The organism is Schaalia sp. ORNL0103 (assembly GCF_019429565.1).
Taxonomy (GTDB): Bacteria; Actinomycetota; Actinomycetes; order Actinomycetales; family Actinomycetaceae; genus Pauljensenia.
Genome location: NZ_JAHXSA010000001.1, coordinates 859,993 through 917,663, shown reverse-complemented (window position 1 = coordinate 917,663; position 57,671 = coordinate 859,993). Strand labels below are relative to the sequence as shown.

At 64.7% G+C, this 57,671-nt stretch carries 44 protein-coding genes and 1 tRNA gene (2 of these 45 only partly in view); 40 read left to right on the top strand and 5 right to left on the bottom strand.

The features are described from left to right. From JJJ16_RS04070 to JJJ16_RS04040, 7 genes are all read left to right on the top strand, one after another. Nucleotides 1-1,353, top strand: partial view of a RelA/SpoT family protein gene (locus JJJ16_RS04070; protein ID WP_187348937.1) — the 3' portion only. It extends 948 nt beyond the left edge of the window; 1,353 of the gene's 2,301 nt are visible here — the last part of the coding sequence; the start codon falls outside the window, past its left edge; the stop codon is at nucleotides 1,351-1,353. A gap of 165 nt (nucleotides 1,354-1,518) precedes the next feature. Next, complete coding sequence (locus JJJ16_RS04065; RefSeq protein WP_219751477.1) at nucleotides 1,519-2,853, top strand: DUF349 domain-containing protein; 1,335 nt, start codon at nucleotides 1,519-1,521, stop codon at nucleotides 2,851-2,853. A gap of 1 nt (nucleotide 2,854) precedes the next feature. Next, nucleotides 2,855-3,574 (top strand): MBL fold metallo-hydrolase, encoded by a 720-nt coding sequence (locus JJJ16_RS04060; protein ID WP_219751476.1) that lies wholly within the window; start codon nucleotides 2,855-2,857, stop codon nucleotides 3,572-3,574. A 27-nt stretch (nucleotides 3,575-3,601) separates the two neighbouring features. Further along, nucleotides 3,602-4,954, top strand: a complete 1,353-nt coding sequence (gene hisS, locus JJJ16_RS04055) for a histidine--tRNA ligase (RefSeq protein ID WP_219751475.1) — start codon at nucleotides 3,602-3,604, stop codon at nucleotides 4,952-4,954. Continuing rightward, nucleotides 4,955-6,607: a GTPase gene (locus tag JJJ16_RS04050; protein ID WP_219751474.1), complete on the top strand. Its 1,653-nt coding sequence runs from the start codon at nucleotides 4,955-4,957 to the stop codon at nucleotides 6,605-6,607. 17 nt (nucleotides 6,608-6,624) lie between these two features. Further along, a complete protein-coding gene (locus JJJ16_RS04045) occupies nucleotides 6,625-8,193 on the top strand; it encodes a GTPase (RefSeq protein WP_219751975.1) in 1,569 nt (522 codons plus the stop codon). A 230-nt stretch (nucleotides 8,194-8,423) separates the two neighbouring features. Then, nucleotides 8,424-10,592 (top strand): DEAD/DEAH box helicase, encoded by a 2,169-nt coding sequence (locus JJJ16_RS04040; protein WP_219751473.1) that lies wholly within the window; start codon nucleotides 8,424-8,426, stop codon nucleotides 10,590-10,592. Here the strand turns inward: JJJ16_RS04040 and JJJ16_RS04035 are convergent. Beyond that, nucleotides 10,580-11,992: an MFS transporter gene (locus JJJ16_RS04035; protein WP_219751472.1), complete on the bottom strand. Its 1,413-nt coding sequence runs from the start codon at nucleotides 11,990-11,992 to the stop codon at nucleotides 10,580-10,582. The genes JJJ16_RS04040 and JJJ16_RS04035 overlap by 13 nt on opposite strands. Nucleotides 11,993-12,094: 102 nt before the next feature. Here JJJ16_RS04035 and aspS point away from each other — a divergent pair, with 102 nt between their 5' ends. The 23 genes from aspS to JJJ16_RS03920 all read left to right on the top strand — a co-directional run bounded on the left by aspS (nucleotide 12,095) and on the right by JJJ16_RS03920 (nucleotide 38,786). Then, nucleotides 12,095-13,900: an aspartate--tRNA ligase gene (aspS, locus tag JJJ16_RS04030; protein ID WP_219751471.1), complete on the top strand. Its 1,806-nt coding sequence runs from the start codon at nucleotides 12,095-12,097 to the stop codon at nucleotides 13,898-13,900. A 74-nt stretch (nucleotides 13,901-13,974) separates the two neighbouring features. Further along, nucleotides 13,975-14,592 (top strand): L-threonylcarbamoyladenylate synthase, encoded by a 618-nt coding sequence (locus tag JJJ16_RS04025; protein WP_219751470.1) that lies wholly within the window; start codon nucleotides 13,975-13,977, stop codon nucleotides 14,590-14,592. A 4-nt stretch (nucleotides 14,593-14,596) separates the two neighbouring features. Then, nucleotides 14,597-15,781, top strand: a complete 1,185-nt coding sequence (locus JJJ16_RS04020; RefSeq protein ID WP_219751469.1) for an alpha/beta hydrolase-fold protein — start codon at nucleotides 14,597-14,599, stop codon at nucleotides 15,779-15,781. A gap of 87 nt (nucleotides 15,782-15,868) precedes the next feature. Continuing rightward, on the top strand, nucleotides 15,869-16,906 hold the full coding sequence (locus tag JJJ16_RS04015; protein ID WP_219751468.1) for an ABC transporter substrate-binding protein: 1,038 nt from the start codon (nucleotides 15,869-15,871) through the stop codon (nucleotides 16,904-16,906). A 36-nt stretch (nucleotides 16,907-16,942) separates the two neighbouring features. After that, nucleotides 16,943-17,938 carry a FecCD family ABC transporter permease gene (locus JJJ16_RS04010; protein WP_219751467.1) on the top strand — a complete coding sequence of 332 codons (996 nt, stop codon included), beginning with the start codon at nucleotides 16,943-16,945 and terminating at the stop codon, nucleotides 17,936-17,938. After that, nucleotides 17,935-18,984, top strand: coding sequence for a FecCD family ABC transporter permease (locus JJJ16_RS04005; protein WP_219751466.1), 1,050 nt, complete (start codon nucleotides 17,935-17,937; stop codon nucleotides 18,982-18,984). Before JJJ16_RS04010 ends, JJJ16_RS04005 begins: the two co-directional genes overlap by 4 nt. After that, entirely contained in the window at nucleotides 18,981-19,775 is a 795-nt protein-coding gene (locus JJJ16_RS04000) for an ABC transporter ATP-binding protein (protein WP_219751465.1), read from the top strand. The genes JJJ16_RS04005 and JJJ16_RS04000 overlap by 4 nt, the downstream gene beginning before the upstream one ends. Nucleotides 19,776-20,105: 330 nt before the next feature. Beyond that, a complete protein-coding gene (locus JJJ16_RS03995; protein WP_225904984.1) occupies nucleotides 20,106-21,215 on the top strand; it encodes a hypothetical protein in 1,110 nt (369 codons plus the stop codon). Between the two features lie 205 nt (nucleotides 21,216-21,420). Next, the gene (locus tag JJJ16_RS03990) at nucleotides 21,421-22,734 is read left to right on the top strand and encodes a type IV secretion protein Rhs (RefSeq protein ID WP_219751464.1); all 1,314 of its coding nucleotides are present in this window, start codon (nucleotides 21,421-21,423) and stop codon (nucleotides 22,732-22,734) included. Nucleotides 22,735-22,744: 10 nt separating this feature from the next. Beyond that, nucleotides 22,745-24,088, top strand: coding sequence for a replication-associated recombination protein A (locus JJJ16_RS03985; protein WP_219751463.1), 1,344 nt, complete (start codon nucleotides 22,745-22,747; stop codon nucleotides 24,086-24,088). A 119-nt stretch (nucleotides 24,089-24,207) separates the two neighbouring features. Continuing rightward, nucleotides 24,208-24,831, top strand: coding sequence for a 30S ribosomal protein S4 (gene rpsD / locus JJJ16_RS03980; RefSeq protein WP_007590432.1), 624 nt, complete (start codon nucleotides 24,208-24,210; stop codon nucleotides 24,829-24,831). Between the two features lie 120 nt (nucleotides 24,832-24,951). Beyond that, nucleotides 24,952-27,660 carry an alanine--tRNA ligase gene (alaS, locus tag JJJ16_RS03975; protein ID WP_219751462.1) on the top strand — a complete coding sequence of 903 codons (2,709 nt, stop codon included), beginning with the start codon at nucleotides 24,952-24,954 and terminating at the stop codon, nucleotides 27,658-27,660. After that, nucleotides 27,657-28,145: a Holliday junction resolvase RuvX gene (gene ruvX, locus JJJ16_RS03970; protein ID WP_219751461.1), complete on the top strand. Its 489-nt coding sequence runs from the start codon at nucleotides 27,657-27,659 to the stop codon at nucleotides 28,143-28,145. The genes alaS and ruvX overlap by 4 nt, the downstream gene beginning before the upstream one ends. Then, nucleotides 28,142-29,578 (top strand): endolytic transglycosylase MltG, encoded by a 1,437-nt coding sequence (gene mltG, locus JJJ16_RS03965; protein WP_225904983.1) that lies wholly within the window; start codon nucleotides 28,142-28,144, stop codon nucleotides 29,576-29,578. Before ruvX ends, mltG begins: the two co-directional genes overlap by 4 nt. Further along, nucleotides 29,575-30,444 (top strand): shikimate dehydrogenase, encoded by an 870-nt coding sequence (locus JJJ16_RS03960; RefSeq protein ID WP_219751460.1) that lies wholly within the window; start codon nucleotides 29,575-29,577, stop codon nucleotides 30,442-30,444. Before mltG ends, JJJ16_RS03960 begins: the two co-directional genes overlap by 4 nt. Continuing rightward, nucleotides 30,441-31,133, top strand: a complete 693-nt coding sequence (locus JJJ16_RS03955) for a prepilin peptidase (RefSeq protein WP_219751459.1) — start codon at nucleotides 30,441-30,443, stop codon at nucleotides 31,131-31,133. Before JJJ16_RS03960 ends, JJJ16_RS03955 begins: the two co-directional genes overlap by 4 nt. A gap of 103 nt (nucleotides 31,134-31,236) precedes the next feature. Beyond that, nucleotides 31,237-32,766, top strand: a complete 1,530-nt coding sequence (locus tag JJJ16_RS03950; protein ID WP_219751972.1) for a chorismate-binding protein — start codon at nucleotides 31,237-31,239, stop codon at nucleotides 32,764-32,766. An 88-nt stretch (nucleotides 32,767-32,854) separates the two neighbouring features. Next, nucleotides 32,855-33,703, top strand: coding sequence for an indole-3-glycerol phosphate synthase TrpC (gene trpC / locus JJJ16_RS03945; protein WP_034466771.1), 849 nt, complete (start codon nucleotides 32,855-32,857; stop codon nucleotides 33,701-33,703). Further along, a complete protein-coding gene (gene trpB, locus JJJ16_RS03940; RefSeq protein WP_219751458.1) occupies nucleotides 33,703-34,998 on the top strand; it encodes a tryptophan synthase subunit beta in 1,296 nt (431 codons plus the stop codon). Before trpC ends, trpB begins: the two co-directional genes overlap by 1 nt. A 1-nt stretch (nucleotide 34,999) precedes the next feature. Next, the gene (gene trpA, locus JJJ16_RS03935) at nucleotides 35,000-35,809 is read left to right on the top strand and encodes a tryptophan synthase subunit alpha (protein ID WP_219751457.1); all 810 of its coding nucleotides are present in this window, start codon (nucleotides 35,000-35,002) and stop codon (nucleotides 35,807-35,809) included. After that, complete coding sequence (lgt, locus tag JJJ16_RS03930) at nucleotides 35,806-36,765, top strand: prolipoprotein diacylglyceryl transferase (protein WP_219751456.1); 960 nt, start codon at nucleotides 35,806-35,808, stop codon at nucleotides 36,763-36,765. The genes trpA and lgt overlap by 4 nt, the downstream gene beginning before the upstream one ends. A gap of 125 nt (nucleotides 36,766-36,890) precedes the next feature. Continuing rightward, a complete protein-coding gene (gene pyk, locus JJJ16_RS03925) occupies nucleotides 36,891-38,336 on the top strand; it encodes a pyruvate kinase (RefSeq protein ID WP_219751455.1) in 1,446 nt (481 codons plus the stop codon). A gap of 234 nt (nucleotides 38,337-38,570) precedes the next feature. Continuing rightward, complete coding sequence (locus JJJ16_RS03920) at nucleotides 38,571-38,786, top strand: hypothetical protein (RefSeq protein ID WP_007588076.1); 216 nt, start codon at nucleotides 38,571-38,573, stop codon at nucleotides 38,784-38,786. A gap of 136 nt (nucleotides 38,787-38,922) precedes the next feature. Here the strand turns inward: JJJ16_RS03920 and JJJ16_RS03915 are convergent. Continuing rightward, a tRNA-Leu gene (locus JJJ16_RS03915) sits at nucleotides 38,923-38,996 on the bottom strand. A gap of 63 nt (nucleotides 38,997-39,059) precedes the next feature. Here JJJ16_RS03915 and JJJ16_RS03910 point away from each other — a divergent pair. Further along, nucleotides 39,060-39,650 (top strand): ANTAR domain-containing response regulator, encoded by a 591-nt coding sequence (locus JJJ16_RS03910; RefSeq protein ID WP_219751454.1) that lies wholly within the window; start codon nucleotides 39,060-39,062, stop codon nucleotides 39,648-39,650. Between the two features lie 59 nt (nucleotides 39,651-39,709). Here the strand turns inward: JJJ16_RS03910 and JJJ16_RS03905 are convergent, their stop codons facing one another. Further along, a complete protein-coding gene (locus tag JJJ16_RS03905) occupies nucleotides 39,710-40,186 on the bottom strand; it encodes a PaaI family thioesterase (protein WP_048672983.1) in 477 nt (158 codons plus the stop codon). Between JJJ16_RS03905 and polA the strand changes: the two genes are divergently transcribed. After that, nucleotides 40,185-42,911, top strand: a complete 2,727-nt coding sequence (gene polA / locus JJJ16_RS03900) for a DNA polymerase I (protein WP_219751453.1) — start codon at nucleotides 40,185-40,187, stop codon at nucleotides 42,909-42,911. The genes JJJ16_RS03905 and polA overlap by 2 nt on opposite strands. A 171-nt stretch (nucleotides 42,912-43,082) precedes the next feature. Then, entirely contained in the window at nucleotides 43,083-44,519 is a 1,437-nt protein-coding gene (gene rpsA / locus JJJ16_RS03895) for a 30S ribosomal protein S1 (protein WP_003792472.1), read from the top strand. A gap of 524 nt (nucleotides 44,520-45,043) precedes the next feature. On the opposite strand, the gene brnQ is transcribed toward rpsA, so the two are convergent. Then, entirely contained in the window at nucleotides 45,044-46,396 is a 1,353-nt protein-coding gene (gene brnQ / locus JJJ16_RS03890; protein WP_219751452.1) for a branched-chain amino acid transport system II carrier protein, read from the bottom strand. Nucleotides 46,397-46,487: 91 nt separating this feature from the next. Here brnQ and coaE point away from each other — a divergent pair, with 91 nt between their 5' ends. The 5 genes from coaE (at nucleotide 46,488) to JJJ16_RS03865 (ending at nucleotide 54,047) form a co-directional block, all read left to right on the top strand. Then, the gene (coaE, locus tag JJJ16_RS03885; RefSeq protein ID WP_413243682.1) at nucleotides 46,488-47,180 is read left to right on the top strand and encodes a dephospho-CoA kinase; all 693 of its coding nucleotides are present in this window, start codon (nucleotides 46,488-46,490) and stop codon (nucleotides 47,178-47,180) included. Nucleotides 47,181-47,262: 82 nt separating this feature from the next. Then, nucleotides 47,263-49,347 carry an excinuclease ABC subunit UvrB gene (gene uvrB / locus JJJ16_RS03880; protein ID WP_318836519.1) on the top strand — a complete coding sequence of 695 codons (2,085 nt, stop codon included), beginning with the start codon at nucleotides 47,263-47,265 and terminating at the stop codon, nucleotides 49,345-49,347. 282 nt (nucleotides 49,348-49,629) lie between these two features. Further along, a complete protein-coding gene (locus JJJ16_RS03875) occupies nucleotides 49,630-50,610 on the top strand; it encodes a TerC family protein (RefSeq protein WP_219751451.1) in 981 nt (326 codons plus the stop codon). A gap of 58 nt (nucleotides 50,611-50,668) precedes the next feature. Beyond that, nucleotides 50,669-51,667, top strand: a complete 999-nt coding sequence (locus JJJ16_RS03870; protein ID WP_034466793.1) for a TerC/Alx family metal homeostasis membrane protein — start codon at nucleotides 50,669-50,671, stop codon at nucleotides 51,665-51,667. Beyond that, complete coding sequence (locus JJJ16_RS03865; protein WP_219751450.1) at nucleotides 51,657-54,047, top strand: HAD-IC family P-type ATPase; 2,391 nt, start codon at nucleotides 51,657-51,659, stop codon at nucleotides 54,045-54,047. The genes JJJ16_RS03870 and JJJ16_RS03865 overlap by 11 nt, the downstream gene beginning before the upstream one ends. Before the next feature lie 70 nt (nucleotides 54,048-54,117). On the opposite strand, the gene JJJ16_RS03860 is transcribed toward JJJ16_RS03865, so the two are convergent. Beyond that, a complete protein-coding gene (locus tag JJJ16_RS03860) occupies nucleotides 54,118-54,399 on the bottom strand; it encodes a YciI family protein (RefSeq protein WP_034466796.1) in 282 nt (93 codons plus the stop codon). 57 nt (nucleotides 54,400-54,456) lie between these two features. Here JJJ16_RS03860 and uvrA point away from each other — a divergent pair, with 57 nt between their 5' ends. Then, nucleotides 54,457-57,321 (top strand): excinuclease ABC subunit UvrA, encoded by a 2,865-nt coding sequence (gene uvrA / locus JJJ16_RS03855; RefSeq protein ID WP_219751449.1) that lies wholly within the window; start codon nucleotides 54,457-54,459, stop codon nucleotides 57,319-57,321. A gap of 14 nt (nucleotides 57,322-57,335) precedes the next feature. After that, a protein-coding gene (locus JJJ16_RS03850; protein WP_219751448.1) for a polysaccharide transporter crosses the window boundary here: on the top strand, nucleotides 57,336-57,671 show its 5' portion. Its footprint extends 159 nt past the window's final position; 336 of the gene's 495 nt are visible here — the first part of the coding sequence; its start codon is at nucleotides 57,336-57,338; its stop codon lies beyond the right edge, outside the window.

Sequence of the window (57,671 nt, the reverse complement as noted above, 5' to 3'; positions counted from 1 at the left end):
CCGATTCCCGGCCGTTTCAAAGACTACATCGCGATGCCGAAGTTTAATCTCTACCAGTCGCTGCATACGACGGTCATCGGACCCGGTGGCAAGCCGGTGGAGATCCAGATCCGTACCTTCGACATGCATGAGCGCGCCGAGCACGGTGTCGCCGCGCACTGGAAGTACAAGCAGAACCCGAACGCTTCGAGTGGCGATGCGGACCGCATGAGCTCTGACGAGCAGGCGAACTGGTTGCGCGCTTTGGTCGAGATGGAGCGCGAGACGGGGGATCCTGAGGAATTCCTCGATTCGCTGCGCTACGAGATCGCCGGCGATGAGGTCTACGTGTTTACGCCGAAGGGTCAGGTCATCGTATTGCCGGCGCGTTCGACGCCCGTCGACTTCGCGTATGCGGTGCACACGGAGGTCGGCCACCGCACGGTGGGCGCGAAGGTCAACGGCCGCCTCGTCTCCCTGGATACGCGCCTCGAGTCGGGCGAGACTGTCGAGGTCGTGACTTCTAAGTCGGATAAGTCCGGACCTTCGCGCGACTGGCTGGCCTTTGTCGCATCTCCGCGTGCGCGCTCCAAGATCAAGGCGTGGTTCTCCAAGGAGCGCCGCGAGGAAGCTGTGGAGGCCGGCAAGGAGGCGCTTGCCCGCGCGATGCGCAAGCAGAACCTGCCGCTCCAGCGCCTCATGAGCCACGAGTCGATCCTGTCGGTCGCGACGTCTTTCGGCTATCCGGACGTGTCCGGCCTGTACGCAGCTGTCGGCGAGGGCCATATTTCCGCACAAAACGTCGTCTCCAAGCTGGTCGACAACCTGGGTGGGGGAGACGGCACGGAGGAGACGCTGTCCGAGGCCGTGACCCCCGGTTCTCAGAAGCCGCGCTCCGAGGCCTCGGGCGACGCGGCGATCACCGTCGCCGGTCTGAGTCCGAACGAGATCTGGGTCAAGCTCGCCAAGTGCTGTACGCCGGTGCCCGGAGACGACATCGTCGGCTTCATTACCCGAGGCCAGGGCGTCTCGGTGCATCGCAGCACGTGCGCGAACGCTGTGCGCCTGGGGCAGCTGCAGCCTGAGCGCTTCGTCGACGTGTCCTGGAACGAGAAGGGGCTGGGCGCTCCGTTCCGCGTGCAGATTGAGGTGCGTGCTCTCGATCGTGGCGGACTGCTCTCGGATCTGACGCGCGTGCTGTCGGACTATCGCGTCAACATTCTTGCCGCCGCGCTGAAGACCGACGGAGATCAGGTTGCCTCGGGTAACTTCTCATTCGAACTGGCCGACCTCGGACACCTGAACGCGGTCCTGTCCGCCCTTCGTCGGGTCGACGGAGTCTTCGAGGCGGTGCGCATCGGCGCCGATTCATAGACGAGGCGCGGGCGGCCTGCGTCGATTCGCGCGAAAAGGGTGTTACATCCGTCCCCTTTTGGGTGATGAGCTTTCCCCTGCTCGTTAGATGTGACACACTAGCTGTGTGTGTCACATCGGCACGCACCCGCGCCGGGCGTAAGCCCTCGTCTCAGAAGGAATATCGTGACCACGACGCCGATTCCGAATAACGAAACCGCTCCCGAAGCTGCCCCGTCGACGATTGAGGAGGCCACGGTCTCGACGACGATCGCTGCTTCTGAGGTGCCCGAGCACCCCTTCGCCCGTATTGGCGAGGACGGCACTGTCTATGTCAAGGATGGAGACGAGGAGCGCGTCATCGGCGGCTTCCCCGAGGGCATTCCTGCTTCTCCCTACGCTCTGTACGAGCGTCGCTACGCAGACCTCGAAGCCACCATCAAGCTTTTTGAGGATCGCCTGGGCACGCTGAGCCCGCGCGACATCGACCAGACTCTCGCAACGCTGCGCGAGCAGGTCGCCTCCCCGAACGTCATCGGAGACATCCCGGCGCTGCGCGAGCGCGTTGCGGCGGTTGAGAAGGCCGCCGAGGAGCGCAAGGAAATCGCCCGCGAGGAACGCAAGGCCGCCAAGGCTGCTGCTCTCGCCGAGCGTACCTCCGTCGTTGAGCGCGCCGAGGCTATCGTCGCCCAGGATCCCGCCAAAACCCATTGGAAGCAGTCGGGTCAGACCCTGCGCGACCTCCTCGATGAATGGAAGAACCTGCAGCGCCGCGGTCCGCGCCTGGAGAAGGCCATCGAGGATGAGCTGTGGAAGCGTTTCTCCTCCGCGCGCACCCAGTTCGACCGTCACCGCCGCCAGTTCTTCTCGCAACTCGACCAGGCCCAGTCCGAGGCGAAGCGAGTGAAGGAAGCCCTGATTGCTGAGGCCGAGGCTCTGTCCTCGTCTGTGGACTGGTCGCGTACCTCCGGTGCCTACCGTGAGCTCATGAACCGCTGGAAGGCAGCCCCGCGTGCTTCGCGTAAGGAAGACGACGCGCTGTGGGCGCGTTTCCGCGCCGCCCAGCAGGTCTTCTTCGACGCTCGCCGCGCCAAGGATGAGGCCACCGACGCGGAGTACCGTGACAACCTCGTCGCGAAGGAAGCGATCCTCGTTGACGCTGAGGCCATCCTGCCGGTGACCGACATTGATCGTGCGAAGGCTCAGCTGCGTCAGATCCAGGACCGCTGGGAAGAGGTGGGCCGCGTGCCTTCCGCCGACCTGCACCGCATCGAGGGGCGTCTGCGTGCCGTCGAGGCCGCCGTCCGCGAGGCCGAAGAGAAGGAATGGCGTCGCACCAACCCCGAGACGCGCGCACGCGCTGCCGGCATGGTCGGTCAGCTTGAGGAGCAGATCGCTCAGCTCGAGCGTTCCCTGTCCGAGGCGGAGGCCAAGGGCGACGAGAAGGCCGCCAGGAACGTGCGCGAGGCACTCGAGACCAAGCGCGCCTGGCTCGCGCAGATCTCCTCCTCCATGGAGTGACATGCGCCTTCACGTCATTCCGTCGCCTTTCTACGCGGCGAATGGGCTTGTGCTCGTCCCTTCCGGGGCGGGCACTGCCCTTGTCGTCGACCCTTCAGCGGGAATCCAACACCTGATCCGCGAGGTCCTCGAGCTTGAGGGCGTCAGCGTCGGCGCGGTGCTTCTGACACACGGACACCCCGACCATGTCTGGGACGCAGCCGCGGTATCCACCTGGGGAGCGGACGGAGGCACCGTTCCCGTGTATGTGCCGGGACCCGACATGTACCGCATGGATGACCCGGCCTCGTTCCTGCCGATGCCGCTGCCCGACTTCGTGGGGGAGTGGGTCAAGCCCGCCGACCTGCGTGAGGTGCCCTCAGATTCGTTCGAGGTGTGCCCCGGCGTGTGGCTGCGCATGGTTCCCGCACCTGGCCATACCGAGGGATCAGCCGTCTTCCTCGGGGAGAGCCCGCTCGATATCCGGGTCAATAACCAGTCCTTCTACTCTTCCGACGAAGCAGTTCCGTGGGCGATGAGCGCAGACGTGCTGTTTAAAGACAGCGTCGGGCGCACCGACCTACCCGGGGGCGACGAAACTCAAATGCGACATTCTTTGCGCACGATTTCCAACGCTCTCGATCCTCGCACCGTCCTCGTTCCCGGACACGGCCCGGCGACGACGCTCGCAGATGAGATACGCTCAAACCAGTATCTGATTCGCGCTCGTCGCATCGGCTAACCACCTTCCTCATAGAAAGAACGCTCAATGGCTCGCACGTCCCTGTCAGGTTTCCCCGAATGGCTCCCGGAGGGCCGCATCATTGAGATGCACGTCCTCGACGAGCTGCGTCGCGTGTTTGAATTGCACGGCTTCGCGGGCATCGAAACCCGTGCGGTCGAGACCCTCGAGCAGTTGGAAGCAAAGGGCGAGACCTCCAAGGAGATCTACGTGCTCGACCGCCTGCAGGCCCTGAAGGCTGCGGCGGCGGGCGCACGCGCTCCCAAGGACAAGGGCATGGGTCTGCACTTCGACCTGACCGTTCCCTTCGCACGCTACGTGGTCGAGAACGCGAACGAGCTGGATTTCCCGTTCAAGCGCTACCAGATCCAGAAGGTGTGGCGCGGCGAGCGTCCCCAGGACGGTCGCTTCCGTGAATTCACGCAGGCGGATATCGACGTCGTGGGTAACGGTGAACTCCCGTTTCACTTCGAGGTGGACCTGCCCCTCGTCATGGCCGAAGCGCTTAACAACCTGCCGATCCCGCCCGTGCGCGTGCTCGTGAACAACCGCAAGGTCGTTCAGGGCGTGTGTGAGTCTCTCGGGGTCACGGATGTTGAGGCTGCCCTGCGTGGCCTCGACAAGATTGACAAGATCGGCCCGGAGGGTGTGGCCGCCGAGCTGGCCCAGTCCGGTATTGACGGCAACCAGGTCTCCGTTCTGCTCCAGATGGCGCAGATCCGCACGTCTGAGTCTTCCGAGGTGCGCGCGCGCCTGGCCGAGCTCGGTGTGTGCGGCGAACTGCTGGACGAGGGCCTGAAGGAGCTGACCGAGCTCCTCGATACCGCGAACAAGCGGATGCCGGGTGCGGTCGTCGCGGACCTCAAGATCGCCCGCGGCCTCGACTACTACACGGGCAGCGTGTACGAGTCGGAGATTGAAGGTCATGAGGACCTCGGCTCGATCTGCTCGGGTGGACGCTACGACTCTTTGGCGAAGGACGGCAAGCGCACCTACCCGGGCGTCGGCCTGTCGATCGGCGTCTCGCGCCTCGTGTCTCGCATGATTTCCGCGCCGATGGTGAAAGCCTCTCGAAAGGTGCCCACGGCGGTCGTCGTCGCGGTCATTGCTGAGGAACAGCGTGAGCGCTCGGAGGCGATTGCCGCTGTGCTGCGTTCGCGCGGCATCTCAACGGACGTTGCTCCCAGCGCCGCAAAGTTCGGCAAGCAGATCAAGTTCGCCGATAAGCGCGGCATCCCCTTCGTCTGGTTCCCGGGCGAGGAGGGCAGCGCCGACACGGTGAAGGACATTCGCAGCGGCGAGCAGGTGGACGCTGATCCGCACACGTGGGCCCTGCCCGAGGCCGACGCGGTGCCCACTATCGAGAAGGTGACCGACTGAGTGTCCGTCACGGCGGTTGAAGCAGCTCGCTCGCTGGCGCATGCCCTCGAGGAAACGCTCCATGCCATTCCGGACGGGAGTCGTGGCGATGCGGAGCGCGCGCTGCGACGCCTGCAGGACGTCGTGTTGCCGCGCCTCGAGGACGCGGATGCGCCCGTGCTGGTGGTCGTCGGTGGCTCGACGGGGTCGGGTAAATCGACGCTCGTCAATTCGTTGATTGGCCGAAACGTGAGCCGGGCGGGCGCCGTTCGTCCGACGACTCGGCGCCCCGTGTTGGTGTGCTCGCCCAAGGCGCGTGAGTGGTTCATGTCGGACCGCGTGCTGCCGCGCTTGGCGAAGAGCGAGGGTACGGGCGGGGACAGCCTTGATGCGATCACGATCGCGGTCGAGGAGACGCTGTGGCCCGCCGTGGGGATTGTGGATGCCCCGGACATCGATTCCGTCGAGGATGGAAACCGTCGCCTGGCTGCGGAGCTGCTCGACGGTGCAGACCTGTGGGTGTTCGTCACGACTGCGGCCCGCTACGCGGATGCGGTGGCGTGGAAGCACCTGGAGGAAGCCGCGAGCCGCGGATTGCGTGTCGCTATTGTGCTCAACCGTGTCCCCGCTGGGGCGACGCAGGAAATTCGTGAGGATCTGGCCGCGTTGGCTCGTCGGCGAGGCCTGGGTGAGGTCGCGATTCATACGGTCGAGGAGCAGCCGCTCAGCGACGGTCGCCTGCCCACCAAGGCTATCGCGCCGATCGGGTCCTACCTGGAGGAAATCGGACGCGATTCCGAGGAACGCGCCGCTATCGTGCGTCGATCGCTGTCCGGGGCAGTCGCCTCGTCGTTGGAGGAGACGACGCGCGCACTGGAGGCTGCGAGGCAACGCAACCACGAGTTCGAGGCCGCCGCCGACGATATCGAGCAGCTCGTTGCGTCCTATGCCCGGGAAGTGTCCTCCTCGTCGAGTGATGACGTACTGCGCGGCGAAGTAAGCGCACGTATCGCCGAGGTGCTGGGCTCGTGGGATATGTCCAAGACCGTCTCGCGTGTGTTTTCTGGTCTGAGCTCGCGCGTGATGGGTGCTCTTCGTGGACAGGCAGCCCCGGACGTTCAAGTACAGCGAGATCTGACCGGAGGCCTTGCGCAGCGATTGGCGGACCAATACCACCGGGCGTGGGGTGAATCCCTGCGCAGGGCGCGTATCGTCGTCGATACGTCTTCGTTCGATGAGCTGCTCGACGTCGAAGCGGCGGAGCAGCGCGCACGCACAGTCGCACAGGAATGGACGCGCGAGGTCACGCAGATCATTCGTGGCCAGGCCGAGTCCTCGCGCGTCAGTGGGCGCATGCTTGCGGGCGGCATCAACGTCGTGACGGTGTCGCTGATGGTGACTGCTTTTACGATGACGGGTGGCCTCACGGGCGTTGAAGTTGGGATCGCCGGTGCATCGGCCGCCCTGTCCCAGACAATCCTGGAAGCCTATTTCGGCGAGCGTACGGTTCGTTCGTTGGCCGAGCAGGCCCGTGCGGCGCTCGAACGCCTCGCCGGCGAGTCGCTGTCGGATGTTGTTGCCCCGGTGAGCGCGCGCCTCGACCGCGCTTCCGACAGGGTTCTCATCGACAAGCTGGCGGTGGCTGAGGAGAGAGCCCGGGAGGTGCTGGCGTGAGGCGAGCGACGAACCCCGTGGCGTCGGCTGCCCAGCAGCTTGACGAGATGTGCACCCTGGCTGCGCCGGACCTCGATCAGCAGACGCTGGCGCACATTCGCGATCTCATTGACGTGACTGCCGAACGCAGTGAGGTCGACCCGTCCTGGTGCGTTATCGGCGTGCTGGGAGGCACGGGTGCCGGCAAGTCCTCCCTCGTCAACGCGCTGAGCGGGGGAGAGGTCGTCGCTGCGGGTGTTCGACGTCCCACGACGAACGAGGCCTGCGCCGTGCTGCCGCGAGGTCGAGAACCGCAGGAATTGCTGGGGTGGCTGGGTATCGGTCGTCGGGTGGAGGCGCCGCAAGCGCTACCTGGCGACACCGTCGTCGTTGATTTGCCGGACATTGATTCGGTTGAGGCGAGTCATGCGGACATTGCTGATCGTCTGGCGTCGCGCGTTGACGCGCTCGTCGTTGTCGTTAACCCGCAGAAGTACGCGGACGCGCGTCTGCACGACGAGTGGCTGGTGCGTCTGCGCTCGTCGCACGCATCGGTGACGGTCGTCCTGACGCACGTCGATACCATCTCCATGCCCGAACGTGATGCGATCGAGCAGGATCTGCGTCGTCTGCTGAGCGTTCGTGGCATGGCTGATGCCGAGGTCTTCGCGGTGTCGGCGACGACGGGTGAAGGTATGCGCACGCTCACCAAGCACCTGACGCGCGAGGCCGAGCGGGTCTCACGCCAGGCGTCGCGCGCGCGTGCGGCGCTGCGTGAGGCCTCCCGGCTGCTGCGTGAGTCCTTGGAGTTGACTGGAACGGTCCGTGGCCTCGAGACCGATGGCCTGGCCGCCGAATTGGCTGGCACGGCCGCCGACCTCGCGGGTGCTCCGATCATCGCCGAGGCCGTGGCTGACTCGACGCTGCGTGCCGGACGCCGGGTGGGCGGCTGGCTGCCGTTGCGCTGGCTGGCGCGTACGGGTGTGGACCCGCTGCGCCGCCTGCATCTGGACGATGAGTCGCGTGCCGAGGGGGCGACGACTCCGACGTTGCCGACTCGGTCCACCTCCGACGAAGCTGCTTTCGTCAACGCAGTTCGCGGAGCCGTTGGGGAGCGCGCGCAGGCGCGTCCTGCCCGGTGGCGTGCCGCGCTGGTCGAGCGTGCGCTCAGCGGGGCGCGAGAGGTTCCGGACGCAGCGCATCGTGAGGTTGCGGAGCACATTCGCGTCTCGACCGGAGCTCCGGCGCTGTGTCGTGTGGTGGGCGGTGCCCAGCTACTCGCGTGGCTCGGAGTTGTCGTGGGTGTCGCGTGGATCGTCCTCGTGCACCTGGGCAGGGCTGTCCTCATCGATGTTCGGGTCCCCGCGCTCGGGCCGATTCCGCTTCCGACGGCGCTGGTTGCACTGTGCCTGTTGATCACGGTGCTGTGCGCGTGCGCGAGTCGAGCGCTCGCCCGGTGGGCTGCATCGCGGCGTCGACGCATCGTGATGCGTGACCTGCGGGGACTGTGCCGCGATGCGGTCGATCGACTCGTCGTTGCTCCCCTGCGTTCCGAGGACAATCGACAGGTGACGATCGCCTCGTTCCTCGCTCGGCTGCCCCTCTGAGTGTCGTTCCGCCGCAACGGGCGGACGCTTCGCAGACAGTGAGTTCGCCGACCACGCGCCTCTGTCAGCTGCCTGCGAGGGTATGCTGGTTGTAGCGATGAGGCGCTGCCCCTTGTTATGGTGCCCGCGGGATGCGGGATTTGTTGTTATGGGTGAGGCCGCGCCGAGGAGCCGAGTAGGCCCGCCCCGATGGTTTTGCTGACACCGATTGCACCACGCAAGGATGAATTATGCCCTCTGACGATTTCATGGAACGCGCTGACGACGAGCGCGAGATGACGGCGATTGCCGACGATATTGACGACCTCGACGACGACCGTGACCTCGACGATGACCACGCGGACGAGGAGGACACGCACACCGTGACCTTCGCGAGCCTCGGCCTGCCCGAGGAGATCCTCGCGGCCGTCACCGATATGGGATTCCGCGTCCCGACCCCGATTCAGGCCGCCGCCATCCCGCCGCTGCTGGAACTGCGTGACGTTGTCGGCATCGCCCAGACGGGTACCGGTAAGACCGCTGCATTCGGTCTGCCGCTGCTGGCAATTGTTGACGCGGACGAGCGCGACGTCCAGGCACTCGTGCTGGCGCCCACGCGCGAGCTCGCGATGCAGAGTGCTCAGGCGATCGAGGATTTCGCCGCGCGTACGGCCCGCCTCGACGTCGTCCCCGTCTACGGTGGCTCGCCCTACGGCCCGCAGATCGGCGCGCTCAAGCGCGGCGCTCAGGTCGTCGTCGGCACCCCGGGCCGCGTCATCGACCTCATCGAGAAGGGCGCCCTCGACCTGTCGAACGTGCGCATGCTGGTCCTCGACGAGGCCGACGAGATGCTGCGTATGGGTTTTGCTGAGGACGTCGAGACGATCGCGTCGAGCGCCCCGGATGATCGACTGACCGCGCTGTTCAGCGCGACGATGCCCGCGGCCATTGAGAAGGTCGCCCGCGAGCACCTGAAGGATCCGGTCAAGGTCGCGGTTTCCACCGAGTCCTCGACGGTCGACACCATCCACCAGACCTACGCGGTGGTGCCCTACAAGCACAAGATCGGTGCGCTGTCCCGCGTGCTGGCTACCCGCGCCCAGCACATCAAGGAAGGCCAGGAGGAGGCTGACGCCGCGATCGTCTTCGTGCGTACCCGTGCCGATGTCGAAGAGGTGTCGCTGGAGCTGTCGGGCCGCGGATTCCGTGCCGCCGGTATTTCCGGTGACGTCGCTCAGACCGAGCGCGAGCGCATGGTCGAGCGCCTCAAGAACGGCTCGCTCGACGTGCTGGTCGCGACCGACGTGGCCGCCCGAGGCCTCGACGTCGAGCGTATCTCCCTCGTCGTCAACTTCGATGTTCCGCGTGAGCCCGAGGCCTACGTCCACCGCATCGGTCGCACCGGCCGTGCGGGCCGTGAGGGCCGCGCGCTGACGTTCTTTACCCCGCGTGAGCACGGTCGTCTGCGCCGCATCGAGAAGCTGACGGGCACCGAGATGGAAGAGGTCGAGATTCCCTCGCCTGCAGCCGTTTCCGAATTCCGCGCCAGCCGCCTGCTTGAGGGCCTGTCCGCTCGTATCGAGCGCGGCCGTCTCGACATGTACAAGCGTCTGCTCGCCGACCTCGGTGATGAGATCTCCGTCGAGGACATCGCCGCCGCCCTCATGGCGACGGCCGTCGGCGACGAGGGCCCGGCCCCCCGCGTCGAGAAGGATCGCCGTGGCAACGGCAAGATTCGCCGTGAGGAACAGCTGGACGAGTCCGGCGAGTTCGTCGGCGCCACTTTCGAGGCTGGTCGCGACAAGGACCGCCCGCTCAAGGGCGGTGCGAATGGTGCTCGTCGTCGCGCGGGCGGCCGCCCGGCACCCGGCTCCGGTACCCGCTACCGCATCGAGGTGGGCAAGAAGGACCGCGTGAAGCCCGGTTCAATCGTTGGCGCCATTGCTGGCGAGGGCGGCATCGACGGCCGCGACATCGGCAACATCGAGATCTACCCGACCTTCTCACTGGTCGACATCACCGCGGACCTGTCTAGCGAGCAGCTGTCCCGTATTTCCAAGGGATACGTCTCGGGCCGCCAGCTGCGCATCCGCGTGGACGAGGGCCCCGGCGGCCGTTCTCACGGCGACCGCGACGGTTTTGAACGCCGTGAACGCCGCGACTTCGACCGAGATAACCGAGGCCGCGGTGGCTACGGCGATCGTGACGGTCGATTCGGGGACCGGGACGAGAAGCGTCCGCACCGCTTCGAAAAGGGTGATGGGTCCCGTCCGCGCCGCAGCGTTCGCACCGAGCGCTGGGAGAAGGACATTAAGCGTGCCCGCCGCGAACGCGAGGGTGGCCGCGATGGCGGTTGGGACCGCGATGGAGGCCGTGACGGCGGACGCCGCCACTTTGGCAAGCGTCGTTACGACGACTGAGCGCTAGCCGCCTCAGCCGTCGGGCTTGCCGAAGAGGGACGCAGCCGCGTCACGGCAACCACGGTGAGGATCGCAAGCACTGCAGCAATGACCCAATAGGGAGCGTAGGCCGCCCCGCCCACCGTGGCGGTGGCGGCCCACGCGCTCATGGCCACGGATACGAGGGCGAGTTCGAGCGCAGGACCAGCCGAGTCGGCTACCTGCAGCCACGAGGCGACGCGCCCGTGCTTGGATTCAGGGGTGACCTCGAGGGCCATGACGGACAGGGGTGCGTGGACGAGACCGACGCCCAGGCCAACGAGAAGCCAGCCGAACAGGGCCACCCACACCGGAATTGACGGAAGAAGCAGAGCACCCACGGGGATCGCTCCGACTGCCATCATTGCGCCGCCGACGACCGGGAGTCGGCGTCGCAGCTGCGGATCGTGCACGCGCGCCTGGCCGACCGCACCGATGGCCCATGTGAGCGAGCCGAGGGTGACCCACCAGGCGGAGGATGCCTCGGACCACCCGTGCACGCGCTGGAGGATCAGCGGAATCATGACGGCGAGGCCAACCTGTGAGGCCGTCGCGCTGAGCCTGGCCAGAATCGCCGAGGGCATGCCGCGGCGGGAGTGGAAGGTTCCACGCGGCAGGAGGCGGGGCAGCGCCCAGATGGTGATGCACGCGCCGAGGGCGAAGACCCCGAATTGTGCCAGCGGTGTGGGCAGCGCGCCCGCAAGCTGCAGCAGCATGACGCCAATTCCGACAAGCCCGGCATCTCGCGAGAGGGACGCGAGCATGGGGGAGCGCTGCCCCTGTGCAGTCGGGATCGAGCGCAGGACGTAGGCGATGGGGAGCGCCGCGACTGCAACGAAGAGCGGAACGACGCCGAAGACGTAGCGCCAGCCCCACTCCTGGGTCACGTGGCCTGCGATAGCGGGGCCGACCAGCGAGGGGAGAACCCACGCCAACGAGAAAGACGCAAAGAACGAGGGACGGTGACGAGGGGAAGCGACCGCTCCGATGAGGACGTAGAGCGGGACAATGAGGAGGCCTCCACCGAGCCCCTGAAGCGCGCGGCCGACAACGAACACGACCACGTTTGTGCCCGCGGCGCACACTACCAAACCGACAGCGAAGAGAACCAATCCCCCGAGCAGGACAAAACGGGGTCCCTTCCAATCCGCCAGTGCTCCCGCGACCACGGTGGCGCTGAGCTGCGTCGCCAACGCCGCGCCCGAGGCGATCGGGTACCACGCGGCGGCATCGAACGATTCGACGACCGCAGGCATAATCGTCGTGGCGGCGAGCTCCTCGAAGGCCACGAGCGTAATGAGGAGAACTGAGCCGATAGCCAAGCCAATTTCGGACGGCGTCCAGGATGAGCGGGCGGGGGAGGAGGAATCGGCGGTTGGCATGTTCACTATCGTACTCGCGGCACGCGCGACTCTTCGGAAGGCAGGCGTACAATGACACTGCCGCCGCCTGTCTCGCGGATGGTAACTACGAAAGGAATCACAGTGCTTCGCACTCACAACATTGGAACCCTCGGCACCGATCTGGTCGGGCAGACCGTGACGCTCACCGGTTGGGTGGATCGTCGTCGTGACCATGGTGGCGTGGCGTTCATCGACCTGCGCGACGCGTCCGGCATCGCCCAGGTTGTCGTCCGCGACGAGCGTGTCGCCCACGAGCTGCGCTCCGAGTTCGTCCTGAAGGTCACCGGCGAGGTCTGCGCTCGCCCCGAGGGCAACGAAAACCCGCACCTGGCCACCGGCGCCATCGAAGTCATGGGTGACGACATCGAAATCCTGAACACCAGCGCGCCTCTGCCGTTCCAGGTGTCCTCCAATGCTGAAGATTCCGGCAACGTGGGTGAGGAAACCCGCCTGAAGTACCGCTACCTCGACCTGCGTCGCGAGCCCGAGCAGTATGCGATCCGCCTGCGCTCGAAGGTCTCCCGCGCTGCCCGTGAGGCGCTCTACGCCCGCGACTTCGTCGAGATTGAGACACCGACCCTGACCCGTTCGACCCCCGAAGGCGCCCGCGACTTCATCGTCCCGGCACGTCTGTCGCCCGGCTCTTGGTACGCACTGCCCCAGTCGCCCCAGCTCTTCAAGCAGCTGCTCATGGTGGCCGGTATGGAGCGATACTTCCAGATTGCGCGCTGCTACCGCGACGAGGACTTCCGCGCCGACCGTCAGCCCGAGTTCACCCAGCTCGATATTGAGATGAGCTTCGTGGACCAGGACGACGTCATCGAGGTCGCCGAGGACGTCCTGAAGAACGTGTGGGCGCTCATCGGCTACGACCTGTCCACGCCTATCCCGCGCATGACCTACAAGGACGCGATGGAGCGCTACGGCTCGGATAAGCCCGACCTGCGCTTCGGCCTCGAGCTCACCGAGCTCACCGAGTACTTCAAGGACACGACCTTCCGCGTGTTCCAGGCCCCCTACGTGGGTGCCGTCGTCATGCCCGGTGGTGGCTCGCAGCCGCGTCGTACCTTCGACAAGTGGCAGGAGTGGGCCAAGGCACGCGGCGCCAAGGGCCTTGCTTACGTCACGATCGGCGAGGACGGCACGCTGGGCGGCCCCGTCGCCAAGAACATCACCGAGGCCGAGCGCGAGGGTCTGGCTGCCGCCACCGGCGCCAACCCCGGCGACTGCATCTTCTTCGCCGCTGGCAAGCCCACCCCCTCGCGTGAGCTGCTCGGCGCGGCCCGCCTCGAGATCGGCAAGCGCTGCGACCTCATTGATCCCGACGCCTGGGCCTTCACCTGGGTCGTCGACGCGCCGCTCTTCAAGCCCACCGGTGACGCCGAGGCTGAGGGCGACGTCGCGCTGGGCCACAGCGCCTGGACCGCCGTCCACCACGCGTTCACCTCGCCCAAGCCCGAGTGGGTTGACTCCTTCGACAAGGACCCGGGCAACGCGCTGGCTTACGCCTACGACATCGTCTGCAACGGCAACGAGATCGGCGGCGGCTCCATCCGTATCCACCGTCGCGACATCCAGAACCGCGTGTTCAACGTGATGGGCATCGGCGAGGAGGAAGCCCAGACGCAGTTCGGCTTCCTGCTGGATGCCTTCAAGTACGGCGCCCCGCCGCACGGTGGTGTCGCTTTCGGTTGGGACCGCATCGTCTCGCTGCTGACGAAGTCCGACTCGATCCGCGACGTCATCGCTTTCCCGAAGTCCGGCGGCGGTTTCGATCCGCTGACCGAGGCCCCGGCCCCGATTACGCCCGCGCAGCGTAAGGAAGCTGGCGTCGACGCGAAGCCGAAGAAGCGCGGCGAGGAGGCCTCCGAGGAATCCGAGAAGTGATTCCTTCGCCGTGACCTTGTCCACGGAACCCCCATCGGTTACCGACCGGTGGGGGTTTCGTGCACAATGGGTACATGTCGTACGTCGAGATGCACCCCGAGAATCCGCAGGCACGTTTGGTCAACACGGTCGTTGACCTGCTCGAGCGCGGTGGCACGATCGCCTTGCCCACCGACTCCGGCTACGCGATCGCTACGAAGGCTGGCAACAAGGCGGGCATGGACACGATCCGCTCGATTCGTAAGCTCGATGACAAGCACAACTTCTCGCTGCTGTGCCACTCGTTTGCGCAGCTCGGTGAGCTCGTCATCATCGATAATCACGAGTTCCGCACCATGAAGGCGCTGACGCCCGGACCCTACACGTTCATCCTGCGGGGGACCAAGGAGGTTCCGCGCATCATGCTGAACAAGAAGAAGCACACGGTGGGCGTGCGCATCCCCGATCACGTCATCACGCAGGCGATCGTCGAGGCCCTGGGCGAGCCCCTGGCCTGCTCGACGCTCATCATGCCGGGCGAGGAAGAGCCGCTGACGGACGGCTTCGACGTGGATGATCGCATCGGACACCAGGTTGATCTGGTGGTTGTGGGACCCGTGGGCGTCGCCGAGCCGACCACGGTCATCGACTTCGCTGGCGGGGACGCTGTCGTCGCGCGTGTCGGCGCTGGCGACATCTCGCTCTTCGACTGATCGCGTGGCGTTTGAGCACACGTCTTTTTCGCGCACGGGATTTTGCCTGCTGCGCCGGGAGGCGTCAGACGGAATTTATCGTTACGCCGAAGGGCTCCCAATCATCGGCCCTCGGCTCGTCGTCGATGGAGTCGACGCCGTACGCGTGACCTTCCAGTGGGGAGCCCAGGCTGCTGCTGACTGCTACATCGTCCTCAACACGATCACTGATCGGGCACGTGAACATCTCGATGAGTTTTGCATGTCGATAGGGCCGGGACGCTCGGATGCCCGGTCGCTCGTTTGCGCGCTTCCTGCGGATGCGATCCTCAGCTATCAAAGGGTCATTGTGGGTCCGTGGGGCCTCGACCCCAGCGTGCGTACGGACATGGGGGAGTGGATACGATTCCTCGAGGATGCGCGCCCTGATGGATCGAATCCCTTGAGAGTCGTGAATGGGCGAGGGGCCGCCGCCTCGCTCTTCGTTGGGCCCGACGCGCGGGTGGAGTGGCCGTCGCAGGATCTGTCTGCTCCCGAGATGCGTGCGGTGCGTGAACAGAACATCGCTGCGGATGTGAGCGCGCGGCTCTCTGTCGCGCGCCAGCACGATGTGATCGTTCATGATGGCGATGCGGATCCGACGTGCACGCTCATCCTCTTCGATGGCGAGATCTGGCGGGGCAACGGCGTCGGCTGGTTGACTCGGCGCTATCCCGGCCTGCGCGTCGTGACGATTGACGCTGGAGATCTGGGCGTGCGCGAGGCGGAGCTGACCGATGTGGATCGAGTCGCTGCCCTGCTGCAGGCAGTGTGTGATGAGGCGGGGGTGGGGCCTGTGATGGTCGCGGGCCAGTCCTACGGCGGTCTGGCTGTTTTGGAAGCGGCGCTGCGCAGTGATCTTCCCCTCGATTGTGCGGTCGCCCAGTCTCCGTCCCTGTGGTGGGGAGGAGAGCACCGAGGAGTTGGCGAAGGGACGCTGATGGGCGACCTTCGCGCCGGGAGCGTCAGGCCACGCAGGGATGTGCAGCTGCGCCTGCAGGTGGGTACACTGGAACAAACGATGCGCCCCGTGGTCGATTCGTGCGCTGAGCTTGTGCGAGGCCTGGGGGTGCCCGTCGACGTGGACCACTACTGCAGCGGGCACGACGTCGCCTGGTGGCGCGAGGGCATCGTGCGTAGCCTCGATGGGTGGTGCGCTTTTTCATACTGACCAGGATTGAGATAGCCCAGCTCAATGTGCAGTCTGTAGGTTAGGCTTACCTATGCACCTAATAAGATCGACTGAATTGAGGCACTCGTGCACCTGTCGACGCGAATTCGCGCCATCGTTGGCGTCGCTTTGACCGCTCTCGCCCTGGGAGCTTGCTCGTCCACCCAGCCTGCCCCGGCCTCGTCCCCCGAGGCCTCCGCGATGTCCGACGCGTCCCAGACGCGCACCGTGACCGACGCGTCCGGCCAGGAGGTCACCCTCCCGTCGCACCCCAGCCGCGTCGTGACGCTCTCTGAGCCGACGACCGACAATGCGCTCGCCCTGGGCGTGACGCCGATCGGTGTCGTCTCGGGCCGCGGCCAGCAGACCGTTCCCAACTACCTCGTCGATCGCGCGGGCGACATCCCGATCCTGGGTTCGATCGGCACCCCCAACCTCGAAGCTATCGGCGCGGCGCACCCGGACCTCATCCTAGTCGATGGCACCTCTGTGAAGAACAATGACACCGAGACGCTCAACGCCCTGAGTCAGATCGCGCCCGTCTTCTTCACCACGCAAAAGGGCGGTGACTGGCGCGAGACTTTCACCCTGACGGCCGACGCGCTCGGCCTTGCCGACCAGGCTGAGACCAAGCTCGCGGAATTCGACAAGCACGTTGCCTCCGTCAGCGCCCGCCTGAAGGATGCCGGCTACCTTGATCAGACCTACTCGGTCGTGCGTTGGCAGGGCGATAGCGCCGGCCTCATCCTCAAGGAGCTCCCCGCTGGCCAGGCTCTTACCGCGCTCGGCATGAAGCGTCCCGCAAACCAGGATCGTGACGGCGAGGGCCACTCCGAACCCGTCTCGCTGGAAAACATCGATCAGATCGACGCCGACTGGATCTTCTTCGGCACGCTGGGCAAGGCCTCGGTGAACAACCCCTCCGCCGGTGGCAACACGGGCGTCGAGGCCTCGGCCGCTGCCCTCGAAGAGGCGAAGAACACCGTCGGATTCGACTCGCTCGGCGCCGTCAAGGCGAACCACGTCATTCCCGTCGACGGATCCCTCTGGACCTCCACCGGTGGTTACCTCCTCATGGACGGCATCATCTCGAGCATTGAGGCCCAGTTCGTTCCGGCCTCCTGAGGTCGATGGACGAACAAACCGGGTCGATGACCTGACATGACGACACGTCGCATCACCAGCGTCGCCATTGCCTGCGCAGTGGCGACGCTGGTGCTTGCCACCGTCACCCTCGCGTCCCTCGCTCTGGGTTCGCGCCAGATTGCTCCCGACGTCGTGTGGGATGCGCTCGTGAACGGCGGAGCCAGCCAGGACGCCCAGGTGGTCACGCAACTGCGTGTTCCGCGCACCGTCGCCGCGCTCGTCATCGGCGGCGCACTGGGGTTGGCAGGTTCCATCATGCAGGCGATGACCCGAAATCCTCTCGCCGATCCTGGCGTCCTCGGCATCAACGCTGGAGCTGCATTCCTTGTCGTGACGGTGACGGCCGCGAGTGGCGTCGCCACCCGCACGGGGACGCTCGGCGCTTCGCTCGTCGGCGCGGGTGTGGCCGCCGGTCTTGTCTTCGCGATTTCGGGGAGCGGGGGAGGATCTCGATCGCGCCTCGCCCTGGCCGGCATTGCCGTATCGGCTGCTCTCGCCTCACTCACTCAGGCTGTTCTCGCCGCGAACCAGTACGCCTTCAATGAATTCCGATACTGGGCATCGGGATCATTGGAAGGCGTTGATATGGCCTCGGTGGCGAGCGCGGGTGCAGTGATCGCCGGCGGCGCTGTCGTTGCGCTTCTCATTACCTCGGCACTGGGCGTCCTCGCGCTCGGCGACGACGCCGCGGTGAGCCTCGGGGTGCGCGTGCGACTCATCCGTGTGCTTGGGGTTGTCGCAGTGACGGCACTGGCCGGGGGAGCGACTGCTCTGGGAGGGCCCCTCACGTTCGTCGGCCTCGCGGTGCCGCTGATGGTTCGACGAATCGTTGGAGCCCGGCAGGGGGCCATCGCCCTCTGGTCTCTCGTGGTCGGAGCTGCTTGGGTGTGCGGTGCTGATGTCGTCTCACGCCTCGTGCTCGCCCCGTCCGAGGTTCCCGTGGGTGTCATCGTCGCTCTGATTGGTGCTCCGTTCTTCATCCTGGGGGCGCGCGGAAAGGGCATGTCATGACGCCAGTTCCCTCGCGCTACAAGACCGTTTCGCTGCGTCGTTTGTCGGTGCGCGTGCACCGACGCAGCGCCGCCGTCGTGCTCATCGGATTTATTCTCCTTGCCGCGTTAGCCGTTTATTCGTTGACTCTGGGGGACTACGGGCTCAGTGCCGGTGACTCGTTCCGTCGTCTTCTGGGAGACGGCGGGCCCCGGGACGATTTCCTGGGTGTCTACTTTGTTCAGTCGGTGCGCCTGCCGCGCATGCTCGCAGCCATTGCCGTCGGCGCAGCGCTTGGAATCGCCGGGCGTATCTTCCAGACAATCTCGGGCAACCCACTCGGTAGCCCCGACATCGTTGGTCTGTCGACAGGGTGCGCGACCGGTGCCCTGATTGCGATCATCATCCTGGGCTCGAGCCCCACGGTCACTGGGGTGGGTGCGTTGCTCGGAGGACTCGTTTCGGGTGCGGTCATTCTCGCGTGCGCGGGTGGTATGCGAGTCACGGGTATTCGCGTCGTCCTCGTTGGCATTGGTTGCTCGGCGGCGTTGCGTGCAGTCAATTCGCTGCTCATCGTCAAGGCTCCGCTGGAAGCAGCGCAGCGTGCCCAGCTCTGGAGTGCCGGCTCATTCTCCGGCGTTACTATTACGCGTCTGATGCCTTTGTTGATCGTGATCGGTGCTGTCGTTGTGGTGTGCGCCGTCTTCGCGGTGCCCCTCGGTCTCGTTGCTATGGGAGACGATGTCGCGACGGGGCTTGGCGTGCGAGTGCGTCGCACCCGTGTACTCCTTATCGTCGTCGCGATCCTACTCGTCGCATCTGCGACATCGGTGGCGGGGCCGGTTGCTTTTGTTGCTCTCGCCGCTCCTCATGTCGCGCACCGGCTGTGTGGCGGCGCGGGAGTCGGATTTACATCGTCCGCCCTCGTCGGTGCTCTTCTTGTGCTGGTCTCAGACGTGTGCGCACAGAGGCTTGTCGCTCCTGCCGAGCTTCCCGTTGGCGTCGTGACGGGCGTTGTTGGAGGCGTCTACCTTCTCTGGTTGTTGATTCGTGAGGTGAGATCGTGAGTGAGACCGCTGCGAGCCGTGGGCTGAGTGCTCGGGACATTGTTGTCGGGTATGGAAAAAATGCCCCCATCCTTGAAGGACTTTCTCTGGATGTTCTGCCAGGCGAACTGACTGTCATCGTTGGCCCGAACGCCTGCGGAAAGTCGACACTCCTGCGTTCGCTGGCCCGCGTGCTCGGCCTGCGGCGCGGTGCAGTCGAGCTGGATGGACGAAGCGTTGCGGACATGAATCAGAAGGCTCTTGCGCGTCGCCTGGGTTTGCTTGCTCAGTCATCGGTTGCTCCGGGCGACATGTTTGTCGAGGATTTGGTTGCTCGCGGCCGCTATCCCTATCAGTCGGTGCTCCATCAGTGGAGCACCGAGGACGACGAGACGGTGGCGCGCGCGATGAAGGACGCTGGGGTTGCTGACCTTGTGGGGCGTCGCGTTGGCGAGCTGTCGGGTGGCCAGCGTCAGCGCGTGTGGATCGCGATGTCGCTTGCCCAGGCGACGGATATTCTGCTCCTTGATGAGCCAACGACGTATCTCGACCTCAACCACCAGCTGGAAGTCCTGCGTTTGGCGCAGCGCCTCCATAGGGACGGTGTGACGGTCGTTGCCGTACTGCATGACCTCCATCTGGCATTCCGCTACGCGACGCGCCTCGTGTTCATGAAGGACGGTGAGATCGTGGCCCAGGGGGCGCCGCGCGATGTTGTGACGGCAGACCTTATCGAACGCGTTTTCAGTGTGCCGTGCAGTATCATCGACGACCCTGAGACTGGATCACCACTGGTGATTCCGACTCGGTGACCCGTGTGTTGTGATTCCCAATATCTCAAATATTGACCGACGGGTCACGCAGCCCCATGATTGTTGGATAATATAAGTCACAACAAGTTGCTAGAAGGCTGATATTTCCTGATAAAAACGTGTTTTGACTGCATGTTCCGGTAATTTGCTTGTTGTTCGCAATTGCAGAACAGGCATCAGGCAATAATATGGTGTCTGTAGCTAGTGGTTACTCGGACACTGACATATCGGTTCCGGGCCTGATACTGCCAATTAGCTAAAGAGATTTCTTCGACATAGAAAAGGATGCAGATGACGACACGGATGCGATCGCACAGCAGGGGACTGCGCATGCCTCTGCTGGCTCTGACCGCGTCTGCTTCCATCGTCGGTGGGGTGTTTATCGCTGCCCAGCCCGCATACAGTGCCAACGAAGTCGTCGGCGCGACCGGGCAGTGCGTGACCGCTGCTGATGAGGGTGCGTCCATCATTGTGTCGTCGGTCGTCCCTTCCGGGGCTCCGCTCCATGTGGAGGGGGCCGGCTGGGGTCCCAGCTCTGAGGCGTCTCGCGGTTTTGTTATCGTCACGCTCGACGATGGGCAGGAAGTCCGACCCGATGGTGTCACCCTTCCCGCTTGGGTTCCCACGTCTGTTCAGCGTAATAAGACTGCGTGGAGCGTTGCCGAAGTGTCGACGACCGGCAAATTCTCCGCCGATATCGAGCTGCCGTCGACCTGGACGGTCGGCTCGGAGCATTCGATCATGATTGGCGATGGCGTGACCGGCATTTACGTGCAGGTGTCTGTGACGGTCGTGGAGGCCGGTGAGCAGGCGCATGCGTGCTCGCTGACTCCGACCGACGATGCTTCGGTTGAACCCACTGATGAGCCGTCGAATCAGCCTGCGGATGAGCCGTCGACGGAGCCTGATGGCCATGCAACTTCTGACGTGGCGACTGACGGGCCGGCGGAGTCTCCCGCGGACAACGCGGCTGATAATGCCGCGAAGCCCGATTTTGGCCTGACTGATGACGCTTCTCGTGATGCGGCAAGCGACGCGTCAGCCAGTGCCCCCTCCACTGCGGTGGCTCCGCCGTCCCCTCGCGCGACCCCCTCAGCAGATGCCTCGGATACCTCGCGCTCATCGGTGACCCCGGCGCCCTCCGCCTCGGCATCGTCTGCGCCTTCCTCTGGTGGCAACGGCTCTTCTACGAGTGTTAACGGCGGTGCGGGTTCGAGTGCTGACGATCCCTCTCCCTCTCCTTCTACAGAACAGGAGAGCGTGTCCGCTTCGCAGATCGGCCCTAAGGCGCATTCTGAGCAGCAGGCGACCAATCAGGCCGTGCGTGAGCAGGAGTCTCGCCTTAACGGCTGGATCCTCGCAGGTGGCGGTCTCCTCGCCCTCCTTGGAGCGATCGTCACGGTCAGCATCGTTCGTCGCTCGCACGGGCTGCTGCGCTAAGACTCGCACACATGCGGCAATGTGCTGGGAATGTGTGCATTAACCGCATGGTGTGTGTTGGGATTTAGCATTCGTGCGTTACGCCTGTTACTCTTGATCCGATACAATAGTTTCTGCGGATTGAGTCACTAAGGAGAACGGTATGCAGCACGGACGGCCATCGTCTGCCGTAGCCGCTCGGAGCTTCGCTGGTCGCAGTCGGGTCATGAGCCTGCTGATGGCGCTATTCCTCTTCGCGGGCATCGGCCTCGCGATCCCCGGTTTCGCCGCGCGCGCCGATGACACTCCGCAATACGGCGTGTTTGAAGGCGGCAAACTCCGTGCAGCCATGTCAGAGAACTCCGACTTCGCTGCCGAACACGCCAACACCGGATATTGGGGACTGATCCTGGACTACGGTCGGGTCACGCCGCTGCAGCGTCCGACTTTCACTCGCAACAATGAGTCCGTGACGGCCAATGACCCTGATCTGTGGGCCGCGGCGCCGCTCACTGCCCCCACGATCATGACGGAGATTCCCAATGGCAAGAACAATGCCGAGGGGATTACGTGGACGGCCGGAACCGTTCATACAGTCACAGTAGTGATGTACCGTAGTGATTCCTCAGGGGTTGAGCCCAGCCCGGTTACTTACACAGTGACGGTGAATCGTCCGTACACCGGCAACATCGATGTCCCGACGCCTGCTCCCACCGCGGACCCGACCGCTGCGCCTACCGACGATCCGACGGCTACGCCCGCTCGCACGGACGAACCGACGGCCGAGCCTGCCCCCACGACGGACCCCGAGCCCGCTCCGACGAGCGAGCCGAGCGCTGATCCCGCTCCGGTGCCCGCACCGGACCCGGTCGTTGAACCTACGACGGAGCCTTCCGCCGCTCCCGCACCGGTGCCCGACGACCCGCAGCTGCCGGCCGTGCGCCCGAGCCCGACTCCTTCCGAGAGCGCGTCCCCCACGCCCACTCCGTCTGCATCTGCGACCGCTTCGCAGCCGTCTGAGACCCCCGTCTCGCCGATTAGTGACGTGTCCCAGCTCAACGACTCGAATAAGGGTGGTGTCAGCGCAGCCTTTACAGCCGGCCAGCTGACGATCAACGTGCCGTCGGATAAGGCTGCCGCCGGCGACTGGGTCAGCGCCAACATCATGCAGACTGGCGAGGCCCGCTGGCTGCAGGTCGAGGATTCCAACAAGGTCACCATGGACCTCACGGGTTTGCCGACCGGTGAGTACAAGGTCGTTGTTGCAAACCGCTCGCACGAGCTCGTTGGATGGGCCGAATTTAAGGTTGCTTCCGCTGTCGGTGCAGCAGCCAACGGTTCATCGGTTGACGCATCGGGCGCCGTGAAGCTTCACGCGGAGATGCTTTCGTCCTCGCTCGCTGGCGATGAGTCCGAGGGACTCAACGGATACCTGCTCGGTGCCGGTGCCTGCATGCTGATCCTCGGCGGCCTCGTGGTCGTCCAGGTTCTCTCCGGTCCTAAGATCGGCTCTTCCTCGAGTGGAGTCACTCTGTCCTAAGCTAGGTTTCATGGATCTGTTTGATTCTGAATCTGTCGACGAGTCGGGCGTGCCTGCTTTCAACGCGGGCGCGCCCCTCGCCGTTCGTATGCGCCCGACGACTCTCGACGAGGTTGTTGGACAGTCTCACTTGCTCGGCGAGGGGGCGCCGCTGCGCCGCCTCCTGTCGCCTGGTTCGAGTGACGGTGTCGCCGTTTCCTCGGTGGTGCTGTGGGGGCCGCCGGGCACGGGTAAGACGACCCTCGCTTATCTGATTGCGCGCGCGTCGGGGCGACGTTTCATTGAGCTGTCCGCAGTTTCCTCCGGCGTGAGCGACGTTCGGCGTGTGGTGGATGATGCGCGTCGAACCCTCGCCAGCGGGGGACAAGAGACGATTCTTTTCGTCGACGAGGTGCATCGCTTTTCTAAGTCGCAGCAGGATTCGCTGCTTCCCGCGGTTGAGAATCGGTGGGTCGTTCTCGTTGCGGCGACAACGGAGAATCCGTCCTTCTCGGTTATTTCGCCGCTGCTCTCGCGCTCGCTCCTGCTGACGTTGCGCCCCCTGGACGCGGATGCAATCGAGGGTCTGATCCGCCGTGCGCTGGCCGATGAGCGGGGTCTCGCGGGGCGTTTCTCCATCACGGACGAGGCCGTGGCCGGCCTCGTGCGCCTGGCGGGCTCGGATGCGCGCAAGTCGTTGACTCTCCTCGAGGCGGCGGCAGGCGTTGCCAGTGACGATGGCTCTGGCGAGATCAGTGTCGCGAGCGTCGAGGCAGCGGCGAACCAAGCCCTGGTTCGATGGAGTAAGGACCAGCACTACGATGTCGCGAGCGCGTTCATTAAGTCGATGCGCGGTTCCGATGTGGACGCCTCGCTGCACTATCTCGCCCGCATGATCGAGGCCGGGGAAGACCCACGCTTCATCGCGCGGCGCATCATGATCGCAGCGTCCGAAGAAATTGGCATGGCTGCTCCCGAGGTTCTCACGACGTGTGTGAGTGTCGCGCAGGGCGTTGCTCTCATCGGTATGCCCGAGGCTCGTCTCCTGCTCGCCCAGGCGGTTGTCGCCGTGGCGACAGCCCCGAAGTCGAATGCGACGTACCTGGCGATTGATCGCGCGATCGCCGACGTGCGCGCCGGACGTGGGGGAGCGGTACCGGAGCATCTGCGTGACGCGCACTATGCCGGCGCGAAGACTCTCGGCCACGGCGACGGGTACCTCTACGCCCACGATCAGCCTCATCACGTTGCCGCGCAGCAGTACCTTCCGGACGACCTGGAAGGTACGCGTTATTACGAGCCAACTGAAAATGGACATGAGGCGATGCTCACGAAGCGGCTCGGTGTGATTCGCAATTTGCTGAAAAGACGCTAGGATGGAACAGTTGTCCGCACCAGCGGGCACCTGGGGCCTTAGCCGACGGATCGGATCGATCCTGGAGTTGGCCCCATGCCGGGAATCCCGGCATGACATGAGAAACAGGAAGAAGAAACATGGCAACGAATCGTTCCCGCAAGCAGGTGCGCGAGTCCCGCGCTCTCGGTCTGGCTCTGACCCCCAAGGCCGTCCGCTACTTCGAGAAGCGCCCCTACGGCCCCGGTGAGCACGGCCGCACCCGCCGCCGCCAGGACTCTGACTACGCCGTTCGTCTGAAGGAAAAGCAGCGTCTGCGCGCTCAGTACGGTATCCGCGAGTCGCAGCTGCGTCGCGCCTTCGAAGAGGCCCGTCGCACCGCCGGCCTGACCGGTGAGAACCTGGTCGAGCTGCTCGAGATGCGTCTTGACGCCCTCGTTCTGCGTGCTGGCTTCGCCCGCACCATCCAGCAGGCCCGCCAGTTCGTCGTGCACCGTCACATCCTCGTTGACGGCAAGATCGTCGACCGTCCCTCGTTCCGCGTGAAGCCCGGCCAGACCCTGCAGGTCAAGCCGAAGTCGCAGACCACGGTTCCCTTCGAGATCGCCGCTGAGGGTATTCACCGCGACGTGCTGCCCGCCGTCCCCGAGTACCTGGATGTCGAGCTGTCCCGCCTCAAGGCGACCCTGGTGCGTCGCCCCAAGCGCGCTGAGGTCCCCGTGACCGTCGACGTCCAGATGGTCGTCGAGCACTACTCGCGCTGACACTAGTCAACTCCGCGCCCCCGAGCGACGCTCGGGGGCGCGGTTTTTTCTTTCATTCCACTGTCCGATTGCGCGCGCCGATGTGTCGTGAGCGGCGCCAACCGTCTAACATGGGGGACTATGCGTACGTCTGAAATCCGCACCCGCTGGCTCGACTACTTCGAGAAGCAGGGTCATGAGATTCGTCCTTCCGTTTCTCTCGTCTCTCCGGAGCCCTCGATTCTGTTCACGATCGCGGGCATGGTTCCGTTCATCCCCTACATCACGGGCGTTGAGCCCGCACCGTGGCCGCGCGCCGCGTCGGTGCAGAAGTGCATTCGCACGAACGACATCGACAACGTCGGCAAGACGACCCGTCACGGCACGTTCTTCCAGATGAACGGCAACTTCTCCTTCGGCGATTACTTCAAGGAAGGTGCGATTAACTACGCGTGGGAGCTGCTGACCGGCTCTCGCGACGAGGGCAAGTATGGCCTGGATGGCGATCGCTTCTGGGTGACCCTGTGGGACCAGGACGACGAGGCTTTCGACGTGTTGACGAAGCAGATCGGCATGGACCCCAAGCACATCGTGCGACTGCCGCGCGAGGAGAACTTCTGGGACACGGGCCAGCCCGGCCCGGCGGGTCCGTGTGCCGAGTGGCACTACGACCGTGGTCCCGAATACGGCCCCGAGGCCGTGGGCGGTACCGTTGATCCGGGTGGCGACCGCTACCTCGAGGTGTGGAACCTGGTGTTCGACCAGTACATGCGTGGTGAGGGTTCCGGCAAGGACTACCCGTTGCTGGGTGAGCTGGACAAGAAGGCGATCGATACGGGCGCTGGCCTGGAGCGTCTGGCTTTCGTTATGCAGGACAAGCCGAACATGTACGAGATCGACGAGGTCTTCCCCGTCATCGAGGCCGCCATGCAGATGAGCGGTAAGCGCTACGGTCTGGGCGCCGCTGGCCCCGAGGCTGGCGCCGCCTATGACGACGACGTGCGCATGCGTGTCGTCGCCGATCACGTGCGTTCTTCGCTCATGCTGATTGGCGACGGGGTGCGCCCCGGTAACGATGGCCGCGGCTACGTGCTGCGTCGCCTGATCCGCCGCGCCGTTCGCTCGATGCGTCTGCTGGGCGTCGACGAGGCAACCATGCCGACGCTGCTCACCGCCTCGAAGGACGCGATGAAGGCGTCGTACCCCGAGCTGGAGACCAACTGGAAGACGATCTCCGAGGTCGCTTACGCGGAGGAAGATGCGTTCCGCCGCACCCTGAGCGCCGGCACGACGATCCTGGACGCTGCAGTTGCGACGGCGAAGGAATCGAAGGGCGCCCCTGTGATTTCTGGTGCGTCGGCATTCTCGCTGCACGACACCTACGGCTTCCCGATCGATCTGACCCTCGAGATGGCCGCCGAACAGGGCGTGTCGGTCGACGAGGAGGGCTTCCGCACTCTGATGGCCGAGCAGAAGGAGCGCGCACGCGCCGACGCTCGCTCGAAGAAGACCGGGCACACCGACGTCCGCGTGTTCCATGACATTGAGAAGGCGATGGGCGGCGGCTCGACGTTCCTGGGCTACACGGAGCAGGCTGCTGAGGCCACCGTTGAGGCTCTGCTTGTCGATGGTGTCGCGGCTCCCGCAGCCAGCGCTCCCGCTGAAGTTGAGGTCATCCTCGATCGCACTCCGTTCTACGCCGAGATGGGTGGCCAGCTCGCCGACCACGGCACCATTCGCCTTGCAGGAGGCGGTGTTGTCGAGGTCCACGACGTCCAGGCACCGATTCGTGGCCTGAGCGTCCACCGTGGCACCCTCACCGAGGGCGGCATGACGGTGGGCGAGAAGGCCTACGCCGAGATCGACGGCCAGCGTCGTCTCGCCATTGCACGTGCTCACACCGCGACCCACATGGTGTACGCGGGCCTGCGTAACGTCGTGTCGGAGGACGCCACCCAGGCGGGTTCGGAAAACTCGCCGTCGCGCCTGCGCTTCGACTTCCGCCACGGGTCCGCTCTTGAGGGCTCGCAGCTGAGCGACATTGAGGCTCTCGTCAACGAGAAGCTTGCCGAGGATCTGGCCGTGACCACCGAGGTCATGAGCATCGATGCCGCGCGTGAATCCGGCGCCATCGCGCTGTTTGGTGAGAAGTACGGTTCCGAGGTTCGCGTCGTGACCATCGGTGATGGGTTCGACCGTGAGCTGTGCGGTGGCACCCATGTTCCCACGACCGGTCATATCGGCCGCATCACGGTGCTCTCCGAGGGATCCGTCGGCTCGGGCGTGCGTCGTATCGACGCCCTGGTGGGCGACGGCGCATACGAGTTCCAGGCCAAGGAACACGCGCTCGTCAACCAGCTCTCCCAGCTCGTGGGCGGCCGCGCTGATGAACTGCCCGAGCGCATTGAGTCGCTGCTGGCTAAGCTGCGCGAGTCCGAGAAGGAACTCGAGAAGATCCGCACGGCTCAGGCTCTGAGCCAGGGTGCCGATCTGGCGGCTTCCGCGAAGGCTATCGGTCCCGTGACCGTCGTCGCCTCCTCGGTCGGTGAGATGCCGTCCGCGGACGCTCTGCGTACCCTCGCGCTCGATGTGCGTGACCGCCTCGGCAATGAGCGGGGGACCGTCGTCGCCCTCGGTGGCGTCGTCGGCGGCAAGCCCTCGCTCGTCGTCGCGACGAACGAGGCAGCGCGTGAGGCGTCGGTGAAGGCCGGTGCAATGGTTCGCGCCATCGGCAAGTACATGGGCGGTGGCGGCGGCGGCCGTGACGACATCGCTCAGGGTGGTGGCACCAAGCCTGAGGGTATTGCCGATGCGATTGCCGCGATCCGCAAGGAAATCGAGGCTCTGTGAGTATTCGTCGGGGTATTCGCATCGGCGTGGACGTCGGCACCGTGCGTGTCGGCGTCAGCCGGTGCGACCCCGACGGCATTCTCACGATGCCCGTCGAAACCCTTCACAGGGCTCCCGATCTGTCCGATCTTGATCGCTTAGCCGACATTGTGCGTAGCCACGATGCGATCGAAGTGATCGTTGGCCTTCCTCGGCACTTGCGTGGGGGAGAGGGGATCTCAGCGAAGGGTGCGCGTAAGTATGCGCGCCGCATTAAGAAGCTTGTTCCCGATGTTCGCGTCGCGATGGTCGACGAACGCATGACGTCTAACCAGGCGCACGCGCGTCTTCGCGCATCCGGGATTCCTGAGATCGAGCATCGCAGCGTCATTGACCAGGTCGCGGCGCAGATCATTTTGGAACAGGCACTCGAGCTCGAACGGATAGGCGGTCGAGCTCCCGGTGAGGAAATCATCCTCGAACCAAGTGAAGGAGCGCACGCATGAGTACGCCTCCCCCTTACCCCTTCCGTTCTCGTCGAGAGATTCATTCCGGCGAGCGAAAGGTCTATTCGGATGCCGAGCTACACGAGCAGCATGCATCGCAGGACACGACCGCGACGCCCGCTCAGGGAACCGACTTGCATGGCGGTGCCTCTCGTGACGAGGCCGTGGCGCCCGTTGCGGCAACGGCGCGGGGTGGGCGCACACTTCCCTCTTTCGACGAAGTGACGGATACGGGCGCGACTCCTCGCGTGTCCGGTGCGGCGCTGCGTCAGCGCAGTGCAGCGCAGGGAGCAGAATCGCCTTCTGAGACCACGGGCATGCGTTCTCGCCGCCTCGCCAGTGAACGACGAGCGGCACGCAAGCGCAAGCGCCGTCGTCGGGTGCGGTCCTTCTTCATTATCGTTCTGGTGCTCGGCCTGCTGGCGGGTGCCAGCTACGTCGCCTACGATCAGCTCTTTAACTCGTCGACGACTGCATCGGATGATTTCCCCGGACCGGGCACCGGCTCGGTCGAGGTGACGATCGCAGAGAATTCGTCCGGTCGCGATATCGGCCAGGCGCTCGTGGATGCGGGCGTCGTGAAGTCCGTCGGAGCCTTCGTGCGTCAGTTCGAGAAGACAGCGGCATCGATGTCCATTCGCCCCGGTACGTACCGCCTGAAGCAACAGATGAGTGCAGCCGGTGCGCTCGCAGGCCTGCTGGATGAGACGAACCGCGTCGATTCGACGATTACGATCACGTCGGGTCAGAAGATGTCCGAGGTCAAGAAGCGGATCGTTGACATCATGGGCGTCACCGAGGAACAGGTGGACGCCGCCTTCGCCGACACGGAAGCGATCGGCCTGCCGTTTGAGGCTGGCGGAAACGCCGAAGGATGGCTGCTGCCCGGTTCCTACGAGGTCTCCGAGGATGACACGCCGACGACCGTCATCGCACGGATGGTGAAGGGAACCGTCGATGAGCTTGATCGTCTCGGCGTTGCCCCCGCGGATCGGCAGACCGTCCTGATTAAGGCATCGATCGTGGATGGTGAAATGAACATCGACAAGTACATGCCGATGGTCGCTCGCGTCATCGAGAATCGCCTCGCCGACACGAATGGTGAGACGAAGGGGTACCTCGGCATGGACTCGACCGTCCTGTACGGCGTCGGAAAGACCAGCGGCGTTCCGGACCAGGCGGACCTGGACAACGACAATCCCTACAACACGCGCCTGCACGCAGGTCTGCCTCCGACCCCGATCGGACAGCCGAGCGAGAAGGCCGTCAAGGCAGTCCTGAACCCGGCTGAGGGCAACTGGCTGTACTTCGTCACGGTCAACCTGGACACGGGTGAGACCCTGTTTGCCTCGACTCTCGAGGAACAGGAGAAGAACCGCGAACAGTTCAAGGCGTACTGCAACGCGAACCCGAAGATCTGCACAGCGTCATGATGTGGGCCGGTGTCATCGGTTCCCCGATTGAGCACTCCCTGTCCCCGGTGATCCACCGGGCGGCATGGGAAGACCTCGGAATTGAGGGATGGGAGTACCGCCGCATCGAGCACGATGAGGCGAGCCTGCCCGAGTTCATCTCAGGCTTGGACGAGTCCTTCCGCGGTCTGTCGGTCACGATGCCCTGCAAGCAGGCGATCATTCCGCTCCTGGACGCGATCGATCCGCTTGCCACTGGAGTTGGCGCCGTCAACACGGTGGTTCCATCCTCCGGCGTACTCGCCGGCTTCAACACGGATGTCACGGGGATTGCCTCGGCGATTCGGCGCGCATGCTCGCAGGCGGACCGTACGCTCCCCACAAAAGCCGTCGTGCTCGGGGCGCGAGCCACGGCCTCGTCTGCGCTTGCTGCCCTCGGCGAACTTGGAATCGTGACCTCCACCGTTGCTGCGCGCCGTTTCGGGGGACCCGGTTCCGTCGTTGCCGCATCCTCGCGACTGGGCGTCAGCATCGAACAGGTGCTTTGGTCGGATCGCGGTGCGGTTCTTCGTGCCGTCAGCGGTGCTGACCTCGTGATCTCGACGCTGCCCGCTGGCGTTGCTGACCCGCTTGCTGAGGAGATGACAGTTCGCGAGGGCCAGGTTCTCCTCGACGTTGTCTATTCTCCGCGCGAGACGGCCCTACGCAGCGCCTTCGAAAGAAACGGTGGCATCGTTGCCGAAGGCACCGACATGCTCATCTACCAGGCGGCAGCGCAGGTGCAGCTCATGACTGGGCGCAGCCCGAAGACCGATGTCATGCGTGGCGCCCTGGAGGCAGAACTTGCTCGACGCGCGCGGGTGAACGGGGGAGGGGCTGCCTCGTGATCGTGACGTGGCTGCCGTCGTGGCTGAGCACCGATCTGTCTTTGATCTCAGGTTTTCTCACCTGGATTGTCGTTCTTTCCTGGCTGTGGCGGTCGGGATGGAAGATTCAGCGCCGCTATTTCATCGAAGCGACGCAAAAGCCCCTCACGCGCAATGCGATCGTGTGGAGCGCGGGCATTGTCGGAGCAATCTTCTTCGTTGCGGCACAGATGCGTCCCGGTATGCCCGGCGTCATGACGGTCGCGATGATCGGTGCGCTGAGCGCTTACGTCGATGCTCGTACCCACCGCCTACCGAACGCCTACACGGTCGCGATGGCTATCGGTGTTGTCCTCGGTCTGGTCGTCGGTGGTGTGATTTCGCCGCTGTGGCAGGAACGGCTCCTCGGCGCACTCATCGGTGCGCTCGTTTGGTTCGTGCCGATTGCTTTGTTGAATCGCTTGCCCGGCGGCATGGGCGGCGGTGACGTCAAGCTGGCTCCGGTCTTGGGAGCATTGGTCGGTTCCGTGGGACTGAATGCCGCGATTTTTGCCCTCGCGCTCTCCTTCGTGTCCGCCGGCGTTGCGGCACTGTGGAAGATCGTCGTCGGGTCCGCGGGAACGAAGACCCGAGTGCCGATGGGCCCCTGGATGATCGGATCAGCGCTCGTCGGCACCATCGCATGGGGCGTTGTCCCCGACTGGCTGTAGGGATAAGCGCAGGTCTTATCGTGGACCACGCCGGGACGAGTGTGCGTCCGGATGGGACAATAGAGCGGTGAGTATTTCGACGCCTTCGTATCAGTCTGAGTCTGTGAGCCTTGAATGGGGCCAGACGTGGCCCCCGCGCGACGTCTTTGTTGATCTCGCTGCGAAGCGCCGCGTGATCCCCGTGGTGCGCCGCGTGCTCGCCGACGAGTTGAGCGCGGTGGGCGTCTACCGACAGCTTGCGCACGGCAACTATGGCAGCTTCATCCTGGAATCCGCTGAGCATGGCGGTTCGTGGGGACGCTGGTCGTTCGTTGGAGCATCGAGCGCCGGTGCGATCGTCGCGCGCGACGGACACGCACAGTGGATCGGTTCCCATCCTGAAGGGGCCCTGGAGGAGGGAACTTTCCTCGAGGTCGTGCACTCCGCACTTGAGGAGCTCGCCGCACCTGCGATCGAAGGAATGCCCCCACTGACGGGTGCTCTCGTCGGTTCTCTGGGCTGGGGCATCATCCCCGAGTGGGAGCCGACGCTCGCAGCGACCGCGCCGAAGGAATCCGACATCCCGGATGCGACGCTCGTGCTCGCCACCGAGGTCGCTGCGCTCGACCATGCGACCGGTTCGGTCTACCTTATGGCGATCGCCTGGAACCTGAACGGCTCGGCTGACGGTGTGGACGGGGCGTACGACCGTGCGATTGAGCGCCTTGACGCGATGACGGTACAGCTTGCGACCCCGATCGCTCCCGCGGTTCTGGGCAGCAGCGGTGCCACGCCGCCCGAGGTGCGCGAGCGCACGGCGCGAGCAGACTTTGAGTCTTCCGTCAACGCGGCCAAGCGGGCGATTGAAGACGGCGACGCCTTCCAGATCGTCGTTTCCCAGCGCCTCGACGTGTCGACGTCGGCCAGCGGCATCGACGTCTACCGGGTGCTGCGCACGGTGAACCCATCGCCCTACATGTACTTCCTGGATCTGCCCGACGAGCGGGGCGGTCACTTCGAGGTCGTGGGCTCGTCTCCTGAGACCCTTGTGAAGACCGAGCGGCGCCGCGTCTGGACGTACCCGATCGCCGGTTCGCGCCCGCGCGGAGCGGATTCGGCCGAGGACCATCGCCTGGCGGCCGAGCTTCTCGAGGACCCGAAGGAACTATCGGAGCACGTGATGCTCGTGGACCTGGCTCGTAATGACCTGTCGAAGGTCTGTGATCCTGCGTCGGTCGAGGTCTCCACGCTCATGGAGCTCAAGCGTTTCTCTCACATTCAGCACATTTCCTCCACGGTGACGGGTGTGCTGCGTGAGGATGCTGACGCGCTTGATGCGCTGGTCGCGACGTTCCCTGCGGGCACCCTGTCGGGTGCGCCCAAGCCTCGTGCGATCCAGCTGATCGATGATTTCGAGCCTGCGGCGCGCGGCGTGTACGGCGGCGTCGTCGGGTATTTCGACCTGTCGGGGGACGCGGATCTAGCGATCGCTATTCGCACGGCTTCTTTGAAGGACGGTGTGGCCTCGGTGCAGGCGGGTGCGGGTCTCGTTGCCGACTCGGTTCCTGCCCTGGAGTACGAGGAGTCGCGTAATAAGGCCGCCGCGGCGGTTGAGTCCGTCGTGCGGGCGTCGACTCTCGTTCCTCTGTCCTGACCCGTAGTGCGGGATGGCTGACTCGTTGGTGGCCATTTTTCGCTAGCCTAGGTGAGGATTGATCATTTCTGCCTGAAAGGGGAGCGTCGTGAGCGTTCTCGATGACATTATCGCTGGGGTCCGTCAGGACCTGAAAGAGCGTGAAGACCGCGTCCCTCTGGCTCGGATCAAGGAGATGGAGACCCAGGTCCCGGAGGCGAAGGATGCGCTCGGCGCCCTGCGGGGCCGCGATGGTGCCGTCAAGATCATCTCCGAGGTCAAGCGGTCTTCGCCGTCCAAGGGTGCGCTTGCAGCGATCCCGGATCCAGCCGCTCTCGCGTCGACGTACGAGGCCGGGGGAGCGTCGGTCATCTCAGTGCTCACCGAGCAGCGTCGCTTCAACGGTTCGCTCGCGGATCTTGACGCTGTGCGCGCGGCCGTCGACATTCCGATCCTGCGCAAGGACTTTATCGTCACTCCGTATCAGATCCACGAGGCGCGTGCTCACGGCGCTGACCTCGTGCTCCTGATCGTTGCCGCGCTGGAGCAGAATGTGCTCGTTTCTCTGCTGGAACGAACCCGGTCGCTGGGCATGGAGGCGCTGGTGGAGACGCACTCGCGACTCGAAGCTCTGCGTGCGATGGAGGCCGGTGCCTCGATCATTGGCGTTAACGCTCGCAATCTGAAGACGTTGGAAGTGGACCGCTCGACCGTCGAGCAGGTCATCGACGTGATTCCCCAGGACGTTGTCGCGGTCGCCGAATCTGGCGTCGCGAATGCTCATGATGTTTTTGAATACGCCAAGTGGGGCGCGGACGCTGTTCTCGTCGGAGAAGCGCTCGTGACGTCGGGCGACCCCCGCGCGAGCATCCAGGACATGGTGAGTGCCGGGCAGCATCCCGCTCTGCGAACGGATCGTAAGGCTCGCGTCGCCGCGGCGCGTCAGGAAGGACAGTGATGGTTGCCGAGAACTTTGCGCAAGGACCGTACTTCGGTGATTTCGGTGGACGCTTCGTCGCCGAGTCCCTCATGGGCCCCCTCGAAGAGGTTGAGGCCGCGTGGAAGCGCCTGTGGCGCGACAAGTCGTTCCAGCGCCGTCTGCGCGACCTGTTCCTGAACTACGCCGGACGTCCCTCGCTGCTGACCGAGGCACCGCGTTTCGCAGCCGACCTGGGCGGTGTGCGTGTCTTCCTCAAGCGCGAGGACCTGAACCACACGGGCTCGCACAAGATCAACAACGTGCTTGGCCAGGCCTTGCTCACCAAGGAGCTGGGCAAAACGCGTGTCATCGCCGAGACCGGCGCTGGCCAGCACGGCGTGGCCACCGCGACCGCAGCTGCTCTCCTTGGCCTCGACTGCACGATCTACATGGGACGTGAGGACACCGAGCGCCAGGCGCTGAACGTCGCGCGCATGCAGATGCTCGGTGCCGAGGTTATCGCCGTGACGGCTGGATCGGCGACCCTCAAGGACGCGATCAACGAGGCCTTCCGCGACTGGGTGACCAACGTGGAGACGACCAACTACATCTTCGGCACGGCCGCCGGCCCGCACCCGTTCCCGGAGCTGGTGCGCGACCTTCAGCGCGTCATCGGCGACGAGGCGCGCGCACAGCTGCTCGCCGCCGAGGGACGCCTCCCCGACGTCGTCGTGGCCTGCGTGGGCGGCGGCTCCAACGCGATTGGCTCGTTCACCGCTTTCATCGATGATCCCAGCGTCGAGCTGCTCGGTTGCGAGGCGGCCGGTGACGGCTTCGAGACCGGGCGACACGCGGCCTCTATTACCGCCGACGAGGTGGGCGTTCTGCACGGTGCGCGCACGTTCGTGCTGCAGGAACGCGACGGCCAGACGAAGGCCTCCCACTCAATTTCTGCCGGTCTGGACTACCCGGGTGTTGGCCCGCAGCACGCGTGGTTGGCGCGTTCCGGACGAGCCTCGTACATGCCTATTTCCGACGCCGAGGCCATGGATGCTTTCCTGCACCTGTCGCGCACGGAGGGCATCATTCCCGCTATCGAGTCCTCGCACGCCCTCGCCGGCGTGCGCGCCTGGGCCCGCGCGAAGTCCGAGGCCGAGGGCCCGTTCGCACCCGGTGAGGAGCCCATCGTGATCGTGACCGTGTCGGGTCGCGGCGACAAGGACGTGGATACGGCGTCGCGGTGGTTCGGCTACGGACACGCGAAGCTTCAGGTCATCGACCCCAGCGCCGGCCCGTCGGGCGTTGCCGTCCTGGACGAGAACGAGGAGAAGTGACATGACGCGTGCACCCCATTCAGCGGTCGCGATTGACGCCGCCCTCCAGCGCGGCGACGCTGCGCTCATCGCATATCTGCCCGTGGGCTTCCCGTCGGTCGAGGAGTCAATCCGCGCGGGTAAGGTCCTGGCGGACTGCGGCGTCGACGTCATCGAGCTCGGCTTCCCGTACTCCGATCCAGGCATGGACGGCCCGACCATCCAGCGTGCGACCGTCGCCGCTCTCGAGCACGGCACGCACCTCGAGGACCTCTTCCACGCGGTCGACGAGCTGACCTCGTACGGTATCTCGACCTGCTCCATGACCTACTGGAACCCCGTCGAGTGGTGGGGCGTCGAGCGCTTCGCCAAGGACTTCGCCGCCGTTGGCGGCTCCGGCCTCATTACGCCGGACCTGCCGCCCGAAGAGGGCGCGCAGTGGGAGGCGGCGTCGGACAAGTACGACCTCGAACGAATTTATCTGAGCGCTCCTTCGTCCCCCGAGCATCGCCTCAAGCTCATCGCCGAGCACTCGCGCGGCTGGGTCTACGCGGCCTCGTCGATGGGTGTGACGGGTGCGCGTGCAGCGGTCGGCGCTCACGTCGCCGACGTCGTGGAGCGTACCCGGGCCGCCGGAGCCGAGCGCGTGTGCGTGGGCCTCGGCGTCTCCAACGGCGCTCAGGCCCGCGAGATCGGCGCCTACGCGGACGGTGTCATCGTCGGATCCGCGCTCGTCAAGACTCTGTTCGACGAGAACATCGACCGTGGCCTGAAGGCCCTGGGTGAGCTCGCCACCGAGCTGAAGTCCGGCGTCACCGGGGCACGCGCGTGAGCGCCCTCATCGCGGCCGGTATCCCGTCGCCCTCGCAGGGGGTCTGGTACCTCGGGCCGATTCCGCTGCGGGCCTACGGCATCATCATCGCCGCAGGCATGATCATCGGCGTCTGGTGGACGGCACGCCGTTACCGCGACCGCGGTGGAAACCCGGACACGCTATACGACGCCGCGCTCTGGGCGATCCCGCTCGGCGTCGTCGGCGCGCGCATCTACCACGTCATCACGTCCCCGGATGCTTACTTCGGTCCGGGTGGTGACCCGATGCTCGCTTTCCAGATTTGGCGTGGAGGCCTGGGCATTTGGGGCGGCGTCGCCTTCGGCGCGCTCGGCGTGTATATCGCGGTCAAACGTGCGGGCGTCCGCCTCGGCCCAATCGCCGACTCCCTGGCTCCGGCTCTGCTGATTGCCCAAGCGATCGGCCGTTGGGGAAACTGGTTCAACCAGGAGCTCTTCGGCGCTCCGACGACCCTGCCGTGGGGTCTTCAGATCGACGCTGCGCACATGCCGGCCGGATACCCCGCGGGGACGCTGTTCCATCCGACGTTCCTCTACGAGTGCCTGTGGAACCTCGCCGCTGCCGCGCTCATCGTGTGGCTCGACCGGCGTCACCGCTTCGCCGGGGGACAGGTGTTCGGTCTGTACCTGATGGCTTACACGGCCGGCCGATGCTGGATTGAGATGCTGCGCATCGACGATGCGCACAGAATCTTGGGCCTGCGCCTCAACGTGTGGACCTCCCTGCTCGTGTTCGCACTCGGAGCACTGGTGTTCGTCGTCGCTGGCCGGCTTGGGCGCCCGACGCGCGTGGTCACTGAGACGACTGCGGAAAACGCGGACGGAGAAGGCCAAGACCTGCACACTTGCGCCAGTGAATCCGATGCTGACGATGTTGTGGGGACCAGCGTGAGTGAGGATGAAACTGCTGAAGAGAGCACTCTCGAGCAGTTTTAGACTCGCTCCGTGCGCACAATCCGTGTGCCAGAGGTCCCACCACGGGCGGATTCATGGGAATGATCACGTCAACCCGGTGCGCATCCTCCTCGTTTCAACTGTGATTGGACGGTAAACTCATACCTATGCGTCGAGCTAAGATTGTCTGCACTATTGGACCTGCCACTGAATCCCCTGAGCAGCTCCAGGCGCTGGTGGACGCCGGCATGGATGTCGCGCGTATCAACCGGTCGCATGGAAAGGCTGAGGAACACGAGGCCGTCATTGCGCGCGTGCGAAAGGCGTCTGCGACGTCCGGCCGCGCGATCGCGGTTCTCGTCGACCTCCAGGGCCCCAAGATCCGCCTGGAGACGTTCCAGGATGGTCCCCAGGAACTGAAGATCGGTGACACCTTCACCATCACGACCCGCGACGTTCCCGGCACTAAGGAACTCGTCGGTACGACTTTCAAGGGCCTGCCCGGTGACTGCGCTCCCGGCGACCGCCTGCTGATCGACGACGGTAACGTCGCGGTCCGCGTCGTCGAGGTCACCGATACCGACGTCGTTACCCGCGTCGAGGTTCCCGGCATGGTCTCGGACCACAAGGGCCTTAACCTGCCTGGCGTCGCCGTCTCCGTTCCCGCCCTGTCCGAGAAGGACAAGGAGGATCTGCGCTGGGGTATTGAGCAGGATGCCGACTTCATCGCCCTGTCCTTCGTGCGTTCCGCCGAGGACATCAAGGACGTCCACGAGATCATGGACGAGATGGGCAAGCGCATCCCGGTCATCGCCAAGATCGAGAAGCCGCAGGCTGTCGAGGCGCTGGAAGACATCATCGAGGCCTTCGACGGCATCATGGTCGCCCGCGGTGACCTCGGTGTTGAGATGCCCCTCGAGGCTGTTCCGCTGGTCCAGAAGCGCGCGATCGAACTCGCCCGCATTGCCGCCAAGCCCGTCATCGTCGCGACGCAGGTCATGGATTCCATGATCAAGAATCCGCGCCCGACGCGCGCCGAGGCCTCCGACTGCGCCAACGCGATCCTCGACGGCGCCGATGCGGTCATGCTTTCCGGCGAGACTTCGGTCGGCGCGTTCCCGATCGAGACGGTGCGCACGATGGCCGCGATCATCGAGTCGACGGAAGAGAACGGCGGCGAGCGCATCGCGTCGATCCCCGGCTTCTACGCTGACCGTGCCGGCGTCATCTGTGAGGCCGCGGCGCGTATCGCCGAGCACATGGATGCCCGCTACCTGGTGACCTTCAGCCAGTCCGGCACCTCCGCTCGTCTGCTGTCGCGCATGCGCCGCCCGATCCCGATGCTGGCCTTCACGCCGCTCGAGTCGACGCGTCGCCGCCTCGCCCTGTCGTGGGGTATCCAGGCGTACCGCGTGCCCGAAGTGCAGCACACGGACGACATGGTGTGGCAGCTCGATCAGGTGGTTCAGTCCGCGCACCTGGCGGACATCGGCGATCAGCTGGTCATCGTTGCCGGTATGCCCCCGGGCATTGCCGGCTCCTCGAACATGCTGCGTATCCATGAAGTCGGAGATGAAGCCGACTACGCGATTGGCGGAACCCGCCACGCGTGAGATGCGTGAGTAGCGGGGGTGCCGGCGGTAAGCCGGCACCCCCGCACTTTTTGTTTGTTCACGTGGACAAAATTAAATCCGTGGAATAAAGTACTCGGATACACGTTGAGACACGTGGACGCCGCACCAACGACGGCGCGGTAATGCAGCAGATCGCTGTCCGGCGTGATCAGGAATGCCTGTGCGAACAAAGCACGTTTTCTGGCGCGCCCGAATTGAAGAGGAGAAAGAGAAATGAATACGAAGATCCGGACCGTGTCGGTCCACGACACCCTGTTTGGCCGCGTGGCCAACAACCTGGAGGTCGGCCAGCTCTCACGTGCCGTTGAGCCGTGGTTCGCCGACTTCCATGACTCGAGGGTCAAGCAGGCAATCGCCGACCTTGACGAGCCGGCCCGCCGGGGCGCGGCTGCCGAGTACCTCGGTCTCGAACTGAGCGTCGTGGCCTGAGCCGTGACAAAGGGGCCGACAAGCAATGCTTGTCGGCCCCTTGTTCGTCTGCGATTTTGCTGTATCAATTTGTGCTACGCACGTCGCACACGTGCTGAATTGCCGGTACCATTAGGAGCACGTACTCCACTGGCGGTACCCCGAGTGGGATTCGAACCCACAACAAGCCGGGTTTGAGCCGACCGCCTCTGCCAGTTGGGCTATCGGGGCTTCGCGTGTGCGTGTCCCACAATAGAGCAGCTGAGCAAACCGATCAAACTGAGGAATATGACAATGAGTGAAGAGCAGGCTGAACCGCGTCGCGTCCTCGTCGCAGAAGACGAGGGGTTGATTCGTCTCGATATCGTTGAGACGCTGACCCAGGCGGGGTTCGAGGTCGTTGGCGAGGCTGCCGACGGTGAGGAAGCTGTCGAGCTTGCGCTCGAGCTCGAACCCGATCTGTGCGTGATGGATGTCAAGATGCCGAAGATGGATGGCATCACCGCCGCGGAGAAGATCCTGCAGGAGCTGTCCTGCGCTGTCGTCATGCTGACGGCTTTCTCGCAGACGGAGCTCGTCGAGCGTGCGCGTGATGCCGGCGCTATGGCCTACGTCGTGAAGCCCTTCAGCCCCGCTGACCTGATCCCCGCCGTTGAGATCGCTCTGTCGCGTCACGCAGAGATCGAGTCGCTCGAGGACCAGATCGCCGATCTGTCGGATCGCTTCGAGATCCGCAAGCGCGTGGACCGTGCGAAGGGCCTGCTCATGAAGAACATGGGTATGAGCGAACCCGAGGCATTCCGCTGGATTCAGAAGACGTCGATGGATCGTCGTCTGTCCATGCGCGAGGTTGCCGACGCGGTGATCAACCAGGTCGACGACTGAGTCAAAGATGCGCGAATGGGGAGGGTCAATTGACCCTCCCCATTGCTGTGCACTCGCACTCAGTCGTGGCTTGAACGCACCAGGATGCGGTTCGCCACGCGCGCGATGGAGATCAGTCGGTCGGCCTCGTCGCGAATCTCCACGGTGTGGACGGTCGAGCTGCGGCCCAGGTGGACGGCGGTCGCGGTCGCGGTGATGATTCCCTCGCGTCCTGCACTGATATGGGAGGCGTTGAGCTCAGTCCCGACGGCGTAGGCCTGCTTGCCCGGGTTAGCTTCACGCGCGTGGATCTGGGCGGCGAAAGAAGCCGCGGTTTCCGCGAGGGCAGCGGATGCGCCACCGTGGAGGATTCCGGCGCTCTGGCGGTTTCCGTCGATGGGCATGGAGATCACGGTGCGCGTTGCGCTGTGCTCCAGCACTTCCATGCCGGTCGCTTCCATCAGGGTGCCGGGCCAATGGGCGCCGACCCAGCCGCCGCGTGCGAGCGGATCTGGTGAGGAAGAATGCGTGTGTTTCGTCTGGTGATCGTGTGTCATGGCATCTAGGGTGGCATGTGTGAGTGACACTGTGCTGATTATTGACGGCCATTCGATGGCTTTTCGTGCGTTTTATGCTCTTCCGCCGGATAACTTCGTGACGGCCACGGGCCAGCACACGAACGCTGTTTACGGCTTTGTCTCAATGCTGACGAGGCTGTTGGAAACCGAGCAGCCGACGCATGTTGCTGTCGCTTTCGATGTGTCCAGGCACTCATTCCGTACCGAGGAGTACCCGGAGTACAAGGGGACGCGCGATGCCACGCCCGAGGAGTTCAAGGGCCAGGTGGAGCTGATTCGTGAGGTGCTCGATGCGATGGGGATCGTGTCGCTCTCGCGCGAGGGCTTCGAAGCGGATGACATTCTCGCGACGCTCGCGTACCGCGCCGGTAATGATGGCGCGACCGTCCTCGTCGTATCAGGCGACCGCGACTCCTTCCAGACGGTGACTAACAATGTGACCGTGCTGTACCCGGGCACGGGGCCCGGCGATCTGCGCCGTATGACTCCGCAGGCGGTGGAGGACAAGTACGGCGTGCCGCCGCATCGCTATCCCGAGATTGCCGCAATCGTGGGTGAGACCTCGGATAACTTGCCCGGTGTTCCTGGCGTCGGCCCGAAGACTGCCGCGCAGTGGATTAACAAGTACGACGGCCTGGACAACCTGCTGGCGCGGGCCGACGAAATCGGCGGCAAGCGCGGAGCGGCCCTGCGCGAACACATGGATGACGTCGTGCGCAACCGCCGCCTCAATCGCCTGCTCACCGACATGGACCTTGAGGTGTCGCCCAGCGATCTGGCCCGCCGCCCCACGGATGTCGCAGCCATCGATCGTCTCTTTGATTCTCTCGAATTTGGTCGTCTGCGTCAGAAGGTGCGCGAGGTCGCGGGCATCGGCATGGGGGAGGGGCGCGTCGACGAGGCGCCCGAGGCTGTGGCCGAGGTGGAGATCTCGGTGTCCCTCGCGGATGCTTCCTGCGACATTGCCCAGTGGGCTCGCGCCCACTCGACGCTCGCTGTGCTCGTTGAGGGCGACATGCGGCCCACTCGTGGCGACGTCACCCGCCTTGTCCTCGCCTCTGACAACGAGGCGCTCGTGATCGACCCCGTCGAACTGAGCCCCAAGCAGGAGGAAGCACTCGGCGAGGTCCTGGCCACGGCCTCGTCCCTTATCGTGCACGACGCGAAGGGGGCGCGCCATGCGCTTGCGTCGCGCGGCTGGACTCTCGGCGCCGTCGAGTGCGACACGATGCTGGCGGCGTACCTCGCGCATCCCGATCAGCGCTCCCACAAGCTGGAGGATGTGCTCTCGCGTGTGCTTGGCGTCGTGATCGAGGAAGAGGAGGGTGACTCTGAGGCTCTCTTCGATCTCGGCGACATGGGAGTGGGCCCGAGTGCGGCCCAGGTGCGCGCCGGGAAGTTGGCCGCTCACCTGCACCCGCTTGCCTCGACTCTGCGCTCGCGCCTGGAGGAAAGCTCCGAGGCCGCGCTGCTCATCGACATGGAGATGCCGCTGTCGGTCCTGCTCGGTCAGATGGAAGACATCGGCATTGCCGCAGACACGGCCGTGCTCGATGGACTCTCCGATGAACTCGGCAAGGCCGTCGATGCCGCGCGCGAGGGAGCGTGGGCTGCCGCCGGCCGCGAGGTCAACCTGTCGAGCCCCAAGCAGCTCCAGGAGCTGCTCTTCGATCACTTCGGCCTGCCCAAGACGAAGAAGACGAAGACCGGATACACAACGAACGCCGAGGCCCTGGTGGACCTGCACGCGAAGACCGCGGACGAAGGGGGAGCGGGGCACGACTTCCTCGGATTCCTGCTCACCCACCGCGACCGCATCAAGCTCAAGCAGATGGTCGACTCCCTCTCCGCGACCGTCGCCTCCGACGGACGCATCCACACGACCTTCTCCCAGGTCGCCGCGGCCACGGGTCGCCTCGCGTCCTCCGATCCGAACCTGCAGAACATTCCCGCGCGCAGCGCCGACGGCATGCGTATCCGCGGGGCCTTCGTCGCAGGTGAGGGATTCGAGTCGCTCATGAGCGCCGACTACTCGCAGATCGAGATGCGCCTCATGGCGCACCTGTCGGGGGACGAGACGCTCATCGAAGCGTTCAACTCCGGCGAGGACCTGCACCGCACGATGGCATCCATGGTGTTCGGAACACCGGTCGCCGAGGTGAGCGCCGAGGAGCGCTCGCGTATTAAGGCGACCTCCTACGGCCTCGCGTACGGCCTGTCCTCCTACGGCCTCGCCGCCCAGCTCGGCATTCCCGTGCCCGAGGCCGCCGCCCTGCGCGATCGCTACTTCGAACGCTTCGGGAAGGTGCGCGACTACCTCGAGGGGCTTGTCGCTCAGGCGCGCGCAGACGGCTACACCCAGACCATGTTCGGGCGCCGCCGCTACCTGCCCGACCTGCGCTCGTCAAACCGTCAGCGGCGCGAGATGGCCGAGCGTGCCGCTCTCAACGCACCCATCCAGGGCAGCGCCGCAGACATCGTCAAGATCGCCATGATGAACGTCGTCGACGCCCTGTCCGAGGCCGGCCTGAAGTCGCGCCTCCTCGTGCAGATCCACGACGAACTGCTCCTCGAGGTCGCGCCGGGCGAGGCGGGTGCCGTCGAAGAGATCGTCCGCGACAAGATGGCGACGCCCGTGGAGCTCTCCGTTCCGCTCGATGTTGCTGTCGGTATTGGCGCGTCCTGGCAGCTCGCCGCCCACTAACCGGCGTGACGACGCGACGCACGCCACGGAAAGTGTCGCCAAATTCGTCACATTTGCCCGTTAAAGGCTGCTAAACTGGTCCACGGTGTCTGGGGACAAGTGCATCCGCATTCGTCCCGGGGCGCCGGAACTGTCCATCTACTATCCAGTCCGTTTCGGAGAAACTACTACATGACCACCAACACGCCGCAGGTCGCTATCAACGACATTGGTTCGGAAGCAGACCTGATCGCAGCCATCGACGAGACCATCAAGTACTTCAACGATGGCGACATCGTCGAGGGCACTGTCGTCAAGGTCGACCACGACGAGGTCCTCCTTGACATCGGCTACAAGACCGAGGGTGTCATCCTCTCTCGCGAGCTGTCCATCAAGCACGACGTCAACCCCGACGACGTTGTCGCCGTGGGCGACCAGATCGAGGCGCTCGTCCTCCAGAAGGAAGACAAGGAAGGCCGCCTCCTCCTGTCGAAGAAGCGTGCGCAGTACGAGCGCGCGTGGGGCCAGATCGAGAAGGTCAAGGAAGAGGACGGCGTCGTTACCGGTACCGTCATCGAGGTCGTCAAGGGCGGCCTGATCCTCGACATCGGCCTGCGTGGCTTCCTGCCCGCCTCCCTCGTCGAGATGCGTCGCGTCCGCGACCTCGCCCCCTACATCGGTCGCGAGATCGAAGCGAAGATCATCGAGCTCGACAAGAACCGCAACAACGTGGTCCTGTCCCGCCGCGCATGGCTCGAGCAGACCCAGTCCGAGGTCCGCACGAACTTCCTGCACACCCTTCAGAAGGGTCAGGTGCGCTCCGGCGTCGTTTCCTCCATCGTCAACTTCGGCGCGTTCGTCGATCTCGGTGGTGTCGACGGCCTGGTTCACGTCTCCGAGCTGTCCTGGAAGCACATCGACCACCCGTCCGAGGTCGTCGAGGTTGGCCAGGAAGTCACCGTCGAGGTTCTCGACGTCGACATGGATCGCGAGCGCGTCTCCCTGTCGCTCAAGGCCACCCAGGAAGATCCGTGGCAGGCATTCGCCCGCACCCACGCCATCGGCCAGGTTGTGCCCGGCAAGGTCACCAAGCTGGTCCCCTTCGGCGCGTTCGTCCGCGTCGAGGACGGCATCGAGGGCCTCGTCCACATCTCCGAGCTGGCTCAGCGTCACGTCGAGCTGCCGGACCAGGTCGTCAAGGTTGGCGAAGAGGTCTTCGTCAAGGTCATCGACATCGACCTCGAGCGTCGCCGCATCTCCCTGTCCCTCAAGCAGGCCAACGAGGGCGTGGATCCGACCTCCGAAGAGTTCGATCCTTCGCTCTACGGCATGGCTGCCGAGTACGACGAGAACGGCAACTACAAGTACCCTGAGGGCTTCGATCCGGAGACCCAGGAGTGGATGGAAGGCTTCGACGCTCAGCGCGAGGCTTGGGAAGCCCAGTACGCCGAGGCTCAGGCCCGCTGGGAGGCCCACAAGGCTCAGGTCCGCAAGGCCCTCGAAGAGGACGCCGAAGCGGCTCCCTCCATCGAGGAGCAGGCCTCCTACTCGACCCCGGTCGACAACGAGGGCACCCTTGCTTCCGACGAGGCCCTGGCCGCGCTGCGTGAGAAGCTGACGAACAACTGAACCAGTCTTTCTGACTGAGTTTCGACTCGTCGGTTCACGCAAGTGAACTCATGAGTGGTGGTCCCCAGGTTTTCCTGGGGGCCACCGCTTTTTTGTCTGATCGCATCGCCGTTAGATCTCCGACCGTCGCGAGGCTCTCGGGGCTGCTTATGGCCCCACGGGTGTTCCGGGCGCCGGAGGGCCCGGCCGCCCGCGAGGCTAGGCGTCCTCACTTCGTTCGGAGCCGCGCCTCGAAGCCCGCCCGTGCCCTCCGGTCCCTCCGGCGCCCTCCACACCTGTGGGGCCAGGCCCCCCACCACCCACGGGCACCGCAGCCAGGCCCCGCAGGCCTCGCGGCGGCCTCCAATCGGGCGGCCTAGTTACTCAACAATGTCGCACGTAATTCGCTTGCGTGTGTTTCAAACGTTGAAGTCGCATCGTTGGGATTGCAACGTTTTGAGAGAGCCTCGAAAACTGACCCCTGGAAATTATGTGCGACTTTTGTGTGGGTTTGGATTCGTTCTTGGCCTCGTTGTCGGTGCTGGTCAGGCCCTCGAACGCTTCATCACTGCCACGTCGATGCACGCGCCGATTGCCGCCGCGATCACCGTGGGGAGTATCCAACCGAGCTGGTTCGCCTGGAGCGGGCTCCACATGAGCACAGAATTGATGTGCTCGGGGTAAACGCCGACATGAGCCAGGGTCGTCGCTGCCGACCACGCCGCAGCCATCCATGTGCCCAGGCGGAACGTCCACAGCGCCGGGGTGGCTAGGCGCAGCGGGTGGGTTGCGATTGTCAGGAAGACGATGGTGATCGCGATGGGGTAGAGGAACGTGATGATCGGTACCGCGATGGCGAGCACCGAGCTCAGCCCCGCCGAAGCCAGCACGAACGAGATGATCGTGAAGACGATCATCCACGCGCGGTAGGAAATGGCCGGAAGCAGGCGGTGGAAAAACTCAGAGGTCGCTGCGATCAGGCCGACCGCCGTCGTCATGCAGGCCGTCAGCACGATGAGGCCGAAAACGATCTGCCCGGGCCACCCCATCGTCATCTGGGCCGCGTCCGCGAGGAGCGTCGCGCCGTCACTGTAGCTCTGAGCATTCGGGATCACGTGACCGATGAGTCCCAGGCCCACGTAGACGACGGCAAGCAGCGAACCCGCGATAATGGCCGCCGTCGACGTGCGGCGTACGACCTTCGCGCCGATGCCGCCCCCGGTGTGTCCGAGTGACGTGACGACGATGATGCCGAAAGCCAGAGCGGCGATCGAATCCATCGTCATGTAGCCCTCGAGTAGGCCCGCGGCCAGGGGAGTGGCAGCGTACTCACCGGTCGGAGCATCATGCGAAGCCGGCAGCGACGCCAGGCACAGGAATACGAGCAGGATAAGAAGCCCGAGCAGGATCGGGGTGAGGATCTTGCCGAGGTTGTCGATGATTGTGCCGGGATTCCAACACAGGTAGAAGGCGATGCCGAAGAAAATGAAGCTGAAGATGATTGACGCGGTGAGCGACTTCGTACCGATGAGAGGTGCGACGGCGGTCGAGAAAGATACTGCGCCCGTACGCGGGAGCGCATAGAAGGCACCGATCGACAGGTACACCATGACGGAAAAGACGATCCCGAAAGCTTTGCCGGCGCGACTCACGAGGTCGCGCATGTCGGTGCCCGACAGAGCGATCGTGATGATGGAGATGACCGGCAGTGCGACGCCGCCAATGAGGAAGCCGATCATCGCGGGAGCGAAGTTGGTACCCGCGGACGCGCCCATGATCGGTGGGAAAATCAGGTTACCTGCGCCAAAAAACATAGAGAAAAGCGTCAGGGAGGTTGCGATGAGGACGGCGGTGCTGCTCGAGCGTCCAGTGGAATCGTCATTGACTGTCTGCGTCACTGCTACTCACTTGATGGTGTGGGTTCTATAACAGCCCCAATTCTTGCACGACGACCACGTAAGGCAACAATTGGCGGGCTACCCTGTGGGTGTGAACACGACTCTGAGCTGCGGGGCTTGCACGGCCACCCTCATTCGTCCGATTGACGCGCCTCATTCGCAGGGGCCGCGCCGCATCGTTGCGGTCAGCGGAGGTATCGGCTCCGGTAAGTCCTCGGTGACGCGCGTCTTCGCGTCTCTGGGCGCGGTGACGGCGGACGCGGACGCGATTGCGCGGGTGATTCTCGAACCTGGCGAGCCGACGCTGACCGAGGTTGCTCGCGCTTTTGGGGAGGACCTGCTGAGGGAGGACGGGAGCCTGGACCGGGCACTCCTAGCCTCCCGGGTCTTCGGAGGTGAAGGAGCCTCTGAGCGTGTCGCTCGCCTCAATGCCATCACCCTCCCTGTCATTGAGGCACGCGCGTGGTCGATTCTGCGCGGAGCGCCGGAGGGGAGTCTCGCGGTTTACGACATTCCGCTCCTGATTGAAGGGGATTACGCGGATCGTTTCGACGCGGTTGTCATCGTGGACGCACCCATCGAGGAACGCGTCAAGCGTCTGGAGGGACGGGGACTATCGCCCGAGGACGCGCGTGCACGAATCCGCGCCCAGGCCTCGTCGCAGGAGCGTCGAGCCATCGCCACGATCTGGATCGACAACGAGGGGAGCGCTGCAGATCTTGAGGAGGTTGCGCGGCTTGTCTATGAGCGTTGGCTGACCCCGGACGTTGCCCTCATCGATTGACGAGGCCGGGGCGCTCCACGCTCGTCGCGAACCCGTGCGCTTTGTGCGCGCAGCTCGAGTGCCTGGGCGGTAGCGTAGGAGCGTGAGCAATAACGTCGTGACCCGCCAGAACAAGCCTTTCGAGGTCATCTCCCCGTACACGCCGTCGGGTGACCAGCCCAAGGCCATCCGGGAGCTGGCTGCGCGCATCCGCGACGGCGAACAGGACGTCGTCCTCATGGGTGCGACGGGCACGGGTAAGAGCGCCACCACGGCATGGCTGATCGAGGAGCTGCAGCGTCCCGCTCTGGTTCTCGAGCCGAATAAGACGCTCGCCGCCCAGCTCGCGGCCGAGTTCCGCGAGCTGCTTCCGAACAACGCCGTCGAGTACTTTGTCTCCTACTACGACTACTACCAGCCCGAGGCCTACGTCCCCCAGACGGACACGTTCATCGAGAAGGACTCCTCGATCAACGACGAGGTCGAGCGGCTGCGCCACAGCGCTACGAACTCGCTGCTGACGAGGCGCGACACGGTCGTCGTCTCCTCGGTGTCCTGCATCTACGGCCTCGGCACGCCCGAGGAATACGTGGCTCGCATGATTGAGCTCGAGCGGGGCATGATCATCGACCGCGACGCGCTGCTGCGCCGCTTCGTCGCCATGCAGTACGTCCGTAACGATATGGCCTTCACGCGCGGTACCTTCCGCGTGCGCGGCGACACGATCGAGATCATCCCCGTGTACGAGGAGCTCGCGATCCGCATCGAGATGTTCGGCGACGAGATCGAGTCTCTTGCAGTTCTCCACCCGCTCACCGGCGATGTGATCGATCACGTGGATCACACCTACCTGTTCCCGGCCTCGCACTACGTGGCCGGCGAGGAACGCATGAAGAAGGCGATCGCCTCCATCGAGGATGAGCTCGATGATCGCCTCGCGTGGTTCCGCGGTCAGAACAAGCTGCTTGAGGAGCAGCGCCTGCGTATGCGCACCACCTTCGACCTGGAGATGCTCAAGGAAATCGGCTCGTGCTCGGGCGTCGAGAACTATTCGCGCCACATCGACGGGCGCGGGCCCGGAACGCCCCCGCACACGCTGCTGGACTACTTCCCCGACGACTTCCTGCTCATCATCGACGAGTCGCACGTGACCGTCCCGCAGATCGGCGCGATGTTCGAGGGGGACATGTCCCGTAAGCGCACTCTCGTCGACTACGGCTTCCGCCTGCCCTCGGCGATGGACAACCGCCCCCTGAAGTGGGACGAGTTCACCCAGCGCATCGGACAGACCGTCTACCTGTCGGCGACCCCCGGCCCCTACGAGCTCGAGCGCTCCGACGGTGTCGTCGAGCAGATCATTCGCCCGACGGGACTCGTCGACCCGCTCGTCGTCGTCAAGCCCACCGAGGGGCAGATCGACGATCTCCTCGAGCAGGTGCGTGTGCGTGTGGAACGTGACGAACGAGTCCTCGTCACCACCTTGACGAAGAAGATGGCCGAGGAGCTCACGACCTACCTTGCCGAGCGCGGCGTCAAGGTTGAATACCTGCACTCCGACGTCGACACCCTGCGCCGCGTCGAGCTGCTGCGCGAGCTGCGCCTGGGCACCTTCGACGTGCTCGTCGGCATCAACCTGCTGCGTGAGGGCCTGGACCTGCCCGAGGTCTCCCTCGTGTCGATCCTCGATGCGGACAAGGAAGGCTTCCTGCGCTCCACCCGCTCGCTCATCCAGACGATCGGTCGTGCAGCACGAAACGTGTCCGGTGAGGTCCATATGTACGCGGACAACATGACGGATTCTATGAACGAGGCCATCTCGGAGACGATGCGTCGCCGTGAGATCCAGATCGCCTACAACAAGGAACACGGCATCGACCCGCAGCCGCTGCGCAAGAAGATCTCCGACGTCACCGACATGCTTGCCCGCGAGCAGGTTGATACGCAGACCCTCCTTGAGGGCGGGTACCGCAAGGAGAAGAGCAAGCGGGAGCGTAGCGACGCGACCGGCGGCGGCCGCGCCGCGACATCGGGTCAGCGCGCCGAAGCCGAGCTCGCCGAACTCATCGAGGAGCTGTCCGCCCAGATGATGACCGCCGCCCAGCACCTCCAATTCGAGGTCGCGGCTCGCCTGCGTGACGAAATCGAAGACCTGAAGAAGGAACTGCGCGCCATGAAGCGCGCCCACTGACGACGGCCCCCGCCCAGGTTTCCTGTGAGCGTGGGTCGGCCCCGGCCTCGTCTATCGGGAGCGGCCGGCATCGTGAAGGCGACAGACGCCACTTGTCATGAATCGCCTGGGATCGGGTGCTTCCGACTAGGATAGAGGTGTAAGCGGAGGGGAGTACTCCCACCAACAGTGGCGTCGTCATCACGACGGCCCGCCCATGCGGCGCGGCCTCCGGCGTCACCGGCCAGGATTTCCTGGCGGGAGGAGACCTCCGGTACCCGACTCGTACCGGAGGCCCCACGTATGCACGTGCACGCCCTTGCCTGGATAGTCCTGGCTGGCATCATCCTGACCATGATCGTCGTCGACATCGTCGCCCACGTCCGCACACCCCACGAACCCACGCTCAAGGAAGCGACCTGGTGGTCCGTCGCCTACATCGCGATCGCCCTTATTTTCGGCGCCATCGTCTGGGCGGTCTGGGGACCCCAATACGGCCAGGAATACCTCGGCGGCTATATCACCGAAAAAGCGCTGAGTATTGACAACCTGTTCGTGTTCGTCATCATCCTCTCCACCTTCCGCGTACCCAGGAAAAACCAGCAGGAGGTGCTGCTCGCCGGCATCATCATCGCCCTGGTTCTGCGCCTCATCTTCATTCTGGCTGGTGCTGCGCTTATCGAAAACTTCTCGTGGGTCTTCTATCTGTTCGGCGCGTGGCTGCTGTGGACAGCAATCAGCCAGGTTCGCGAAGGCTCCAGCGATGACGACGACGAGGAGTACCGCCCGCCGTCAATCGTGCGCTGGGTGTCAAAAGTCGTGCCCGTCACCGACGGATTTATCGGCTCGCGCATGCTCTACCGCCACGGCGGACGCACCTACATCACGCCGATGCTGTTGTGCGTCATCGCGATCGGCACCGCCGACGTCATGTTTGCCGTCGACTCGATCCCCGCGATTTACTCGCTGACCTCCGAGGCGTACCTGGTGTTTGCGGCCAACGCGTTCTCGCTGCTTGGCCTGCGCCAGCTGTACTTCCTCATCGACGGCCTGCTCGACCGCATCGTGTTCCTTCACTACGGCCTGGCCGCGATTCTCGGTTTTATCGGCTTCAAGCTGATCAACCACGCCCTGCACACCAACGAGCTGCCCTTCATCAATGGCGGACACGAGGTAGCTGCGATCCCCGAGCCGTCCATCGCGTTCTCGCTGGGCTTCATCGTCGTGACGATCCTGGTCACGGTCGTGGCCTCCCTCGCGGTTTCCAGCAAACGGCGCGCGTGACATGAGTCGACCGTGGGGCAGCGGTAAAATTCCATGGTCGGATAGTTAAGAGGTACACATGGTTGTTCACCCGTGGGCGTGGGGCATTCTGGCCCTCGTTGCCATCGGTCTCGTCGCGCTCGATTTCCTTGGGCACGCCCGTAATCCCCATCCGCCGACCGCTGCCGAGGCGGCGCGCTGGACGCTGTTCTACGTGGGGTTGGCGGCCGTCTTCGGCGTCGGAATCTGGCTCACCAACGGGTGGCTGTACGCCCAGGAGTTCTACGCGGGATGGGCGATGGAATGGTCACTCTCCGTGGACAACCTTTTCGTGTTCATCCTGATCCTGAAAGCATTCAGGGTCCCGCGAGAGAACCAGCAGAAGGCGCTGCTCTTCGGCATCGTCATCGCACTGCTGTTGCGCCTCGTGTTCATTCTGCTGGGTGCCGCGCTGGTGGCGCGCTTCTCCTGGGTGTTCTTCATTTTCGGCGTGTGGCTGCTGTGGACTGCTTTCTCGCAGATTAAGGAGACCGCGACCGGTGGCGGCGACGAGGAGGAGTACGAGGAGAACGCCTTCATCCGCGTCGTACGCCGAGTCCTGCCCATCACGGACGGCTTTATCGGCGACCGCATGCTGTACCGTCACGGTGGGCGCACGTACCTCACCCCGCTGTTCGTCGTCGTGCTGGCCCTGGGGTCTGCCGACCTCATGTTTGCTTTCGACTCGATCCCCGCGATCTTCGGCATCACATCGCAGGCATTCCTGGTGTTTGCGTGCAACGTGTTTGCACTCATGGGGCTGCGACAGCTGTTCTTCCTGGTGGACGCGCTCCTCGGCAAGCTCGTGTACCTGGGTTACGGTCTCGGCGTCATCCTGAGCTTTATCGGCATTAAGCTGATTCTTGAGGCCCTGCATGCCAACACGCTGCCGTTCATCAATGGGGGCCACGGCTTCGAGTGGGCACCGGAGATTTCGGTGTCTGTGTCGCTGGGAGTCATCGTCGTGACTCTGGTGGTCACCGTGATTGCGTCGCTGGTGCGCAGCGCGATGGACGAGGAGGGTGCCGATGAGCGCTGACAGCCTGACGATCGATGAACATGGCCTGAGCGCCGCCGAGGTCGCCGAGCGCGTCGCCCGCGGCGCGGTCAACCGGGTGAAGGATCGTACGTCCCGCTCGGTGGCGTCGATCATCCGCGAGAACGTCCTGACGTTGTTCAACGCGATCATCGTCGCGGCGTCCGTGATCGTGCTGCTGTTCGGCGACCTGCGTGATGGCATTTTCGGCGGCGTGATGATCATCAACGCGGTGATCGGCATTGTTTCTGAGCTGCGTGCCAAGCGAACCCTCGACTCGCTCGCTATCGTCGATGCTCCGCAGGCGACCGTCCTGCGTGACGGCACCCTGTCGGTCGTCCCCGCACGTGACGTCGTGCTTGACGACGTCATCGATCTGACGCTCGGCGATCAGGTGAGCGTGGACGGTACGGTTCTGTCCTCGGCGGGCCTCGAAATCGATGAGTCGCTGCTGACCGGCGAGTCGCGCCCGGTGAAGAAGAAGCAGGGCGATCAGCTGTTGGCCGGCACGAGCGTCGTCGCGGGTGCTGGTCGCATGGTGGCCACGGCTGTCGGCGAGCGCGTCTACGCGCAGGGCCTGTCCGAGCAGGCGCGTGCCTTCACGCGTACGGTCTCGGAGATCCAGACGTCGATCAATCGGGTGCTGCAGGTCGTTTCCGTGATGCTGCTTCCCATCGTCGTCCTGACCTTCTACTCGCAGAATCGCATCGCCGGCGGTCACGGGGGAGACTGGCGCGAGGCCCTCGTGCTCTCGGTCGCCTCGGTGATCGGCATGATCCCGCAGGGCCTGGTGCTCCTGACGTCCATGAACTTCGCGATCGGATCGGCGACGCTGGCACGCCGCGGTGTACTCGTCCAGGAACTTCCCGCTGTTGAGGTCCTCGCGCGCGTGGACTGCCTGTGCCTCGACAAGACGGGTACGCTCACCACCGGCGGCATTCGCGTGCGGGGCGTCGAGGTCGTTTCCGGTGACGAAGTCGTGGTGCTTCGCGCACTGGCGAGCGCCGCGAGCGACCGTACCAACGCGACAGCGGAAGCCATTTGGGAGCACCTGGGCGAATCTGAGCGCTCCGGCGCGTCCGATCGGATTGAGTGGTCCGTCCCCTTCTCCTCGGCCCGCAAGTGGAGTGCGTGGGGGAGCGGGCACGAATCCTGGATCCTCGGCGCCCCCGAGTTCGTCATTGACGAGGCCTCGGCTGCCAATGCCGATCTCCTTGCGAAGGTGCGGGGCATCGCGCAGGAAGGCTCCCGCGTGGTGGCCCTCGTCCACGCCGATGAGGCTGTGGCGGACGACGAGCTTCCCGTGCGCCGTTCGGTTGCCGCGCTTGTGGTCCTCGAGGAGGATCTGCGCCCCGACGCGGCCGAGACTCTCGACTACTTCCGTTCCCAGGATGTGCACGTGCGCGTCATCTCGGGCGACAATCCGACGACGGTGGGTGCGCTGGCCGCGCAGGCAGGCCTGACGGCGCCCGACGGCACGCCCGCGCGCCTCATGGACGCGCGTGACCTGCCCGAAGACCTGACCTCTGAGGCGTTTATCGACGCGATCGAGAACCACGACGTGTTCGGGCGCGTGACTCCCGAGCAGAAGCGCGCGATGGTCGGTGCGCTCCAGGCACGCGATCACTGCGTGGCTATGACGGGAGACGGCGTGAACGACGCGCTCGCGCTCAAGGACGCCGACCTGGGTATCGCGATGGGGAACGGCACGCAGGCCACGAAGGCGGTCGCGCAGATCGTTCTCGTGGACTCGAAGTTCTCGGTGTTGCCGGGTGTTCTCTCGGAGGGCCGCCGCATCATCGCCAACATGGAACGCGTGTCCTCGCTGTTCCTGGCGAAGACCACCTACGCTGCCGTCCTTGTCATCGTGACGGCCCTGGTTGGCTGGCGTTATCCGTTCCTGCCCCGCCAGTTCAGCTACATCGACTCGCTGACCATCGGTATTCCCGCGTTCTTCCTGGCGCTGTGGCCGAACCCGCGCCGCTACGTGCCCGGATTCCTGAAGCGTACGCTGTCGCTCGCGATGCCCACGGGCATCATCCTGGCGGCGGCAGCCCTCACGGCCTTCGGTATCGTTGATGGCCCGCCGCAGGCGCGCGAGTCCACGGCCGCGATTCTTTCCCTCATGCTGGGTGCCATCTGGCTGCTCGTCATCACGTCGCGCCCGCTCTCGACCTGGAAGTGGGTCCTGCTGGCGAGCGTCATCTCCGCGACCGTGGGCGGCGTGCTCATTCCGCCTGTGCGCCACTTCTTCTCGATGGTCGCGCCGAGCGGATACGAGTGGCTCGTCATCGCGTGCGTCGGTGCCTGCGCGGCCCTCCTCGTCGAGGTTGCTCAGCGCATCTTCTACGCGCGCCAGTTCGCCCGTTCACTGGAGGGCTGAGACCGCTTAATACGAGTCGAGGCCGGAGCCGGGTGAATCACCCGGCCCCGGCCTCGTTCGTTTGCTGTGATCAGAACGCCCGGATGACGGGGTTCCACTCGCGGATCAGGCGCGCCTGGATGACCTCGGCGACGTAGAAGGGGTCCTCGTTGAGTATGCGCTCGACGTCGGCCTGGCTCTCGGCGTTGATGAGGATCAGGGCGCCGGGGATCTCGCCAACGAGGGGACCGGATGCGATGTTGATCCCCTGCTCGAGCAGGCCGGACAGGAACGCGCGGTGCGTCGGGCGAACCTCGTCCATGGTCTCGGTCATCGACGGGTTGTAGACGTATTCAACTGCATAGTAAGCCATACGCATAACACTAGCCCTGATCCCGGCATTTGCCTAGATGGCGGATAGTATCGAATGGTGCATGACAAGCTAATCATCCAGGGTGCCCGCGAACACAACCTCAAAGACGTGAACCTCGAGTTACCCCGTGACTCCATGATCGTCTTCACCGGCCTGTCAGGATCCGGTAAGTCGTCCCTCGCCTTCGACACGATTTTTGCCGAGGGACAGCGCCGCTACGTGGAGTCACTGTCCTCGTATGCGCGCCAGTTCCTCGGACAGATGGACAAGCCCGACGTGGACTTCATCGAAGGTCTGTCGCCCGCCGTCTCCATCGACCAGAAGTCGACCTCGCGCAACCCGCGCTCGACCGTCGGCACGATCACGGAGATCCACGACTACCTGCGTCTGCTCTACGCCCGCGCGGGCGTGGCGCACTGCCCCGAGTGTGGCGCCCGCATTCAGGCGCAGACACCTCAGCAGATCGTCGACCGTGTGCGCACGATGGATGAGGGCACGCGGTTCCAGGTGCTTTCCCCGGTCGTGCGCGGCCGTAAGGGCGAGTACCAGGACCTCATCGATGAGCTTCGCTCCGAGGGCTACACGCGCGCGATTATCGATGATGAGATGGTTCGCCTCGAGAACGCACCCAAGCTGGAGAAGAAGCTCAAGCACACGATCGAGGTCGTCGTCGACCGTCTCGTTGTGCGCGAGGGCATGCGCCAGCGCCTCACCGACTCCGTCGAGACCGCCCTGCGCCTGTCGGATGGCCTCGTCGTCATCGAGTGCGTCGACCTTGATGCCGATGATCCCGAGCGCCGCCGCCGCTTCTCCGAGAAGCGTGCGTGCCCCAACGACCACCCGCTGATGCTTGACGAGATCGAGCCGCGGACCTTCTCCTTCAACGCGCCGTACGGTGCCTGCCCCGACTGCGCGGGCCTCGGGTTCCGCCTCGAGGTCGACCCCGAGCTGGTCGTGCCCGACGAGGAACTCTCCCTCGCCGACGGCGCGGTCATCCCGTGGAACTCGAACTTCAAGTACCACAAGAAGCTCCTCGAATCGCTCGCCAAGGAACTGGGCTTCGCGATGGGCACACCCTGGAAGTCCCTGCCCAAGAAGGTTAAGGACGCGGTCCTGTACGGCAAGGACTACGAGGTCACCGTCAAGTTCCGTAACCGCTGGGGTCGCGAGCGCTCCTATACGACGGGCTTCGAGGGCGCCGTCAAGTACATCGAGCGCAAGCGCGAGGAAACCGAGTCCGCGGCCGTCTCGGAGAAGCTCGACTCCTACATGCGCGAGATCCCGTGCCCGACGTGCCACGGTGCGCGTCTCAAGCCCGAGGTTCTCGCCGTGCGCATCGGCGACAAGTCGATCGCGGAGCTGTCCGACATGTCGATCGCGGACGCTCGCGCGTTCCTCGCCGACGTCGAGCTCGAGCAGCGCGCCCGCTCGATCGCCGCGCCCATCCTCACGGAGATCGAGGCCCGCCTGGCCTTCCTCGTCGATGTTGGACTTACCTACCTGACGCTGTCGCGTGGTGCCGGCACGCTGTCGGGTGGCGAGGCGCAGCGTATCCGCCTGGCCACGCAGATCGGCTCCGGCCTCGTCGGCGTCCTCTACGTCCTCGACGAGCCTTCGATCGGCTTGCACCAGCGCGACAACCGCAAGCTCATCGCCACCCTCGAGCGCCTGAGGGACCTGGGCAACACGCTCATCGTCGTCGAGCACGACGAGGAAACGATGGAGGCCGCCGACTGGATCGTCGACATCGGCCCCGGTGCCGGCGAGACCGGCGGCTGGGTCGTGCACTCGGGCCCGCTCTCGGAACTGCTCAAGAACCGCAAGTCGCTGACCGGCCAGTACCTGTCCGGCAAGCGCCGCATCATTCTGCCGCCGACGCGACGCCCGATTGACAAGAAGCGCGTCGTGACCGTCAAGGGCGCGCGCGAAAACAACCTGAAGAATGTTGACGTGTCCTTCCCGCTCGGCGTGCTCACCGCCGTCACCGGCGTGTCTGGTTCCGGTAAGTCGACGCTCGTCAACGGCATCCTGTATCGCACCCTGGCCTCGCGTCTGAACGGCGCGCGCATGGTACCCGGACGCCACCGCACGATCACGGGCATCGAGCAGCTTGACAAGGTCGTGCACGTGGACCAGAGCCCGATTGGTCGGACGCCGCGCTCGAATCCGGCGACGTACACGGGTGTGTGGGATCAGATCCGCAAGCTTTTCGCTGAGACGCAGGAGGCGAAGGTGCGCGGTTACGGTCCGGGACGCTTCTCCTTCAACGTCAAGGGTGGGCGCTGCGAGTCCTGCAAGGGCGACGGCACCCTGAAGATCGAGATGAACTTCCTGCCCGACGTCTACGTGCCCTGCGAGGTCTGCCACGGCGCCCGCTACAACCGCGAGACCCTCGAGGTTGAGTACAAGGGCAAGACCGTCGCGGATGTCCTCGACATGCCGATTGCGGAGGCCGCGCAGTTCTTCGCACCGATCTCGCGCATCGCCCGCCACCTCAACACGCTCGTCGAGGTGGGCCTGGGCTACGTGCGCCTCGGCCAGAGCGCCACGACCCTGTCGGGCGGTGAGGCTCAGCGCGTGAAGCTGGCCTCCGAGCTGCAGCGACGCTCGACCGGCCGCACGGTGTACGTGCTCGACGAGCCCACGACCGGCCTACACTCCGAAGACATCCGCAAGCTCCTCCTGGTGCTCCAGTCGCTCGCTGACAAGGGCAACACCGTCATCGTTATCGAGCACAACCTGGACGTCATCAAGAGCGCCGACTGGATCATCGACATGGGTCCCGAAGGTGGCGCTGGAGGCGGCACGGTCGTTGCGCAGGGCACGCCCGAAGAGGTCGCAACGGTTGAGGAATCCTTCACCGGCCAGTACCTCGCCGAGGTTCTCGCGAAGGAGGCCGCGCGCGACGCAGCTGCCCAGTAGTGTGAACGGCTAGGATGGGCCTTATGCTTCCTGGTTACCGGTATTTCGGCCACATGTACTACTGGCCAGCATGGGTCCACCTGATCGTCATTGCGCTCATGGGCGTCGCAGCCGCGCTCACGATCTCCGCGCTCATGGCACGCGGGGTCGGCAGATCGCGCGTCTTTGGCCTGAGCTGCGGCTTCGTGGCGGGCATCGGAAACCTGAGCTTGTGCGTTCTCGTGCAGGCCGAGGCCCGGCACACGTGGCTGATGGGCATGGTGGGCGCGCTCTATACGGTTGCGTTCGTCTTCTTGCTGATGACGCTCGTGTCTCTGTGGAGCGGTGGATCGAGTGGATTCCTGTGGTCG

What these genes read in the sequence shown, in the direction of transcription:
- JJJ16_RS04060 (WP_219751476.1), top strand. Translation starts at nt 2,855, where the DNA reads ATGCGCCTTCACGTCATTCCGTCGCCTTTCTACGCGGCGAATGGGCTT.
- hisS (WP_219751475.1), top strand. Translation starts at nt 3,602, where the DNA reads ATGGCTCGCACGTCCCTGTCAGGTTTCCCCGAATGGCTCCCGGAGGGC.
- JJJ16_RS04040 (WP_219751473.1), top strand. Translation starts at nt 8,424, where the DNA reads ATGCCCTCTGACGATTTCATGGAACGCGCTGACGACGAGCGCGAGATG.
- JJJ16_RS04035 (WP_219751472.1), bottom strand. Translation starts at nt 11,992, where the DNA reads ATGCCAACCGCCGATTCCTCCTCCCCCGCCCGCTCATCCTGGACGCCG.
- JJJ16_RS04025 (WP_219751470.1), top strand. Translation starts at nt 13,975, where the DNA reads ATGTCGTACGTCGAGATGCACCCCGAGAATCCGCAGGCACGTTTGGTC.
- JJJ16_RS04010 (WP_219751467.1), top strand. Translation starts at nt 16,943, where the DNA reads ATGACGACACGTCGCATCACCAGCGTCGCCATTGCCTGCGCAGTGGCG.
- JJJ16_RS04005 (WP_219751466.1), top strand. Translation starts at nt 17,935, where the DNA reads ATGACGCCAGTTCCCTCGCGCTACAAGACCGTTTCGCTGCGTCGTTTG.
- JJJ16_RS03995 (WP_225904984.1), top strand. Translation starts at nt 20,106, where the DNA reads ATGCCTCTGCTGGCTCTGACCGCGTCTGCTTCCATCGTCGGTGGGGTG.
- JJJ16_RS03990 (WP_219751464.1), top strand. Translation starts at nt 21,421, where the DNA reads ATGAGCCTGCTGATGGCGCTATTCCTCTTCGCGGGCATCGGCCTCGCG.
- JJJ16_RS03985 (WP_219751463.1), top strand. Translation starts at nt 22,745, where the DNA reads ATGGATCTGTTTGATTCTGAATCTGTCGACGAGTCGGGCGTGCCTGCT.
- rpsD (WP_007590432.1), top strand. Translation starts at nt 24,208, where the DNA reads ATGGCAACGAATCGTTCCCGCAAGCAGGTGCGCGAGTCCCGCGCTCTC.
- alaS (WP_219751462.1), top strand. Translation starts at nt 24,952, where the DNA reads ATGCGTACGTCTGAAATCCGCACCCGCTGGCTCGACTACTTCGAGAAG.
- mltG (WP_225904983.1), top strand. Translation starts at nt 28,142, where the DNA reads ATGAGTACGCCTCCCCCTTACCCCTTCCGTTCTCGTCGAGAGATTCAT.
- JJJ16_RS03960 (WP_219751460.1), top strand. Translation starts at nt 29,575, where the DNA reads ATGATGTGGGCCGGTGTCATCGGTTCCCCGATTGAGCACTCCCTGTCC.
- trpB (WP_219751458.1), top strand. Translation starts at nt 33,703, where the DNA reads ATGGTTGCCGAGAACTTTGCGCAAGGACCGTACTTCGGTGATTTCGGT.
- trpA (WP_219751457.1), top strand. Translation starts at nt 35,000, where the DNA reads ATGACGCGTGCACCCCATTCAGCGGTCGCGATTGACGCCGCCCTCCAG.
- pyk (WP_219751455.1), top strand. Translation starts at nt 36,891, where the DNA reads ATGCGTCGAGCTAAGATTGTCTGCACTATTGGACCTGCCACTGAATCC.
- JJJ16_RS03920 (WP_007588076.1), top strand. Translation starts at nt 38,571, where the DNA reads ATGAATACGAAGATCCGGACCGTGTCGGTCCACGACACCCTGTTTGGC.
- JJJ16_RS03910 (WP_219751454.1), top strand. Translation starts at nt 39,060, where the DNA reads ATGAGTGAAGAGCAGGCTGAACCGCGTCGCGTCCTCGTCGCAGAAGAC.
- polA (WP_219751453.1), top strand. Translation starts at nt 40,185, where the DNA reads ATGGCATCTAGGGTGGCATGTGTGAGTGACACTGTGCTGATTATTGAC.
- JJJ16_RS03905 (WP_048672983.1), bottom strand. Translation starts at nt 40,186, where the DNA reads ATGACACACGATCACCAGACGAAACACACGCATTCTTCCTCACCAGAT.
- rpsA (WP_003792472.1), top strand. Translation starts at nt 43,083, where the DNA reads ATGACCACCAACACGCCGCAGGTCGCTATCAACGACATTGGTTCGGAA.
- JJJ16_RS03875 (WP_219751451.1), top strand. Translation starts at nt 49,630, where the DNA reads ATGCACGTGCACGCCCTTGCCTGGATAGTCCTGGCTGGCATCATCCTG.
- JJJ16_RS03870 (WP_034466793.1), top strand. Translation starts at nt 50,669, where the DNA reads ATGGTTGTTCACCCGTGGGCGTGGGGCATTCTGGCCCTCGTTGCCATC.
- JJJ16_RS03865 (WP_219751450.1), top strand. Translation starts at nt 51,657, where the DNA reads ATGAGCGCTGACAGCCTGACGATCGATGAACATGGCCTGAGCGCCGCC.
- JJJ16_RS03860 (WP_034466796.1), bottom strand. Translation starts at nt 54,399, where the DNA reads ATGGCTTACTATGCAGTTGAATACGTCTACAACCCGTCGATGACCGAG.